Origin of the sequence: Moraxella pluranimalium (assembly GCF_002014825.1) — a bacterium.
Lineage (GTDB): Bacteria > Pseudomonadota > Gammaproteobacteria > Pseudomonadales > Moraxellaceae > Moraxella > Moraxella pluranimalium.
In genome coordinates, this window is the sequence record NZ_MUYU01000002.1 from 1 (window position 1) to 57,671 (window position 57,671).

56 protein-coding genes and 2 tRNA genes (1 of these 58 running past the window's edge) are annotated in these 57,671 nt (G+C 45.3%); 17 read left to right on the forward strand and 41 right to left on the reverse strand.

Features of this window, described 5'->3' with window-relative positions; all coding sequences use genetic code 11:
- Positions 1 to 42 precede the first annotated feature (42 nt).
- Both B0680_RS00175 and B0680_RS00180 read left to right on the forward strand, forming a co-directional pair.
- On the forward strand, positions 43 to 567 hold the full coding sequence (locus tag B0680_RS00175; protein ID WP_078253038.1) for a helix-turn-helix domain-containing protein: 525 nt from the start codon (positions 43 to 45) through the stop codon (positions 565 to 567).
- Positions 558 to 1,430 carry an IS3 family transposase gene (locus B0680_RS00180; RefSeq protein WP_228143719.1) on the forward strand — a complete coding sequence of 291 codons (873 nt, stop codon included), beginning with the start codon at positions 558 to 560 and terminating at the stop codon, positions 1,428 to 1,430. Before B0680_RS00175 ends, B0680_RS00180 begins: the two co-directional genes overlap by 10 nt.
- Before the next feature lie 79 nt (positions 1,431 to 1,509).
- Here the strand turns inward: B0680_RS00180 and lptB are convergent, their stop codons facing one another.
- The 15 genes from lptB to B0680_RS00255 all read right to left on the reverse strand — a co-directional run bounded on the left by lptB (position 1,510) and on the right by B0680_RS00255 (position 15,635).
- Positions 1,510 to 2,235, reverse strand: a complete 726-nt coding sequence (lptB, locus tag B0680_RS00185; protein ID WP_078253040.1) for an LPS export ABC transporter ATP-binding protein — start codon at positions 2,233 to 2,235, stop codon at positions 1,510 to 1,512.
- A gap of 18 nt (positions 2,236 to 2,253) precedes the next feature.
- A complete protein-coding gene (gene lptA / locus B0680_RS00190) occupies positions 2,254 to 2,781 on the reverse strand; it encodes a lipopolysaccharide transport periplasmic protein LptA (RefSeq protein WP_078253041.1) in 528 nt (175 codons plus the stop codon).
- Positions 2,782 to 2,803: 22 nt separating this feature from the next.
- Positions 2,804 to 3,379: an LPS export ABC transporter periplasmic protein LptC gene (gene lptC, locus B0680_RS00195; RefSeq protein WP_078253042.1), complete on the reverse strand. Its 576-nt coding sequence runs from the start codon at positions 3,377 to 3,379 to the stop codon at positions 2,804 to 2,806.
- 9 nt (positions 3,380 to 3,388) lie between these two features.
- Entirely contained in the window at positions 3,389 to 3,922 is a 534-nt protein-coding gene (locus tag B0680_RS00200; RefSeq protein ID WP_228143717.1) for a KdsC family phosphatase, read from the reverse strand.
- On the reverse strand, positions 3,923 to 4,900 hold the full coding sequence (locus tag B0680_RS00205; protein WP_078253043.1) for a KpsF/GutQ family sugar-phosphate isomerase: 978 nt from the start codon (positions 4,898 to 4,900) through the stop codon (positions 3,923 to 3,925).
- Between the two features lie 194 nt (positions 4,901 to 5,094).
- Complete coding sequence (hfq, locus tag B0680_RS00210; protein ID WP_078253044.1) at positions 5,095 to 5,727, reverse strand: RNA chaperone Hfq; 633 nt, start codon at positions 5,725 to 5,727, stop codon at positions 5,095 to 5,097.
- A gap of 45 nt (positions 5,728 to 5,772) precedes the next feature.
- Positions 5,773 to 6,909 carry a tRNA (adenosine(37)-N6)-dimethylallyltransferase MiaA gene (miaA, locus tag B0680_RS00215; RefSeq protein ID WP_078253045.1) on the reverse strand — a complete coding sequence of 379 codons (1,137 nt, stop codon included), beginning with the start codon at positions 6,907 to 6,909 and terminating at the stop codon, positions 5,773 to 5,775.
- Positions 6,909 to 7,358: a tRNA (adenosine(37)-N6)-threonylcarbamoyltransferase complex ATPase subunit type 1 TsaE gene (gene tsaE, locus B0680_RS00220; RefSeq protein ID WP_078253046.1), complete on the reverse strand. Its 450-nt coding sequence runs from the start codon at positions 7,356 to 7,358 to the stop codon at positions 6,909 to 6,911. Before tsaE ends, miaA begins: the two co-directional genes overlap by 1 nt.
- A gap of 2 nt (positions 7,359 to 7,360) precedes the next feature.
- The gene (locus B0680_RS00225) at positions 7,361 to 7,954 is read right to left on the reverse strand and encodes a 6-pyruvoyl trahydropterin synthase family protein (RefSeq protein ID WP_078253047.1); all 594 of its coding nucleotides are present in this window, start codon (positions 7,952 to 7,954) and stop codon (positions 7,361 to 7,363) included.
- A 131-nt stretch (positions 7,955 to 8,085) separates the two neighbouring features.
- Positions 8,086 to 9,336 carry a saccharopine dehydrogenase family protein gene (locus B0680_RS00230; protein ID WP_078253107.1) on the reverse strand — a complete coding sequence of 417 codons (1,251 nt, stop codon included), beginning with the start codon at positions 9,334 to 9,336 and terminating at the stop codon, positions 8,086 to 8,088.
- A 205-nt stretch (positions 9,337 to 9,541) separates the two neighbouring features.
- Positions 9,542 to 10,744 carry a carboxynorspermidine decarboxylase gene (locus B0680_RS00235; RefSeq protein ID WP_078253048.1) on the reverse strand — a complete coding sequence of 401 codons (1,203 nt, stop codon included), beginning with the start codon at positions 10,742 to 10,744 and terminating at the stop codon, positions 9,542 to 9,544.
- Between the two features lie 105 nt (positions 10,745 to 10,849).
- On the reverse strand, positions 10,850 to 11,446 hold the full coding sequence (locus tag B0680_RS00240) for a uracil-DNA glycosylase family protein (protein ID WP_078253049.1): 597 nt from the start codon (positions 11,444 to 11,446) through the stop codon (positions 10,850 to 10,852).
- 1 nt (position 11,447) lies between these two features.
- Positions 11,448 to 13,559, reverse strand: a complete 2,112-nt coding sequence (gene uvrB / locus B0680_RS00245; RefSeq protein ID WP_078253050.1) for an excinuclease ABC subunit UvrB — start codon at positions 13,557 to 13,559, stop codon at positions 11,448 to 11,450.
- A gap of 85 nt (positions 13,560 to 13,644) precedes the next feature.
- Positions 13,645 to 14,193, reverse strand: a complete 549-nt coding sequence (locus B0680_RS00250) for a DUF2059 domain-containing protein (RefSeq protein WP_078253051.1) — start codon at positions 14,191 to 14,193, stop codon at positions 13,645 to 13,647.
- 101 nt (positions 14,194 to 14,294) lie between these two features.
- Positions 14,295 to 15,635 carry a lytic murein transglycosylase gene (locus B0680_RS00255; protein ID WP_407661985.1) on the reverse strand — a complete coding sequence of 447 codons (1,341 nt, stop codon included), beginning with the start codon at positions 15,633 to 15,635 and terminating at the stop codon, positions 14,295 to 14,297.
- A 426-nt stretch (positions 15,636 to 16,061) separates the two neighbouring features.
- On the opposite strand from B0680_RS00255, the gene B0680_RS00260 reads away from it, so the two are divergent.
- Positions 16,062 to 16,304: a hypothetical protein gene (locus B0680_RS00260; RefSeq protein ID WP_078253053.1), complete on the forward strand. Its 243-nt coding sequence runs from the start codon at positions 16,062 to 16,064 to the stop codon at positions 16,302 to 16,304.
- 248 nt (positions 16,305 to 16,552) lie between these two features.
- Entirely contained in the window at positions 16,553 to 16,771 is a 219-nt protein-coding gene (locus B0680_RS00265; RefSeq protein ID WP_078253054.1) for a hypothetical protein, read from the forward strand.
- 58 nt (positions 16,772 to 16,829) lie between these two features.
- On the opposite strand, the gene B0680_RS00270 is transcribed toward B0680_RS00265, so the two are convergent.
- From B0680_RS00270 to prmB, 5 genes are all read right to left on the reverse strand, one after another.
- Positions 16,830 to 17,309: a hypothetical protein gene (locus tag B0680_RS00270; protein ID WP_078253055.1), complete on the reverse strand. Its 480-nt coding sequence runs from the start codon at positions 17,307 to 17,309 to the stop codon at positions 16,830 to 16,832.
- A 195-nt stretch (positions 17,310 to 17,504) separates the two neighbouring features.
- The gene (locus B0680_RS00275; RefSeq protein WP_078253056.1) at positions 17,505 to 17,915 is read right to left on the reverse strand and encodes a hypothetical protein; all 411 of its coding nucleotides are present in this window, start codon (positions 17,913 to 17,915) and stop codon (positions 17,505 to 17,507) included.
- Positions 17,916 to 18,132: 217 nt separating this feature from the next.
- Entirely contained in the window at positions 18,133 to 18,597 is a 465-nt protein-coding gene (gene ybaK, locus B0680_RS00280) for a Cys-tRNA(Pro) deacylase (protein WP_078253057.1), read from the reverse strand.
- A gap of 89 nt (positions 18,598 to 18,686) precedes the next feature.
- Positions 18,687 to 19,775, reverse strand: coding sequence for a chorismate synthase (aroC, locus tag B0680_RS00285; protein ID WP_078253058.1), 1,089 nt, complete (start codon positions 19,773 to 19,775; stop codon positions 18,687 to 18,689).
- 2 nt (positions 19,776 to 19,777) lie between these two features.
- The gene (gene prmB / locus B0680_RS00290; protein ID WP_407661986.1) at positions 19,778 to 20,827 is read right to left on the reverse strand and encodes a 50S ribosomal protein L3 N(5)-glutamine methyltransferase; all 1,050 of its coding nucleotides are present in this window, start codon (positions 20,825 to 20,827) and stop codon (positions 19,778 to 19,780) included.
- 326 nt (positions 20,828 to 21,153) lie between these two features.
- On the opposite strand from prmB, the gene B0680_RS00295 reads away from it, so the two are divergent.
- Complete coding sequence (locus tag B0680_RS00295) at positions 21,154 to 22,299, forward strand: cupin domain-containing protein (RefSeq protein ID WP_078253060.1); 1,146 nt, start codon at positions 21,154 to 21,156, stop codon at positions 22,297 to 22,299.
- A 212-nt stretch (positions 22,300 to 22,511) separates the two neighbouring features.
- Positions 22,512 to 22,598: transfer RNA gene (locus B0680_RS00300), tRNA-Leu, on the forward strand.
- Between the two features lie 165 nt (positions 22,599 to 22,763).
- On the opposite strand, the gene B0680_RS00305 is transcribed toward B0680_RS00300, so the two are convergent.
- The 10 genes from B0680_RS00305 to B0680_RS00350 form a co-directional block, all read right to left on the reverse strand.
- Positions 22,764 to 23,639, reverse strand: a complete 876-nt coding sequence (locus B0680_RS00305) for a peptidoglycan DD-metalloendopeptidase family protein (protein WP_228143718.1) — start codon at positions 23,637 to 23,639, stop codon at positions 22,764 to 22,766.
- A 217-nt stretch (positions 23,640 to 23,856) separates the two neighbouring features.
- Entirely contained in the window at positions 23,857 to 25,530 is a 1,674-nt protein-coding gene (locus B0680_RS00310; RefSeq protein ID WP_078253062.1) for a fructose-specific PTS transporter subunit EIIC, read from the reverse strand.
- 33 nt (positions 25,531 to 25,563) lie between these two features.
- On the reverse strand, positions 25,564 to 26,526 hold the full coding sequence (locus tag B0680_RS00315; RefSeq protein WP_078253063.1) for a 1-phosphofructokinase family hexose kinase: 963 nt from the start codon (positions 26,524 to 26,526) through the stop codon (positions 25,564 to 25,566).
- Positions 26,523 to 29,354 (reverse strand): phosphoenolpyruvate--protein phosphotransferase, encoded by a 2,832-nt coding sequence (gene ptsP / locus B0680_RS00320; RefSeq protein ID WP_078253064.1) that lies wholly within the window; start codon positions 29,352 to 29,354, stop codon positions 26,523 to 26,525. The genes B0680_RS00315 and ptsP overlap by 4 nt, the downstream gene beginning before the upstream one ends.
- Before the next feature lie 249 nt (positions 29,355 to 29,603).
- Positions 29,604 to 29,966, reverse strand: coding sequence for a SirB2 family protein (locus B0680_RS00325; RefSeq protein ID WP_078253065.1), 363 nt, complete (start codon positions 29,964 to 29,966; stop codon positions 29,604 to 29,606).
- A gap of 73 nt (positions 29,967 to 30,039) precedes the next feature.
- A complete protein-coding gene (greA, locus tag B0680_RS00330) occupies positions 30,040 to 30,516 on the reverse strand; it encodes a transcription elongation factor GreA (protein ID WP_078253066.1) in 477 nt (158 codons plus the stop codon).
- Positions 30,517 to 30,733: 217 nt separating this feature from the next.
- Entirely contained in the window at positions 30,734 to 33,973 is a 3,240-nt protein-coding gene (gene carB / locus B0680_RS00335; protein WP_078253067.1) for a carbamoyl-phosphate synthase large subunit, read from the reverse strand.
- Between the two features lie 33 nt (positions 33,974 to 34,006).
- A complete protein-coding gene (locus tag B0680_RS00340; protein WP_078253068.1) occupies positions 34,007 to 34,948 on the reverse strand; it encodes a restriction endonuclease in 942 nt (313 codons plus the stop codon).
- A gap of 6 nt (positions 34,949 to 34,954) precedes the next feature.
- Positions 34,955 to 36,157 (reverse strand): glutamine-hydrolyzing carbamoyl-phosphate synthase small subunit, encoded by a 1,203-nt coding sequence (gene carA / locus B0680_RS00345; protein ID WP_078253108.1) that lies wholly within the window; start codon positions 36,155 to 36,157, stop codon positions 34,955 to 34,957.
- 293 nt (positions 36,158 to 36,450) lie between these two features.
- A complete protein-coding gene (locus B0680_RS00350; protein WP_078253069.1) occupies positions 36,451 to 37,527 on the reverse strand; it encodes a DUF475 domain-containing protein in 1,077 nt (358 codons plus the stop codon).
- 374 nt (positions 37,528 to 37,901) lie between these two features.
- Between B0680_RS00350 and B0680_RS00355 the strand changes: the two genes are divergently transcribed.
- Positions 37,902 to 38,378, forward strand: a complete 477-nt coding sequence (locus B0680_RS00355) for a hypothetical protein (RefSeq protein WP_078253070.1) — start codon at positions 37,902 to 37,904, stop codon at positions 38,376 to 38,378.
- Between the two features lie 368 nt (positions 38,379 to 38,746).
- Here the strand turns inward: B0680_RS00355 and B0680_RS00360 are convergent, their stop codons facing one another.
- Positions 38,747 to 39,094 carry a hypothetical protein gene (locus B0680_RS00360; protein ID WP_078253071.1) on the reverse strand — a complete coding sequence of 116 codons (348 nt, stop codon included), beginning with the start codon at positions 39,092 to 39,094 and terminating at the stop codon, positions 38,747 to 38,749.
- 378 nt (positions 39,095 to 39,472) lie between these two features.
- On the opposite strand from B0680_RS00360, the gene B0680_RS00365 reads away from it, so the two are divergent.
- From B0680_RS00365 to ybeY, 7 genes are all read left to right on the forward strand, one after another.
- The gene (locus tag B0680_RS00365) at positions 39,473 to 40,714 is read left to right on the forward strand and encodes an MBOAT family O-acyltransferase (RefSeq protein WP_211271235.1); all 1,242 of its coding nucleotides are present in this window, start codon (positions 39,473 to 39,475) and stop codon (positions 40,712 to 40,714) included.
- Positions 40,715 to 40,730: 16 nt separating this feature from the next.
- Entirely contained in the window at positions 40,731 to 41,999 is a 1,269-nt protein-coding gene (locus tag B0680_RS00370) for a DHHW family protein (protein ID WP_078253073.1), read from the forward strand.
- Positions 42,000 to 42,007: 8 nt separating this feature from the next.
- Positions 42,008 to 43,348: a GDSL-type esterase/lipase family protein gene (locus tag B0680_RS00375; RefSeq protein ID WP_078253074.1), complete on the forward strand. Its 1,341-nt coding sequence runs from the start codon at positions 42,008 to 42,010 to the stop codon at positions 43,346 to 43,348.
- Between the two features lie 172 nt (positions 43,349 to 43,520).
- Positions 43,521 to 43,605, forward strand: a tRNA-Leu gene (locus B0680_RS00380).
- 135 nt (positions 43,606 to 43,740) lie between these two features.
- On the forward strand, positions 43,741 to 44,139 hold the full coding sequence (locus tag B0680_RS00385) for a diacylglycerol kinase (protein ID WP_078253075.1): 399 nt from the start codon (positions 43,741 to 43,743) through the stop codon (positions 44,137 to 44,139).
- Between the two features lie 36 nt (positions 44,140 to 44,175).
- Positions 44,176 to 45,240 (forward strand): PhoH family protein, encoded by a 1,065-nt coding sequence (locus B0680_RS00390; RefSeq protein ID WP_078253076.1) that lies wholly within the window; start codon positions 44,176 to 44,178, stop codon positions 45,238 to 45,240.
- Positions 45,237 to 45,779 (forward strand): rRNA maturation RNase YbeY, encoded by a 543-nt coding sequence (gene ybeY, locus B0680_RS00395; protein ID WP_078253077.1) that lies wholly within the window; start codon positions 45,237 to 45,239, stop codon positions 45,777 to 45,779. The genes B0680_RS00390 and ybeY overlap by 4 nt, the downstream gene beginning before the upstream one ends.
- A gap of 59 nt (positions 45,780 to 45,838) precedes the next feature.
- Here the strand turns inward: ybeY and pyrF are convergent, their stop codons facing one another.
- The 10 genes from pyrF to ppsA form a co-directional block, all read right to left on the reverse strand.
- Positions 45,839 to 46,528 carry an orotidine-5'-phosphate decarboxylase gene (gene pyrF, locus B0680_RS00400; RefSeq protein ID WP_078253078.1) on the reverse strand — a complete coding sequence of 230 codons (690 nt, stop codon included), beginning with the start codon at positions 46,526 to 46,528 and terminating at the stop codon, positions 45,839 to 45,841.
- 71 nt (positions 46,529 to 46,599) lie between these two features.
- Positions 46,600 to 46,992, reverse strand: a complete 393-nt coding sequence (locus B0680_RS00405) for a lipopolysaccharide assembly protein LapA domain-containing protein (RefSeq protein WP_078253079.1) — start codon at positions 46,990 to 46,992, stop codon at positions 46,600 to 46,602.
- Positions 46,993 to 47,018: 26 nt separating this feature from the next.
- Entirely contained in the window at positions 47,019 to 47,324 is a 306-nt protein-coding gene (locus tag B0680_RS00410) for an HU family DNA-binding protein (protein WP_078253080.1), read from the reverse strand.
- A gap of 233 nt (positions 47,325 to 47,557) precedes the next feature.
- The gene (rpsA, locus tag B0680_RS00415) at positions 47,558 to 49,237 is read right to left on the reverse strand and encodes a 30S ribosomal protein S1 (RefSeq protein WP_169835321.1); all 1,680 of its coding nucleotides are present in this window, start codon (positions 49,235 to 49,237) and stop codon (positions 47,558 to 47,560) included.
- A gap of 227 nt (positions 49,238 to 49,464) precedes the next feature.
- Positions 49,465 to 50,184, reverse strand: coding sequence for a (d)CMP kinase (gene cmk, locus B0680_RS10690; protein ID WP_143821311.1), 720 nt, complete (start codon positions 50,182 to 50,184; stop codon positions 49,465 to 49,467).
- A 27-nt stretch (positions 50,185 to 50,211) separates the two neighbouring features.
- Positions 50,212 to 50,814 carry a tRNA adenosine(34) deaminase TadA gene (gene tadA, locus B0680_RS10695; RefSeq protein ID WP_407661984.1) on the reverse strand — a complete coding sequence of 201 codons (603 nt, stop codon included), beginning with the start codon at positions 50,812 to 50,814 and terminating at the stop codon, positions 50,212 to 50,214.
- Positions 50,777 to 51,493, reverse strand: a complete 717-nt coding sequence (gene ung, locus B0680_RS00425; protein WP_078253082.1) for a uracil-DNA glycosylase — start codon at positions 51,491 to 51,493, stop codon at positions 50,777 to 50,779. Before ung ends, tadA begins: the two co-directional genes overlap by 38 nt.
- A complete protein-coding gene (locus B0680_RS00430; RefSeq protein WP_078253083.1) occupies positions 51,490 to 52,419 on the reverse strand; it encodes an RDD family protein in 930 nt (309 codons plus the stop codon). Before B0680_RS00430 ends, ung begins: the two co-directional genes overlap by 4 nt.
- Before the next feature lie 102 nt (positions 52,420 to 52,521).
- Positions 52,522 to 52,944 carry a DUF6636 domain-containing protein gene (locus B0680_RS00435; protein ID WP_078253084.1) on the reverse strand — a complete coding sequence of 141 codons (423 nt, stop codon included), beginning with the start codon at positions 52,942 to 52,944 and terminating at the stop codon, positions 52,522 to 52,524.
- A gap of 72 nt (positions 52,945 to 53,016) precedes the next feature.
- Positions 53,017 to 55,392 (reverse strand): phosphoenolpyruvate synthase, encoded by a 2,376-nt coding sequence (gene ppsA / locus B0680_RS00440; protein WP_078253085.1) that lies wholly within the window; start codon positions 55,390 to 55,392, stop codon positions 53,017 to 53,019.
- Positions 55,393 to 55,742: 350 nt separating this feature from the next.
- Here ppsA and ppsR point away from each other — a divergent pair, with 350 nt between their 5' ends.
- The 3 genes from ppsR to sthA form a co-directional block, all read left to right on the forward strand.
- Positions 55,743 to 56,606 (forward strand): posphoenolpyruvate synthetase regulatory kinase/phosphorylase PpsR, encoded by an 864-nt coding sequence (ppsR, locus tag B0680_RS00445; protein WP_078253086.1) that lies wholly within the window; start codon positions 55,743 to 55,745, stop codon positions 56,604 to 56,606.
- Between the two features lie 48 nt (positions 56,607 to 56,654).
- Positions 56,655 to 57,017, forward strand: a complete 363-nt coding sequence (locus tag B0680_RS00450) for a DUF4377 domain-containing protein (RefSeq protein WP_078253087.1) — start codon at positions 56,655 to 56,657, stop codon at positions 57,015 to 57,017.
- Positions 57,018 to 57,082: 65 nt separating this feature from the next.
- On the forward strand, positions 57,083 to 57,671 hold the 5' end (the start) of the coding sequence (sthA, locus tag B0680_RS00455) for a Si-specific NAD(P)(+) transhydrogenase (protein WP_407661987.1). Its footprint extends 953 nt past the window's final position; 589 of the gene's 1,542 nt are visible here — the first part of the coding sequence; its start codon is at positions 57,083 to 57,085; its stop codon lies off the right edge, out of view.

A 57,671-nucleotide genomic window follows, 5' to 3' on the forward strand; every position in this document is an offset into this window, starting at 1 on the left:
TGAGCCGCACCCCAAAAGTTAGACAACCTTTGGGGTGTTTTTATGACCAAATACACAATGGACTTTAAACTGTCCGTCATTCAACATTATTTAACAGGACATAGTTACCACAGCACAGCCAAATTGTTTGGTATTAAATGCTCTATTGTCCAAAACTGGGTGAGACTCTACCAAACTCATGGGATTGATGGCATTCGCACAAGAACAAGCAAAGCCAGTTATTCACCAGCATTTAAACACACGGCAGTATTACAACTACTTGCTGGTAAATCCATGCCAACAGTTGCTACCGAACTAAACATCAGTAGCCCAAGTGTGCTCTTTCAATGGTTAAAAGCTTATCAAACTCATGGTATCATGGGACTGCATCCCAAACACAAAGGCAAGCAATCTATGCTAAAGACTAATAAAGCAAGCCAAACATCCAAACCTGATGAGCAAAAAACCCATGCTGAACTGATTGCTGAACTACAACACTTACGCATGGAGCTTGATGTCTTAAAAAAGTTAGAAGCCTTGGAGCGTCAGCAACGAAAAAGCAAATCATCACCAATAAAATCACAGTGATTGACGAGCTAAGGCAAATTTATCCACTAAAACAATTGCTGGCTTATCTTGGAGTTGCACGATCAACATTTTACTATCAGCTTAATCAACTGACCAAGACTGATAACCACCAAGCCATCAAAGATAAAATCCAAAACATCTACCACGCTCACAAAGGCAGATATGGCTATCGGCGTATTACCCTAGCACTAAAGCAGTTAGGCTTTGCTATCAATCACAAAAAAGTACAACGGCTAATGCATGAACTTGGACTCAAAGCAGTAATTCGTCGCAAGCGAAGCAAACACAGTACTTACCGTGGACAAGTAGGCAAAATCGCTGATAATGTCTTAAACCGTGATTTTAAAGCAGACAAACCCAATCATAAATGGGCAACAGATGTCACTGAGTTTAAAGTGGTGGATAAGCAAGGTAACGCAAAGAAGCTTTACTTATCACCCATCATTGATTTATATAACGGTGAGATTATCAGCTATAGCATCAAAGACAGACCGACTTATGAGTTAGTGCAAGAGATGCTAAACCAAGCTATGACAACACTAACAGGAGATGACAAACCTATCTTGCATTCTGACCAAGGTTGGCATTATCAAATGAACAATTACCAACAAACCTTAAAAGACAATGGTATTATCCAAAGTATGTCAAGAAAAGGTAATTGCTTGGATAATGCAGTGGTAGAGAGTTTCTTTGGGACATTAAAAGAAGAGATATTTTATGAGAAAACTAAATTTGCTTCACCAGACGAGCTTAGACAAGTGATTGATGAATACATTCATTACTACAATCATGATAGAATAAAGAGCAAATTAAAAGGACTGAGTCCTGTACAATACAGAACTCAGTCCTTGATCAAACCTTAACCGTTAATCTTAGTGTCTAAGAATTGGGGGTCGGTTCAAAAATTGGATTTTTTTTACTTTTTTGCCATGACGGACAAAATCACACCACAAAATCCTTACCCAGATACACCTGACGCACCAATTCATTGCTTAAGATTGCATCTCGATCGCCTTCGGCGATGATTGTGCCTTCAGAAACGATATACGCCTTTTGGCAAATGGATAGCGTTTCACGCACATTATGGTCGGTAATCAGTACGCCAATGCCACGCTGCTTGAGCGCAGTAATCACTTCCATGATATCACCCACTGAAATCGGATCAACGCCAGCAAACGGCTCATCCAGCAAGATAAACTTCGGATTGGATGCTAGGCATCGTGCAATCTCACATCGACGGCGTTCACCGCCTGACACACTCATGCCAAGCGAATGTCGTACGTGCTCAAGATGAAACTCACCCATCAATTTCTCAAGCTCGGCGGTTTGTTGCGACTTTGACAAATCCTTGCGGGTTTGCAAAATCGCCATGATATTTTGTTCGATAGTTAATTTACGAAAAATCGACGCTTCTTGGGGTAGATAGCCGATACCCTGCGCTGCTCGCTCATGCATGGCTTTTTTTGAGATATCTTTGCTACCAAGCATCACCTGCCCTTTGTCCATCGGTACAAGCCCGATGACCATGTAAAAGCTTGTGGTCTTACCAGCACCATTCGGGCCCAAAATTCCAACAACCTGCCCTTGCTCAATCTCAAAAGACACATCTTTGACCACCCAGCGCTGTCCATAGCGTTTACCCAGATGGCGCATACTTAATGTCGTCATGCCTATCTCTCTTGCTGATTAGCGCAGACCACGCTGATTGGTGTCGGTATTTGGTGGGAAAATCAGCTCAACACGCTTACCACCACCGCCATTCGCTTCGACATCACCATCTTTTAGGCTATAGCGGATGACATTACCCGAAAAGCTCGAACCCGCTTGCGTAAGCTTAGCATTACCCGTCAAAGTCACAATGCCCGATACCGCATCATAATCGATACGATTCGCCTGACCTTTTGCCAAGCCTTTTTCTTGGGTGATGATTTGCTGCATCGTTGCCGGGCGACCTGTCGCTACCGCTGAATTGATACTGCGGTTGTTGGTGTTCAGATTAACTGTCAAATTATCCGCAGCGATTTTTAGCGTACCCTGCTCAATCGTCACACTGCCCGAATAAGTCGTCACGCCCGTGCGCTCGCTATAAGTAGCACGGTCAGCAAGTAGACGAATTGGCTGATTGGCATCCGATGGCAATGCTGATGCAATCATCGGCGCTGCGACCAAACACGCCAAAAATACAGATTTGGCAAAATTCAATTTGTTAAGCATAATTAACCTTTGATATCAATAATTAGAATAATGGTTTGTCTTGGCGTTTTGGTGCATTAAATTGCACTTCAATCTTATGAAATTCGTACTCACCTGTGTCAAGATTAGCCTGAAACCCTTGCGCCTTAAAGCTATCAGTGCCTTGTGTGACGGTCAATGGCTCGGCACTTTGTAGCACTCGTGATTTGGTATTGCCCGTCAGTGAATTACCCACAATCACCATTTCCGCTTTATCCGCTGTCGCCGCACGCACCATGCGAAAGCCTTGCTTAAGATTAAGCTCACCGCTGTTCTGGTCAAGAGTGGCACGCTCTGCGGTCAGTGCGTATTTTTCACCTTGTGGTGGTTGCCAATCAATGGTTGCTTTGACCAATTCATCTTCGCCATTGGCATTTTGTACCAGCGATTCTGCCACGACTGTATATTCAGTTTCGCCTGTCTCAGGATTGGTTTGCACCGCTTTAATTTCGGTAACTTCATAGCTAGCAACAGGTGCTTCGGGCACGGCAGGCTTGATTTCTACATCTTCTTTATAAAAAAACCAAGTAGCTACCGCCAAAGCTAAGATGCCAAGCACCGCCAATATACGGACATTCATGACAGCTACCTACTCAAATTGTGCAATAAAGGCATCGTAATGACCTTGTGCGTGCAAAATCAAGTCACAGACTTCGCGCACCGCCCCATTGCCACCCGTCTTGTCAGTGACAATATCAGCCACCGCTTGCGTCTCACGGCAGCCATTTGGTACGCTGATGCCAAGCCCCGCTTCGCGCACTGCTTTTAAATCAGGCAAATCATCGCCCATATAAGCACATTCATGCAGCGATAACCCCAGCGTATCCGCCAAAGCTTGCAGTGCGGTAAATTTATCATCACGCCCTTGAATCAAATGCGTGATACCAAGCTCACGGGCACGACGCTCAACCATCGGCGATGTGCGACCTGTAATGATGGCAATCTCAATGCCAAAAGATTGTAGCGCCTTGATGCCGACACCATCTTGCACAAAAAATGCTTTGGTTTCAACATCATACGAGTTATAAATAATCTTGCCATCGGATAAAATACCATCAACATCCATGGCAAATAACTTAATCTTTTCGGCTTTTTGTTTGATAGAATCGGTTAATTGCATCATTTAGCTTACCCCTGCTTTTAGCAAATCATGAATACTAATTACGCCAATCAGTCGTTCATCATCTAGCACGAGTAGTTGACTGATGGCATTTTCGTTCATCACAGTCAGCGCATCTGATGCACGCATTTGGCTTGTGGTGCTTTTTGGTGTTTTGGTCATCAGCTGTCCAATTTGTGCGGACAAATCGGTATTTTGCGCAAGCTTACGGCGTAAATCGCCATCGGTAAAAATCCCCACCACTTTATCCGCATCATCAACAACGACCGCAAGACCTAGACGACCACCTGTCATCACTAGCAAGGTATCATTGAGACTCGCTGTATCTTTGATAATAGGCAGATTTTCTGTATGCATCACATCTTGGACACGGGTCAATAATTTGCGCCCCAAAGCGCCAGCAGGATGCGACAAGGCAAAATCATTACTGGTAAAACCACGAGCGTGCAGTAGCGCCACCGCAAGCGCATCGCCGAGCGCCAAAGTTGCTGTTGTGGATGATGTCGGTGCAAGCCCAAGCGGACAGGCTTCTTCGGAGCGACCAAGCGTCAAAGCAATATCCGCCGACTTTGGCAATACGCCACGCTTATCACGGCTGATGCTGATGAGCGGAATGCCAAGTTGCTTGACCACAGGCAATAGCATACGGATTTCGTCAGACTCGCCCGAATTTGAGATGGCAATCAGCACATCCCCCTTGACCAGCATCCCCAAATCGCCATGCCCCGCTTCGCCCGGATGCATAAAAAACGCCGGCGTCCCCGTTGATGCAAAAGTCGCCGCAATTTTACGCCCGATATGACCTGACTTACCCATACCCGTCACCACCACACGACCCGAGCACGCCAAAATCGCTTGGCAAGCTTGGGTAAATCGCTCATCAAGCTCGCCAATCAATAAATCTAGGGCTTTTTGTTCAGTGCGAATGGCATTGATACCATCTTGGATAAAATCCGTCATCACAGGGGCTGTATCTGTCATAATTGCTTGATATTCATTCAATTAAAAACTGTATGATAGCATATTTTGCGTGTAGATTGATGGCTATTTTGGCAAATTTTTCGTCCTGATAACCAAATTTTACATTTGCTCAAAAATCAAAAAAACTTGCAAACAGAATTTTGAATCCATTTGCAAGTTAATGTAAGACCGTGAGACAATCAAGTCAGTGATTATCAACTTTCGTAATCTTCATCGTCAAATTTGGCGTCCGCTTTGGCATCAAAGCCTTGGCGATTAAAACTGCGTGTGTCATTATTTTCAAATGACTTACCATCAAAGCCACGCTCTTCAAAGCCTTGACGGTCAAAGCCTTGTCGTTCAAAGCCCATACCCGCTGATGGTGTACGCTCAAAGCCTGATTGCATACCGCCCATACCGCCTTGATAACCCATGCTACTACGTTCAAAGCCTTGGCGTTCAAAGCCTGACTGCGGTGTACGAGTAAAGCCACCTTGTGGACGACTACCGCCTTGATAACCCATGCTACTACGCTCAAAGCCTTGGCGTTCAAAGCCACCGCCTTGATAAGTGCCGCTGGTCATCACGCCAATATTACCCCCTTGATAACCGCCCGATACCGGTGCAGAACCCCCTTCGGTACGTGGGTTGCGTGTTGGTACGACGGTTGAAATGGCGTGCTTATACACCATTTGGCTAACGGTGTTTTTTAGCAATACGACATATTGGTCAAATGATTCGATTTGACCTTGTAGCTTGATGCCATTGACCAAAAAAATCGAAACAGGAATACGGTCTTTACGCAAAGCGTTCAAAAATGGGTCTTGCAAGGTTTGTCCTTTTGACATACGACTCTCCACATAAAATAGCTCATGCAATGCAAAAGGCTGTGCCTACAGTTGGTGCGATTGCAAGAATTGCTTTTGTACTTGTTCTATGCTATCAAATGAAGCTATTGTAACATTGGTTATAGTTGGATTATCCATCAAGGCAAGTTGTTTTAGCCAAGTGTATTGGCGTTTTGCTAATTGCCTTGTTGCATATAATGCCTTATTTTTCATATCTTGACAAGATAAATCCCATAAGTTAATCGGGGTTTTTGTCGATTTTTTTGGAAAATTGGCTGAAATTTCAGCGATGATTTGTTCATCTGTCAATTTTGCAAAATTTGATTGATAATACTGATGTATCGTCGGATGATTGACCACGCACTCATGGCGAATACGACACAGATGCTCAAGCACTTGACGATAGCCCACACAACGCATCGATGGCATATCCGCATCCAGCGTCGGATACTCATTAATCAGTGCAATCACTTCATCCACAAAGCCATCCGCCCACATAATATCCAGCCTGCGACCGATACGCTCATGCAGCCATGCACGGTCAGGGGTAACAATGATGCCATACCAGTGCCATTTTGGGTCGTGGCTTAGGGCAACTTTTGGGGTGTTTTGCCAATGGCTCATTGGCTTGCCAGTTTGTAGTAGTACTTCGAGCGCACGGGTGATACGCTGGGTGTCAGATGGCTTTAGCTTTTGGCAGATGATGGGGTCGTGCGTTTGTAGATAAGCATAAAGCGCGTCGATGCCTTCATCAACTAGCCACTGATTGACTTTTCCACGAACCGACTGGTCGGTTTCTGGTACGCTAGAAATGCCATCAAACAGCGCCATATAGTACATCATTGTCCCACCGACCAAAAGTGGAATCTTGCCACGATGATGAATCCCATCAATCAGTCGCCCCACATCCGCCACAAAATTCGCCACGCTATAAGTCTCGGTCGGTGTGATGATATCCACCAGATGATGGGGAAATTTGGCAAGCTCATCAGCGGTCGGCTTGGCAGTACCGATGTCCATACCTTGATAAATCAGCGCACTATCCACCGATATCAGCTCAAATCGCCCTGTCTGATATAGCTCAAATGCCAAATCCGTCTTACCGCTAGCAGTCGGTGACATCAGACAGACGACGCTATTAGGGCTTAGCATTTGATAAGGCGGTAAAGCAGACTGCACCATCATACACCCTTGTGTTGATTGCGATGGTCGGTGATGGTCACTTGGCGTGTGTCATCGTCAAGCCGTGTCAGATGGATGGTGACATCAGGCGGTGGCAAGATACTATCTGCACGACTCGCCCACTCAATGATGACAAGGCTATCAGGCTCATCAAAATATTCGAAAAACCCAATAAAATCAAGCTCTTCAGGGTCATTAAGACGGTATAAGTCCGCATGATAGACAGGCTTTACACCTGCTTTGGTCATGAGTTGATACGGCTCAACGAGCGTATAAGTCGGGCTTTTGACCGCACCGGTATGCCCCAATGCCTGTAGCCAATAGCGGGTCAAGGTTGTCTTGCCTGTGCCCAAATCCCCTGACAGCCACACGCTACCTGCGATATCCATCATTGCAAGCTCATGGGCAAGCTTTTGGGTATCTGCTTCGTTTGCTAAAATGCGCTGCATGGTTATTTGACCTGAAGGCTGACCTGTGGATTATAAAACTTCTCGCCACGCACAAGCTTATCATACATCTGCGGGTCGCTCCACTCGGCTCTCACTTGCTCGCTAAATTCAAAGTCAGCCAGCTCAAGCTTACCCATTTGCTCATTGGCGACATCATCGCTAAAGCACTGCGCATAGCCCGTCGCCGTCTCATGGACGATGACCGAATACACCGAGACATCCGCTTCGCCATTTTGCATTTGGGTTTGTTTTAAAATTTCATTGACCCAAAAGTAAATCACACGGCTAAACTGCTCAGCCGATGGCGAGACAGGCAGGCTCACCCAGCGCGCGCTAAAGTCTTTGCAAGCCTCAATGTAGCTTGGATCATCTTTATCCCAAAAGGTGATGGCATGATCAAAGCTGTCGATAATGTCTTTGATATTACCCTTTAATAATCCAAAATCATAGACCATCTGCCCATGATCCAATCGATGCGCTTCTAAAATCAGCTCGACTTGATAGCTATGCCCATGAATGGAGCGCTTGCAGCGATCCGATGAGCAGTTGCGGACGATGTGAGCATTTTCGAATTTAAACAGTTTGCGAATACGCATGGCGTGCCTTTTTATTAGATGAATTTTATATGATGAATTATTTTTATTATAGCATAAAAAGTGGGTTAAAGATGACAAACGCACTTAAGTTACCCCAAGTGCGTGTTTGATTTATCCTAGAATTTCACCGATTATACAGCAAATTCTAGCAAGCGATCGCCATCTTTATCCGTGATACGAGTTGGCAAGCCCATTTGGTTTAGTAGATTGATAAATGGGCGAGCGTCAAGCTCTTCGACATTGACCATCGTGCCGACATTCCACTCACCAGTGGCAATCAAAATTGCCGCTGCAACCGGTGGCACGCCTGCGGTATAAGAGATGCCCTGACTGCCGACTTCACTATACGCTTCTTCGTGATCAGCGATGTTATAAATAAAAATCTCGCCATCTACGCCGTCTTTTTTGCCTTTGACCTTGTTGCCGATACAGGTTTTACCCTTATAATTTGGCGCAAGGCTCGATGGATCAGGCAGTACAGCTTTGACCACTTTTAATGGCACAACTTCAAGCCCTTCGGCAGTTTTGACAGGTTGTTCTGACAATAGACCTAAGTTTTTTAGCACGCCAAAGACATTCATATAATGCTCGCCAAAGCCCATCCAAAAACGGATATTTGGCACATTTAGGTTCTTATGCAATGAATGTAGCTCATCATGCCCTGATAGGTAGCTGTTTTGGACGCCGACCACAGGCAAATCATCGGTACGCTTGACTTCAAACATCTGATTGGTCTGCCAAGCACGATTTTGCCAAGAATAGACAACACCTGTAAATTCCCGAAAATTAATCTCAGGGTCAAAATTGGTGGCAAAATATTTGCCATGACTGCCTGCATTGATATCAATAATATCAATATCTGTCACAGTATCTGTGTCAAAATACTCAACACCCAAGCGTGCATAAGCATTCACCACACCCGGGTCAAAGCCCACGCCTAAGATCGCTGTTGCCCCTGCTCGTTTAAAGGCATCACGCTTTTTCCATTCGTAGTTCTCATACCACGGTGGCGCTTCGCAAATCTTGGTCGGATCTTCATAAATCGCCGTATCCAGATAATGCGTACCCGTCTGAATACACGCATCCATCACGCTCATATTGACAAACGGTGAGCCGACATTGATGACGATTTGGATGTCTGCATTACGGATAAGCTTCGCCACCGCATCGCTATCTAGCGCATCCAGTGCGTGCGTGTGCAATACCGCATCCCGCTTAAAACTGCCCTTTTCGGCGACGCTACCAGCGATGGCATCGCATTTTTCTTTGGTGCGTGATGCGATATGAATCTCGCCAAACACATCATTTGCCATCGCACATTTGTGCGCTACGACCTGCGCCACACCACCAGCACCAATAATCAAAACATTCGGTTGAGTCATGATAAATCCTCCTTTATGCTTAAAAAAATAAGCAAAATCAATATTATGCATGAATTAAAAAGGAAGACTTCAAGGAAAATCCATGCACCCAAAATCCATCAATACCTATGCAAACTCATAAGCTTGACAAAGCATAAAATAATAACGAGTATTTGGCGAATTTTCAACCGTTTGATGATGATTTTATGCCAAATATGGATAATTTTTATGACAGGCTGTTTTTATAATCATCATAATCAAACTGTCGCTGTACGATGACTTCACCGCTTTGACGGATGATGACAATCGATGGCATATCCACGCCATTAAACCAGTTTTTCTTAACCATCGTATAGGCAGCGGCATTGCCAAAGGCGACTTTATCACCGATTTGCAGGGGTTTATTCAGCGTATAATCCCCAAAAATATCCCCCGCTAGGCATGATTTGCCATAGATACGCACCGCCGTCTCATCAGCTGTCACGCCATCAAAATCACCGCCTTTGATGTCATACGCCGTGTCATTGACATAGGCAAGTGGTGATGACTGACGATAGATAAGCAAATCTAACATATGCGCTTCGATAGATGCATCCACCACCGCCAAAGGCTTGCCATTGTGCAGTGTATCAAGCACGCTTGTCACCAGCACTGCCCCTTGATGGACGGACGCTTCGCCCGGCTCTAGATAAATCTGCACGCCGTATTTATCGCTAAATTCTTTGAGACGATTGCTAAATTTTTCTAATGGATAATCAGGGTCGATAAAGTGAATACCGCCACCAAAGCTAATCCACTCTAGACGGTGGAACAGCTTGCCAAATCGCCCTTCGATATCCGCAAGACTTTGGCTAAATGCTTCAAAATCAGCATTTTCGCAGTTGTTATGAATCATCACACCGCTGATGCTATCTGCCACCGCCATGATGGCATCAACATCATGCTCACCAAGTCGGCTAAAGGGTCTGGCAGGGTCGGCGATGATGAATGATGAATTGCTTGTTTGTGGATTAAGACGCAGACCCACAGGGATATTTTTGGCGGCGGCTTTTTTGCCAAAGCGTGCCAATTGATTAAATGAATTAAAAATAATCTTATCGGCATACTCTAGCACTTCATCAATCTCATGCTCACTATACGCCACACTATAAGCGTGCGTTTCGCCACCAAAGCATTCTTTGCCTAGGCGGACTTCTTTGAGCGATGATGATGTCGTGCCGTGCAAATAAGGCTTCATCGCATCAAACACGCCCCAAGTGGCAAAGCATTTGAGCGCAAGTAAAGCCTTAGCGCCGCTGGCTTGGCACAGCTTGTCGGTGATGATAAGATTGTCAATAATCGCTCGTTCATCAAGTAGATAATACGGCGTGGGAATCTTGGCAAGTGCTTGTTTTTGTTCTGCTGTCAGACGCTCAAAAAACTGTGACATAACAAAATCCTGTTTGATGTTTTTAATTGGCTAAGAAATTTTGGGGATAAATGATGGTTATTTTAGCAAAATTTTGGGTGGGAACAAACCGCTTTTGCTACTTGCTCATGCACCATCAGACTCCAATGCAAGTCGACCAAGCACCTGCCGATATGCCATTGCTTTTTTCTCAAGGCTCATCGGATACGCCCGTGATGATGACGGTAGGCGGTACAAGGTGATGGCTTTATCATTAATCATCAACTCCACCGATTGCCCGACTTTTGGTAATGCTTGATTGGGGTTTAAATAACCATCGCATAAAATTTGCGTGGCTTTTTCGCCTGTGGTGATGATGCTTGTGCAATTGGGCAATTTATCCAAAATCTCACCAATATCCATCGGCGTGATAACTTCTAAGAATTTATCCGATGCGTTATTTTGCAGGCGTTTGATTTGATAAGCAGTATCGCTAATAGCAATACCCGTATCAGTAAGAAACCGCTCAATTTTATCCTGATAAAAGCTTTTGTCCGCTGTATTGATAAATTCATCTTTATTATCAAAAAACACCAAGCCCATAATCCGCCAAAAATCATTATTAAAATTGGGATAATAAAAGTCCATCTTCCAGCGTACTTGTGGTGGTGGAAAACTGCCCAAAATCAACACTTGGCTATTTGGTGGGGTAAATGGGGATAATGGGTGGGTTTCGATGGTCATGTTATTTCACCATCAACTCTTTGAGCGCAAGCATCGTATCACGCACTTTCATCGCTTCTTCAAATTTTAGCTCTCGGGAGAGTGCTTGCATTTGTTTTTCTAGGCGAGCGATTTCTTTGGCAAGTAATTTGGGCGAATGCAAAATACTTTCGTCCACGCCTGCCAAAGCTTCGGATAAAATAATCCGTACCACTTCGGTATTTTCATCATCACCTGTATCAATTTTATCGGTGATTTGGCGAGTGGCGGATTTTGGGGTGATGCCATGCTCGGTGTTGTAGGCGATTTGCTTAGCACGGCGGCGTTCGGTCTCTTCCATCGCTCGCTGCATACTCGGCGTAATGCTGTCAGCATAAAGGATAGCCTTGCCATTGACATGGCGAGCGGCACGCCCGATGGTCTGAATGAGTGAACGCTCCGAACGCAAAAAGCCTTCCTTGTCCGCATCAAAAATCGCCACCAAGCTCACCTCAGGCATATCCAGTCCCTCACGCAGCAGGTTAATCCCCACCAGTACATCATGCACGCCTGTACGTAGCTCATGGATGATTTTCATCCGCTCAACGGTGTCAATGTCCGAATGTAGATAGGCGACCTTGATGCCGTATTCTTTGAGATAACTGGTCAAATCTTCCGCCATGCGTTTGGTCAATACGGTAATCAGCACACGCTCATCCACCGCCTTACGCAGGTTAATCTCACCCAGCACATCATCCACTTGTGTCAGTACAGGGCGTACTTCTAGTACAGGGTCAACCAGCCCTGTCGGGCGTACCACTTGCTCGACGATTTGTTCGGATTTTTCAAGCTCGTACTGAGCAGGCGTGGCGGACACATAGATGGTTGATGGGGCAATACGCTCCCATTCTTCAAACTTCATCGGGCGATTGTCCATCGCACTAGGCAAGCGAAAACCGTACTGCACCAGCGTCTCTTTGCGACTTCTATCGCCCTTATACATCGCCCCAATCTGTGGTACGGTGACATGGCTCTCGTCAATAAATAGCAGTGCATCAGGCGGAATATAGTCAAAGAGCGTCGGCGGTGCTTCGCCAGCGGGTCTGCCTGATAGATGACGAGAATAGTTCTCAATGCCATTACAATAGCCAAGCTGCTGAATCATCTCAAGGTCACACTGCGTCCGCTCTTTGATACGCTGTGCTTCTATCAGCTTATCATTGGCACGAAAATATTCCAACCGCTCAGCAAGCTCAGCTTTGATGGTCTCGGATGCTTCCATGAGCTTGTCTTTTGGCGTGACATAGTGCGATTTTGGATAAATGGTAATGCGTGGCACAGACTTGATTGCCTTGCCTGTCAAGGGGTCAAACCATGAAATTTTTTCCACTTCATCGTCAAACATCGCAATACGCACCGCCAACGACTCACTTTCAGCAGGATAAATATCCAAAGTCTCACCACGAATGCGATAAGTACCCCGCCCAAAGTCTAGCTCATTACGCTCGTATTGTAGTTCCACCAATCGCTTGATAATGGCATTGCGATCCACACGATCACCCACCACGATGTGCAGCAGCATTTTTAGATAGCTTTCGGGGTCGCCCAAGCCATAAATGGCAGACACCGATGCAATGATAATCGCATCACGACGCTCAAGTAATGCTCGCGTGGCGGATAGTCGCATCTGGTCAATGTGGTCATTAATCGCACTGTCTTTTTCAATAAAAGTATCACTCGCTGGTACATAGGCTTCAGGCTGATAATAGTCATAATAGCTGACAAAATATTCCACCGCATTGTACGGAAAAAACGCCTTGAACTCACCATATAGCTGCGCTGCCAAAGTCTTATTATGCGCCATGATAATCGCAGGTCGTCCGCATTCGGCGATGACCTTTGCCATCGTATAGGTCTTGCCAGAACCTGTCACGCCAAGTAGTAGTTGCCCTGTCATGCCTGATTCTACGCCCTTAACAAGGCTAGCAATGGCGGTCGGCTGGTCGCCTGATGGCTCAAATTCTGTCACCATATCAAAGGCTTGACTGCTGATTTGTGTGCCTGACGCATTAACACCTGTTAGCTGGGCCTCATCTTGAAGTTGTTTGGCAAGTTGATTGGTCTGAATGTCGGCTCGGGTGGTTGGTTGTCGCATGGTTATTGTAATTCTGGTTAAAATGATGGTTTTATATATAGGCATAAGCGGTCAATTTAAAGACATGACCGCTTATGTGTACAAATTATTCAGAGATAATCTTGGCTGCTTCTTTCTCCATTTGCAACTTGATTTGGCTTATTTCATCTTGAAATAAGTAGTTCACCGCAAGTACCGACTCTAGCTCTGCTTTTAGATACAATCCTAAAAAAGCATTATGATTATAAGCGAATCGCTTGCCCGCAGGCGTTGATAAAAACTGATTATATGCATCAATTTCATCTTGATTAAAGTTAAGCTTAGCCAGTTCGATGTACTCATCCTGCAACTCTTGTATGATATTGCTTTCATTAAATAACAAATCACTGTTTTGTTTCAAATGGTGATAATACACCTGTGTCAACCTTTCAACTTGATCGTCAGTTAATTGATATTGTTCTTTGGCGTTTTGTGCCATGATTTGCGCCGTACGCAAGCCCGAAGTATCACTACCTTGCTTAAGATAAGAATTGAAGTCAAGTAATGCAAGCGTTTGTCGCAGTGATGCATCCGATGGCGTTTGAGCAATTGCAGATGACATACCCACGCACAGCGTACCGACAATCATCATGGCTGATTTAAATAGTGGTGACATAAAACCTCCGATAACTTGATAATGACATATTAACATAATTACCCATTATCTCGCACAAAAAAAGAGAACGCACTGCATTCTCTTTTTGTCTTAAGTCAAGCTTACCAAATCAAGCTATTTGCCGTGCTTTGGCTAATAAAACCATCAGGAATTTGACCGTTTGCCGACTGCCAACGAGCAAAAGCCTTACGAGTATTAGCACCTGCCACGCCATCAACACCGCCTGTGTCATAGCCAAGTTCGGTCAGTTTGCGCTGCAGAGTTTGCACCTGCGTGCGAGATAATGGTTGTTCGTCTCGTGGCCATGACTGCACGATACCACTACCACCCGCCATACGCTTGGCAAGTAGTGCTACACCGAGTGCATAGCTTGATGAGTTGTTATACACCTTGATGACATCGAAGTTTTTGGTCAAAAGTAGCGCCGGACCATTTTTGCCTGCAGGTAGCCACAGTTCAGCCTCATGATTACCACCAAAGCTTTCGCCACCGACGGCACTTAGCCCTGCACTTTTCCATGCATCTAGGCTGCGCTTACCGCTATTAAGTAACGCATAATCAAAGCCCGACGGTAGTCGCACTTCATAAAACGGTGCAAGACCACGCATCCAGCCGGCATTGCCTAGATAGCTTGCTGTTGAGCTTAGCGCATCGGCGGAGTTCCAAGGATTTTTGCGTCCGTCGCCATTACCATCAACACCTTCAGCCATCCAAGTGGTCGGAATAAACTGCGTATGACCCATACCGCCTGCCCATGAGCCCTTGAATTGAGATAGGCTAGCATCGCCACGTTGAATCATCTCAACCATCGCAATCAGCTGATTTTCGGCAAATTCACGGCGGCGACCATCATAAGCCAGGCTTGATAATGAGTTCACCAAATCCATCGAACCTGTGTTCGCCCCAAAGCCTGATTCCATTGCCCAAATCGCTGTGGTGACTTCTTTTGGCAGTCCGTACATATTTTCAGCTGATGATAGCACGGCAAAATTTTCATTTAATTTGCTTTTACCTTGACTAACACGACTGCTAGTTACCGCCGATTCGACGTATTCCCACGGCATTTTGGTAAATTCTGCTTGGCTACGGTCAAGGTCAATCACACGCTGATTGAGACTGGCATTTGCCATCAACTCATTTAGGATGCTAGCATTCACCCCTTTGGCGGTTGCACGACTGATAAAGTCATTACGCCATTCGCCAAAGCTTGCATAATAAGCTTGGCTTGGCTTTTGGGTTACAACAGACTGTGTTGGCTTAGCGACTACCACTTGGCGAGTTTCTTGGACGATGACAGGCTGTGGTGCTGGTTGTGGTTGTGTTGCTTGCACCACTTTGATTGGCGCGCGCTGGGTTGCTGATGGCTGTGATGAACACGCAGTAAGCACTGCCATAGCCACGACCAACGAAGATGGGATAAAATATTTTTGCATATTGCTGATTCCTATAAATAGATGTACGCACTTTAACAAGAAATGTCCAAAAAGTCGATTGGAATATTTTTAAGATTTGTTATTATCGCCAATTCTGCGAATTTTTTTGTCATTCAATCCAACAAAGCTCAAGAATTTTTCCCATTTTATTCACAACAATCAATAAGTTAATAAAAAATCACTTTGCAATATGACCAAACAATATACCAAAATCGTATCATTGATTTAAAATATTGTATAAATCAATTTTTTAACAAAGAATTACAATGAATACGAATTGCTAGCATTGTTTACAAAAAACACTTATTTCATCGCTACAATTACCATAATGGCACATCTTTGCTTGATAATAGTTTGTTTTAATATGCTCGTCGAAAACAAAAGCGGTATCTTGTTCATCGATTGTTTTTAATTTGATATATTAAGCGAAAATCCATGTTCAAAAAAATCATTATTGCTGCTACCCTATCAGCTACAAGCCTATCAGCATTTGCCATGTCAGAAGTTCAAGTTGACAAACCAACCCAAGAAATGACAGTTCAAGCCGACCAACAATCGCAACAACACGGTAAAAAACACGAGCATAAGCACGACAAAAAAGATTGTGGTAACAAACAAACCAAGCCAACAAAGTCAGTAGGCAACCAACATTACAATGCTCGTGAAGTTGTACAATAACTAACCATATTGTATCTTTCAAAAAGATAGTTTTTAAGCTATCTTTTTTTATGTTTGCTGTATGTGCAGCTTGGTGATACCGAAAATAATAAGCAATGGTATTTACACAAGACAACCAAAACTATTCACAAACACTTGTAAACTAACATCAGCACTTAGGAAAATTTTGGTTTAATATCACCATCAACTCGTTAATGTGCATGAATTATCGAATTTGATGTATTTGTTTTATTTTTAAGGAGCGCATCATGTCTATCAAACAACTAATCACCGCCCTAACCCTGTCTGCATTCACCATGGCTGCAATGGCTGCGCCACAAACCGAGCAACCAACCAAGCCAAAGACTGAACAAACTGCCAAAAAGCAAGTGAAAAAAACAGCAAAACAAACCAAAAAACAAGTTAAGAAAACTACCAAGCAAGTCAAAAAACAAGCTCAAAAACCTGCACCAAAACCAGCAAAATAATCTTGCCGAGCAAAACAAAAGCACCAATCTGATTGGTGCTTTTTTTGGTAACTGACTATTAATTTTTTGGGCGAATGTCCACTTCTATGGTGAAATCCACCACACCTGGCTTGTTGACAAAGGCATCATATTCCACATGAATGACATGACGTCCGTTATTCACCACAGAATAACTGCCATTATTAAAATCATGAAAATGCGGTGTTCTTAGCGTTGGTTTCATGACGTCATTTGACAATTTGACTGACACCACTTCGCCAATCTGCGGATAAATGAAATAATCGCATGAGTTGTCCGCAATGCTTTCTTGGCGCACGATTTGTGTATTATCGATGCGCTTTTGGATCAATCTTGGGCAAGCATCCACCGTGCCTTTGCGCTTTGGCAAAGAGCTGGTTACGACTTCATTTTTTACTTGGATGTCTGGCTGAACACTGGTATTCACCACAGTCATGCCATCATCGTAGCAGGCTGTCAGCAATACAGGCAAAACACCAGTCCAATACAAGGCAAGCTTGCTAAGCGGAAAATTTTGCAAAACTCCCCCTATCAGATCGCAAAAACTTATTCTGGCTGATTTGCTCATAACAATACACATGGCAAATTCACCAATCAAACATGGCAAGATTTACAATTATAGCACAGTTTTTACAAAAGTAAACAAAAGCCCCAATGCACACCCATTCATCGATGATTGACCCATTGGGACTAATGCTAAATTTGCCCTAATGAGTTATTTACCCAAAAAGCTGGTTGCACAAGCATTGATGGTCTTGGCTACCGCTGATGCAACCACTTGAGTGCGAGCTGCAGGGCTAACTGCCGCTTGAGCCACTTCGGTGATGGTGACGCTTTGTGGTGCTTTTTCGCTGACGCAGCCACAGATGTTATTTTCTAGTGCAGTTTTTTGGTCGCTGGTTAGTACCAAAGTTGCTGTCTTGTAGATGGTTTGGTTGTTTAGCTCGGTACGGCACTTGGCATCAACTGCTTGTTGAAAAATCGCCATGCCAACATTGGTCGCTGTACCCACGCCGATTGCCGCTGCATCACCTGCGGTCGTTGTTGCACCTGTTGTGCCTGTGCTGGTTGCACAGCCTGTCATCGCAACCGCTGCCAAAATCGCTGCACCAAAAATCTTTTTCATAACTATATCCTAAAAAAAATAACGGCAAACCGCCAAAAACTGTATCAAATTTTTCTGCACAAGCTGTCGCATCCGCACAGTTTGCAGGATCGCCATATTAAATAGATTGGTGATAAAACTCAATAGCCCACTACGAACACGATACGCAAAACCACCAATCGCCACAAAAATTTACATCTGTTTACAATTGACAAGCCAATCGGCGTCGATGGGATAATTAGTCAATCACATCACAAAATGTCGCCGACAGCACGCCTGCCAAATCATCGGGGGCAATGCCAATATCACAGCCACGACGACCGCCACTGATGTAGATTTTGTCAAATGTAGTTGCTGATGCATGGATAATGGTTTTTAGGCGTTTTTTCTGTGCAATTGGGCTAATACCACCGACGATATAGCCTGTGATGCGTTCGGCATCTTTTGGGTCTGCCATTTGTAGCTTTTTGACCTTGAATGCTGCTGCGACTTTTTTGAGATTTAATTTATGATTAACCGGCAAAATCGCCACAAAATAGGTCGCACCATCAGTCACAAGCAAAGTCTTGAACACTTCATCTACGCTCAATCCCAATGCTTCAGCGGCTTCTAGCCCAAAATCTTGGCGTGCGCTATCGTGTTCGTACTCATGCACGCTATGGGGAATTTTTTGTTTTTTTAATAAATTAATCGCAGGGGTCATTGCTTTATCCTTGTTATCCTTATCAAAAAAAAGTTATCAAAACAGTCAAAAAAACCACAAACACGATGCTTTGTTTGTGGTTTATCAGGTTAAGCAATCGGCTTAAGCGGTGGCACGACATCGGCATTTTGGGCACGATGGCGTAGATAATGATCCATCAGCACAATCGCCAGCATCGCTTCGGCAATCGGTGTCGCTCGCACGCCCACACAAGGATCATGGCGACCTTTGGTGATGACATCGACCGCTTCGCCTTGTAGGTTAATTGTCTTGCCTGCGGTGGTGATACTAGCGGTAGGCTTGAGCGCAATGGCAACTCTAATGGTCTGACCGCTTGAGATACCGCCCAGAATCCCACCTGCGTGATTGGCGGTAAAGCCATCAGGGGTCAGCTCATCACGGCTGTCATGGCCAAACTGCTCAGCAACGGCAAAGCCATCGCCAATCTCAACCCCCTTAACCGCATTGATACTCATCATCGCATGAGCAATGTCAGCATCCAGTCGATCAAAGACAGGCTCGCCAAGACCTACAGGGACATTTTCGGCAAAAATCTCAAGACGAGCACCGCAGCTTGTCCCTTGTTCACGCAGTGAAGTCACCAGCGCTTCAAAGCGTGGCACGGCATCCACATCGCCACAAAAAAATGGGTTATTTGACACTTCATTCCAATCAAGCTTATCCGCCTTTTCGGTGCCGATTTGGGTGACATGGCCACGGATAACGATGCCTAATTTTTCTGCCAAATATTTTTTGGCAATCGCCCCCGCTGCCACACGCATCGCCGTCTCACGAGCCGATGAGCGACCGCCGCCACGATAATCACGAAAGCCATACTTCATCGTATAGGCATAGTCGGCATGGTTTGGGCGGAAAGTATTGGCGATATTGCCGTAGTCTTTAGATTTTTGGTCGGTATTGCGAATTAGTAGTCCAATCGGCGTGCCTGTGGTTTTGCCTTCAAACACCCCTGAGATGATTTCGACTTCATCAGGCTCTTTACGCTGAGTGGCGAACTTGGATGTGCCGGGCTTTCGGCGGTCAAGCTCGATTTGCAAATCTTCTGCCGACAGCGACAGCCCCGGTGGGACGCCATCGACGATTGCCATCAAGCCCACACCATGCGATTCGCCACAGGTGGTGACGGTGAATACTTGTCCGATACTATTGCCTGCCATGATTAGCCCTGCCCTTTGACACGCTCGACTTGACGAGCAAAATCTTCACGATATTCAAGCAGCTCTTCACAGCTGATGGCAAATACGCCACTGCCGCCTTTTTCGAAGGTCAGCCATTCAAACTGAATCTCAGGATAAGCTTGACGCAATGCCCATTCACTATCACCAACTTCACAAACCAACAAGCCGTCACGGGTCAGATAATCAGGCGCATCATGCAGGATTTGGTGCACCAAATCCAAGCCGTCTTGACCTGCTGCCAGCGCGTGCTCAGGCTCGTGCAAAAATTCAGGTGGTAACTCTGCCATCACCGCCGCATCGACATAAGGCGGGTTGGTGACAATCAGCTCATATTGATTTTCAGCAGGGATTTTGGCGAACAAATCCGACTCTAGTAGATTCACCTGATGCTCAAGTTCATGGTGCTCAACATTCGTCCATGCTACTTCTAGGGCATCTTTATCAATATCGGTCGCATCGACATTGGCATCAGGGAATGCTTTGGCAAGTGCAATGGCGATACAGCCTGAACCTGTGCACAAATCCAAAATACGCTCAGGGGCAGCAAGCTGTTTTTCTTCTAAACCATGGTCAAAAAACTTATTCTTGCGTGCATCATCGACATCAAAATACGGATAGAACTGCTGGTTAATCAACTCAGCAATCGGCGAGCGTGGAATCAGCACACGCTCATCGACATAAAACGGCAAACCGCAGAAATATGCCAAATTAATCAAATAACTGAGTGGCTTACGCTGAATGATACGCTCAGATAATAGCGTTAGAACTTCTTGTTTTTCGCTTGGCGTGAGCTTGCAGTCCAAGATTTGCTCATCGGCCGACCACTCAAGCGATAGTGAATGTAGCACAATCGCCGCCGCTTCAGCAAATTCATCCGTCGTACCCTGCGCCACCACCACATCATATTGGCGAAGCTTAGTCACCACAAAGCGGATAAAATCACGAATCGTCACCAACGACTGCTCGGCTTCGCTAAGCTCAGCGTACAATGCCGCAATATCCGCCTGTGTCAGCTCGCCATTTTCGCTCATGGTGTATTCAAATTCATGCTCAGACAGCTCATCTGCACTAAATTCATTCAAATCAGACATAACAACCCTTATCGTGTGCCATCGCACAAATCTCGTTAAAAAATCGTTTTATTATAAAGAAATTCCTGCCAATTTACCACCAAATTATCTTGGCAAGCTGTCAATTTTGACATTTACCAAAATCCCACGCCAATCAGCAAGCAGGATAATATGGTTAATTGGCATCAATCATTGGTTAATGATTGGTTTTGGGATAAAAAGTTGTTAAACTATCGTGGTTAAACCCATCACAGTTAAACGATGAACAACTTTTTTTTGGAAATCCAATGACACACACGATTGATTATTGCTTGCCTGATGGCATGAGTGCCGAGACTTTTTTGGCGGAATATTGGCAAAAAAAACCGCTACTGATTAAGCAAGGCTTACCTGCGCTGGCGGGGATGTTTGAGCCTGAAGATGTGCTTGGGCTTGCGCTCGAAGATGGCGTATCAGCACGCTTGATTAGCCAAGATGACACCAACCCCGACCAATGGTCGCTCAAGCAATCACCGCTTAGCGAACAAGACATTGACCAAGCACCGACACTGTGGACGATTTTGGTACAGAATTTGGAACAATGGTCGCCTGAGCTTGGCGAGATGTGGTCGCATTTTGATTTTATCCCAAAATGGCAACAAGATGACATCATGGTTTCGGTCGCACCACAAGGTGGTTCGGTCGGTGCACACTATGATGAATATGATGTGTTTTTGGCACAAGGCTTTGGCGAGCGCCGTTGGCTACTTGGCAAAATGTGTGATGCTAATACGCCATTTGTCCCCGACCAGCCGATTCGCCTGCTCGATGATATGGGCGAGATTATTTTTGATGAAGTGCTAGAAGCTGGCGATGTACTGTATGTACCGCCGGGGCTGAGCCATCATGGTATCGCCCAAAATGACTGCTTGACTTTTTCATTCGGGTTTCGCCGTCCAAATCTGGTACAAATCATCGATGAAGTCGCCGATGTCGCCACCAATCACAGCGAGCTGTTTCGTGTGCTGACACTACCGCAAGCCAAGCAAGATGATGCGTTTGAATTAAGCCGTGACAGCATTACTGCGATGAAGCAGACGCTGGTTGATTTTATCAATTCACCGCTTGGCGATGAAGTCGTGCGTGATGCCATCGCTGAATTGGTTAGTAAGCGTCAATATGAACTGCTTGCCTTTGAAGATGAACTTAGCCCCACTGAGCTCAAATCACGCCTAAGCGATGGCGAGTGCCTAGCGCTTAATCCGGCGTGTCGCTTTGTCCATGTGGCAAATCAGTGGTATATCAATGGCGAATGTGTCTGCCTAAGCGATAGCGAAACCAAGCTACTAGCAACGATGGTCGCAGGCGATGCACTCTCTATCGATGACATCAAGACGGATAATTTGGCGACACTTGCGCAGTGGCTTAATGATAATTGGTTGATTTTGTTGTAAGTTTGAACAATAAACCACTCGTTTAAATCACGCCCCAAAAGCCAGACAGCCTTTGGGGTGTTTTTATGACCAAATATTGTACCAGTACACACCCACCCAAATCCACGTATAGAAAAATTTATCACATCAAAATAAATTTCAAAAAAAATGCTTGACCGCTCAAAATTTTCCTGTATAATACGCACACATAGCCAATCAGGCTAACCATATACGCCAGTGTGGTGAAATTGGTAGACACGACGGATTCAAAATCCGTTGCCCTTAAAAGCGTGTCGGTTCGAGTCCGACCACTGGTACCAATACAAACAAAGACTTACAGCGAAGTTGTAGGTCTTTTGTTTTATCCATTGACGGCCAAAATAACAATCAACTAACAACCGAGTTTATCCACCATTTACCCATTCAAATTAAGACATATAGTAAAAAAACGCTTTAGACATTCACCTAAAGCGTTTTTTAGTTGATTATTTTAACACGGTCAATGGGTCAACATAGACACCGTTGCGAGTGATACGAAACTCAAAAAGCGTCACACCACTTTTTTGGCTACGCATACTTGCAATGCGTTGTCCCTGACTGACGGTATCGCCATTTTTGACACGGGCATCTTTGACATAGACATAGGTAGAGACAAACCCATCAGTATGCTGAATGGCGATTGCTGAATCAGTCGCACCGTCATCATCGACATGAATAACCGTACCCGCTCGAGCAGCCTGAATCGCATCCCCGTCATTGCCCGAGAACCACATCCCGTTTGATGAAACTGATTGACCATTAATCACATGAGTACCAAAACGGCGTACCACAGGATTATTATTACCAACTGGATAACGGAACTGCATTACGCCTGAGCTACCCGTCGCAAATGGCGCTGCACTGCTGGTATTTGATACCGGTGCAGAAGCCGAGACTGTTGGTTTTGTGGCTACAGGTGCTGTCGTTTGTGCTTGGCGTGCTGGCTGAGCTGATTGTTGTGCTTTGGCAGGCTGTGTCGCACTTGCTTTGTTGGCTTTATCACGTGCGTTGACACTACCTGTCCACAAGGTCAGCCATTGCCCTGTATAGATGGTATAACTGCTATTAAGATTGTTCAGCTGGGCGACATCTCGCCAATTTAGCCCATATCGTTGTGCGATTTTGGCAACTGTATCGCCTTGTTTTACTTGATATTTATTCGGCACGCCCTTGCTGTCAGTGATAATTTGCTGAGTGCTACCGCCTGCCCCCTTGCCGGTTGTGCTGTTGTAGGCAGGCTTGCTGGCACACCCCGCCAAGACACATACCGCACTTGCACCCATAATAAGACTTACTTTTTTGAATGAATTTGCTGTCATCATTCCAATCTTCACTGTCATACTCCAATGTTGTCATCGTTACAGGTTGTCGTCCAAATCAAATCAGGCAAATTTGACCGTCATACAAATTGTCAACTTTGCCAAAAAAAACACAACTCAATCATCGGCTTATTGTATCATGTTCAGCCCCAAAGACAAAACCCGCCAAGCGGCAGGTTTTGTTGTTTTTTGTCAACGTTGGACATGTTAAGATGTGCAATTAAGCTGTTTTTGCAGCCGCATCATCTTTTTGTTTAATCAGTGCATACGCCACACCAGTCAATAAGCTACCAGCCGCAATCGCCACCAGATACATCAAAGCATGATTGACCGCACCCGGAATCAGCAGCACAAACACCCCGCCATGTGGCGCAACCAACGTGATATTAAACAGTGCAACCAAAGCACCAGTCAGCACGCCCCCTGCGATACAGCATGGGATGACACGCATCGGGTCTTTGGCGGCAAATGGAATCGCCCCTTCAGAGATAAAGCAAGCACCCAATACCACAGCGGCTTTACCGGCATTGCGCTCATTGTCGGTGAATTTTTTGGCAGCAAAAATCGTCGCAAGACCAATACCAATGGCTGGCACCATACCGCCCGCCATCGCAGCCGCCATCGGGAAATAACTCTCCGATGTCAATAGACCGACCGAGAACGCATACGCCGCTTTATTAATCGGGCCACCCAAATCCACACACATCATCCCAGCCAAAATCATGCCAAGAATGACCGCATTGGCAGTACCCATATTAGCAAGGAAAGTCTCCATCTGTGTCAAGACATAAGCCACTGGCGTACCGATGACATAGTACATGGCAAGACCGACAATCAACGTACTAAATAGCGGAATGATTAAAATCGGTTTTAGTGCTTCAAGCGTCACAGGCAGATGCAGTTTTTTGGCAAGAAATAGCGAGACATAACCTGCCAAAAAGCCTGCGGCAATACCACCCAAAAAGCCTGCGCCTAAAGTACCAGCAAGCGCACCACCGACCAAGCCTGCTGCAAGACCTGGGCGGTCAGCGATTGAGTACGCAATGTAACCTGCCAACAGCGGTACCATCAGGCCAAAGGCCGCCTTACCTGTACCCATCAAAGCTGCCGCCAATGAGCCTTCGACTTCAAACGCCTTAATCCCGAATACAAATGACAAAGCAATCAACAGACCACCTGCCACCACCATCGGTAGCATATAGGACACGCCTGTCAGTAGATGCTTATACACGCCTGCTTTTTGGGTGCTGTCAGCTTTTTCGGCACTTGCAGTTTTTGATGTGCTCAGTAGTGATGCGGTAGCGATGGCTTCATCAAAGGCCTTATCCGTTTGCTTGAGCGCGACCCCTGTGCCACAGCGATAGACTTTTTTGCCGACAAAGCGGTCGGTATTCACTTCAATATCCGTCGCCAAAATCACAAAATCCGCACGGCTGATGCTGTCATCGCTTAGGATATTTTTGGCACCGACCGAGCCTTGCGTCTCAACATCGATGGTATAGCCACGACGCTCAGCACCAAGCTTTAGTGCATCTGCCGCCATAAAGGTGTGCGCCACCCCTGTCGGACACGCGGTAATAGCCACAAAATGCAGCGGCTTGTCTGATGCTACCTGTACTTGTGGTGCTTGATTAAATAGTTTTTCTAAAAAACCATCATCATTAAACTCACTGCCATCACTACGCTTGGCATTGATCACGATGGCATCGCCATGCGCCACATCACGATCGCTGATGACGATACGCTTGGCATCTGTTGGGCTATCGATATCAATGATGCTTGCAACAATGCCTTGATGATTCAAGCTTTTGGCAAGCTTTTTGGCAAGCATCAAGCCATGAGCCGATAGCGTGGTTACACTGATGGCAACCTGACTTGGAAAATTATTTTGCATAGGAATTACCTATTATTTATAAATATTATTAAATTAATTTGGGAAAATTTGCACTTGTGCTTGTAGCGTATCCAATGTCTGTTGGTCAGGAATGCCAAAGCCGACAATGCTCACTGCATAAGCAGACAACGCCACCGCTTGACACAAAATCATCTTTGCATCCTGTGCCATCAATAAGCCATAAATCATACCAGACACCAAAGTATCACCCGCGCCGACCGTGCTTGCAACTGTCATCGATGGTGGCAGTGCTTGATAGGTTTGGTTGCCTGACAGCCAATGCACACCTTTTGCACCCATTGAGATCACGATATGCTCAATATTGACATCCAAACGCTCAAACAATGCTCGCTGTTCAACCAGCGTCTCACAAGGCACGCCAAAGGCTTCGGTCAGCTCATCATTATTTGGCTTAATCAGCCATAAAGGATGCTTGAGTGCGATTTTTAGCGCATCGCCACTGACATCGACGGCGACTTTTGGGCAAATAGCGGTCAAAGCACCCAGCAATTGATCAAAATCCATCGGTGTAAAGCCCTGTGGCAAACTGCCTGCCACTAGCGCCGCATCGACCTTATTGGCAAGTGCGGTCACTTGCTCAAGCAGTGCTACTTTATCAGCTGCACTAACCACAAAGCCTTTGCCATTAATATCTGTCGTCACGCCATGATCAACAAGCTTGACATTAGTGCGAGTCTCGCCTGCCACACGCACAAAAGCATCTGTCAAGCGAGCGGTACTTGTTGCACTTTTGGCAATCTTGGCATCTCTATCGGCGAATAATCGCTCAAATACTTGTGCATTATCCGCACCCAAAAATCCCGTCGCCACTGTCTGTACGCCCAAATCAGCCAGCACTTGTGCTGAATTGAGCGCTTTGCCTGCGGCATCGACTTGACTGGTTGTGGCACGATTGACTTCACCCACCGCCAAGCCATTGACAGAAATCGTCATATCAATGGCAGGATTGAGCGTGATACATAGTACCGATTTCATGATGATGCACCTTGTAGGGCACGCACTTGTTTGGCGCTTTCGCACTCAAGTGCTTGTTTTGCCAAGACTTTGGCAGACTCATAATTGATCGTACGCACTTGCGCCTTAGTCAACGCAATGCTTGAGCCTGACATCGATAGCTCATCCACACCAAGACCAATCAAAATCGGCACGGCTTTTGGATCGCTAGCAAGCTCACCGCAGACACCCACCCACTTACCATGCGCATGAGCTGCCGTGACAGTCTGTGCAATCAATCGCAGTACGCTTGGATGCAGACCGTCCGCATCTTTTGATAGCAATGGATGACCACGGTCGATGGCAAGCACATATTGGGTCAAATCATTGGTGCCGACGCTAAAAAAGTCCACTTCTTTGGCAAAGTGATCAACCATCACTGCAGCGCTTGGCACTTCTAGCATGATACCCACTTGCAGATTGTCATGCGGATATTCAATTAATACTTCATCCAAAATCTTGCGAGCAGCTCGCCACTCTTCGATGCGGCCAATCATCGGGAACATGATGCGTAAATCACGGCCACGAGATGCACGAATCAGCGCGGTCAATTGACTGCGTAAAAACTCAGGACGCTCAAGCAATAAGCGAATGCCACGCAAGCCTAGAAATGGGTTTTCTTCGCTTGGCATCGGTAAATATGGCAATGCCTTATCACCGCCGATATCCAGCACACGCACCACCAATGGGCGACCGTCAAGCGCATCGAACACTTGCTCATAGTCAGCGATTTGGGTATCGATATCAGGCACTTGTGAGTGCGACATAAAGACAAGCTCAGTACGCAGTAAGCCCACGCCTTCAGCACCATTTGCCACAGCATTGGCAGTATCAGCGACATTACCAAGGTTTGCTGCGATTTCGACACGATGGCCATCGGTCGTGATGGCAGGCTCGGCAGCGTGCTGTACGGCTAGGCGTTTTTGTTCACGGCGAGCGACTTGCGCTTCTTGACAATCGCTAATCAGCGTCTGACTTGGCTCAACCACGAACCAGCCTTCACCGCCATCAAGGAGTACTTGAGTCGCATCACCAATCTCAAGAATACCCTGCCCTACTCCCACAATCGCAGGAATACCTAGCGCACGGGCGACGATGGCACTGTGCGAGCTTGCACCGCCCACTGCGGTGATGATCCCTGCCACACGAGTCGGGTCAAGGTTTGCCACATCCGATGGCACAAGGTCTTCTTTGATCAGCACATACGGATTTTGCGGTGCTTGTTTTTGGGTTTTGCCAAGTAGCTTAAGCAGTACTTTTTGACCGATATCACGCAAATCTTGCGCACGCTCAGCCAATAGATGATTGTTCAAAGACGCTTGGGTCTTGGCAAGCTGTTCGATAAAGGCGTGCCAAGCAGCAGGCGCAGATAGCCCATCATCCATGCCATCTTTAGCACCATAGATGACTTCTTCGTCTTCGAGTAGTGCAATATGCGCGGTAAAAATCTGCGCAATATCGGCATTTTTGGCATTCGCTACCAACTCCTTAAGATCCGCTTTGACCGCTTCGATGGCGGTGAGTAGCTTTGTCATCTCTTCGCTTGGGATTTGGGCGGTCATTGGATAGGTGTGTCGCTCATCTTTGACGATATAAGCTTCACCCACTGCCAAGCCCTGCGATGCACTGACGGCATAGTGCTTGATGCCATTGGCAATCATCTCGGTGCTTGGTGTGGCAATATCCGCCAAAGTATCGCCTGCACTGACAGACGGTGCAGAGACCACTTCGCCAAGTCCTGCTTGCACCGCTTCGATGAGTCTTGGCAAATGCGCCACCGCATCAGTTGCCGGCTCAGCGATGAAATTGAGCGTCTGACCCTTTACCGCCCCCAATGATAATAGGCGAGTTAGGCTCTTGGCAGACACATACGCACCATGATCGACAGCGACTTTGATCTCGCCGCTCACTTCTTTGGCAAGCTCGGATAACGCTGTGGCAGGTCGAGCGTGCAGGCCATGCTCATTGGCAAGCACCACGCTTGCTGTCGCCCAGTCGCTTGGACTATCCACACCAAGCAGGTTTAGCATAGCTTTGCGGTTATTCGTCAATACCGCATTGGCAAAGTCATCATCCATCAGTACATCAAGCACATCGGATAATTTGCTTCTATCTACCTTATCAGTCGCTGTGATGACTGCCAGCGCTTGTTGTTGGTTCGCCACCACTGCCAAAGCCGACTCGCCAATCACTGTGCGAGCACTTTCTTCGAGCACGACACATGACACTGCTTGTGATAATGCTGTCGGCTGATGCGTTGGCAAAAATAGCGACTGAATCATGCCGTGCGTTTTGAGCAGTTGTACCGCTTGCAGGTATAGCTCATCGGTGCTCGTCGCCGTGCTGTCTGTCTTGATTAGACCATCTTGGATGGCAAGACTTGATGTCGCACCCAGCGCATCGATAATCTCATCAGCACTCGATGCTGTGCGGATTTTATCAGCGATATCATCGCCCAATGCGCGGGTTAGGCTTTGTAAAATTTGCAAATGCTCATCCGACTGCGCAGCGATTGCCACTGCCAAATACACCACATCGCCTGCGTCATTCCATTTTACACCATCAGCAAAATGCACCAAGCGCACGCCTGTTTTTAGCACGCTGCTGCGAGAATTTGGCGTACCGTGCGGAATGGCAATCCCTTGACCTAAGTAGGTCGATGATTGATTTTCACGGTCTTTGAGCCCTTGGAAATAGTCACTTTGTGTCAAGCCATCAGCGTGCAAAATCTCACTAATGGTCAGCAGCGCTTCGTCTTTGGTGCTTGCAGTTGCCTGCATACGCACGCTGTCAGCAGTTAAGCTTAGCATAATTACCCTTTTAAAAATGATTGACAATGTCAAATCGACGCTATGCGATGGATGAATGATGTTATATTATTTCAATTAACTTACAAGTCCATCGTATAAAAATTAAGCGATTGTATCACACTTGTACTGTTTGGTTTATGTTTGTTTTGTAAAGTTCGGCAAATTTATCTCATCAACTTTTGCCAAACTTCAGCCACAAAAAAAGCAAATTCCATCACTGAAATTTGCTTTTGTCGATATTAACACCGATTACATCAAAATCGGCTTAGCAATCGCCATATAAATAATGCCTGCATACGCCACAGCAGCAATCATCATCCCTGCTTTGGCTTGGGGCAATGCCGTGTCTTGATTGCGAAGTGCCTTAATGTTGGCAGATACTGCGACAATCAACAGTACAAGCTTGGCAATCGCCCAATGCTGTACGCCCGCCACTTGATATAGCTGCCAAAACAGCCACAAGCCTGTCAGCATCAGCACAGTATAAATCAGATGACTGACGCCCTTAAAGGCGGCCGATAGCTTGACAGATTTACCGCTAAAGACCATCGCCGCTTGATAAACAAACAAAAGTAGCGTCAAAGCCGCCATCAGCATATGCACATGTTTCATAAATCGCCTTATGTCGTTGCACTATTTATTCATCAATTACTTGATTCGCCAAGCACTTTACTCACAAATCACTTTATTCGTAAATCACTTCAAGGATTTCAAATTCTGCCAAACCGCTAGGCGTTTGAATTTTGGCTTCGTCGCCTTCTGATTTACCAATCAAGCCACGAGCGATTGGCGAATTGACCGAGATTTTACCTGATTTAAAATCCGCTTCGTCATCGCCGACAATCTTATAACGACGCTTTGCGCCATCGTCAAGGTTCTCAAGCTCAACGGTCACGCCAAACACCACACGACCATCTTGGGGTAATTTGGTTGGGTCGATAACCTGCGCACCGCCAAGTTTGGCTTCGATGTCACGAATACGGGCTTCGCACAGACCTTGCTGTTCACGAGCGGCATGATATTCGGCATTTTCTTTTAGGTCGCCATGCTCACGAGCTTCGGCGATGGCGATGGTAATGCGTGGGCGTTCGACGGTTTTGAGTTGTTTTAGCTCTTCTTCAAGCGCTTTATGCCCCTGTGGGGTCATTGGGTAGCGTTGCATGATGTCATCCTTTTAATAAAAACAAATGCAAAAAAGCTTGCCAAACTTTCATCTGGCAAGGCTTTTTGACTAAAATTTGATACCATTGTACTTGCTTTTTATAAAATTGCAAGGCTTTTATGTATGCCAATTGTACTAAGCAATCAGACGAATGATGTTTAAACAAAACACCGACCGCCAACATGACAATCGGTGTTTGGTGTCAGACCACCTAAGATTATGCCGAATGCAAATCTTGTAGCTTATACACATCAAATGGCAGTTTGACTTGGTACGCCATGCACACTGCTTGGGCAGCACTCATAGTAGTCACATAGAACACCTTGCTTTGTAGGGCGCTGCGACGGATCAGGAACGAATCTTCTTGAGCCTGTTTGCCTTCGGTGGTGTTGATAACCAAGTGGATTTCACCATTTTTTAGCATATCAACAATGTGTGGACGACCTTCGTTGACCTTATTGATACGCTCACAAGTGATACCTGCATCCGCCAATACCTGCTGAGTGCCGCCTGTCGCAACCAGACTAAAGCCATAGTCAATCAGCTGTTTGGCGACGGCTGGTAGGTGTTTTTTATCACTATCACGCACCGACAAGAAGGCTTTTTTGACTTCGCCTGCTACCGGTAAGCCTGGTAGGCGTTCGTTTGAGCCGATAACAGCTTTGTAGAAAGCTTCACCAAAGGTCTTACCCACACCCATCACTTCACCTGTTGATTTCATCTCTGGGCTTAGGATTGGATCCACGCCTGGGAACTTGGCAAATGGAAACACTGCTTCTTTGACCGAATAATGTGTCGGGATGATTTCACTGGTAAAGCCCTGCTCTTCTAAGCTCTTGCCTGCCATACAACGGGCAGCGACTTTGGCAAGCGATGTGCCGATACATTTTGAGACAAATGGCACTGTACGGCTCGCGCGTGGGTTCACTTCTAGGATGTACACAGTGTTATCTTTGACCGCATATTGCACATTCATCAGACCAACCACGCCCAGCTCTTTTGCCATAGCGATCGTCTGCTCACGGATCTGATCTTGGATGTCATTGCTCAATGAATACGGTGGCAAGCTACACGCTGAGTCGCCTGAGTGCACGCCTGCTTGTTCGATGTGCTGCATGATACCACCGATGACGACGGTTTTGCCATCAGACACACAATCCACATCCACTTCGATGGCATCATCCAAGAAGCGATCTAGTAGTACTGGTGCTTCGTTCGATGCTTGTACCGCCTCACGCAGATAGCGTTTGAGCTCATCTTCGTTATACACGATTTCCATCGCACGGCCACCTAGGACATAAGATGGGCGGACAACCAGTGGATAACCGACGGATTGTGCTTTGACGATACCATCTTCGCTACTGGTCGCCAGTGCGTTTGGTGGCTGATTTAGGTTCAGCTGATGCAGCATACGCTGGAAGCGTTCACGGTCTTCGGCACGGTCGATGGCATCAGGGCTTGTACCGATGATTGGTGCACCCGCTTCTTCTAATGCACGAGCCAGCTTCAGCGGTGTCTGACCACCATACTGCACGATGACGCCTTTTGGTTTTTCGGTGCGGATAATCTCAAGTACATCTTCTAGCGTCACAGGCTCAAAGTATAGACGATCTGATGTATCATAGTCTGTTGAGACAGTCTCTGGGTTACAGTTTACCATGATGGTCTCATAGCCATCTTCACGCATGGCAAGTGCCGCGTGCACACAGCAGTAGTCAAACTCGATGCCTTGACCGATACGGTTTGGGCCACCGCCGATGACCATGATTTTATCTTTATCGCTTGGGCGTGCTTCGCATTCATCATCATAGCTTGAATACATATAAGCGGTTGAAGTTTCAAACTCTGCTGCGCAGGTATCGACACGCTTATACACAGGATATACACCAAGATCCCAACGCTGTTTACGCAGTTGTTTTTGGCTGATGCCCATTAAGTTTGCGATGCGAAGATCGCTCATACCCTTGCGTTTAAAGGTACGCAGATTGTCAGCATTTAGACCGCCAAAGCCCAGTGATCTGATTTCGCTTTCGGTTTTGACGATGTCTTCGATTTGTACCAAGAACCAAGGATCGATTTTGGTGTATTGATAAACCGCATCCAAATCAAAACCATGGCGGAACGCTTCAGCGATATAGAAGATGCGATCAGGCGTTGGAATCGACAGCTTGTTTTTGATTTCGCTATTGATGGCATCGGCTGATTTGCCTTCAAGCTCGATGATTTCATCAAAGCCAGTCGCACCCGTTTCTAGGCCACGCAAGGCTTTTTGCATCGATTCTTGGAAATTACGACCGATCGCCATCACCTCACCCACCGATTTCATCTGAGTGGTCAAGGTGTTTTCAGCCTGTGGGAATTTTTCGAAGTTAAAGCGTGGAATCTTGGTCACGACATAGTCAATCGATGGCTCAAAGCTTGCTGGCGTTTTGCCACCTGTGATGTCATTTTTTAGCTCATCTAGGGTGTAGCCGACAGCCAATTTGGCAGCGATTTTGGCGATTGGGAAGCCAGTTGCCTTAGATGCCAATGCTGATGAGCGACTCACGCGTGGGTTCATCTCAATCACCACCATGCGACCGTTGGCAGGGTTGATACCAAACTGCACATTTGAGCCACCAGTCTCAACACCGATTTCACGTAGTACTGCGATCGATGCATTACGCATCAACTGATATTCTTTGTCAGTCAAGGTTTGTGCTGGGGCAACGGTGATTGAGTCGCCGGTATGTACACCCATTGGGTCGAAGTTTTCGATTGAGCAGACGATGATGCAGTTGTCGTTCTTATCGCGCACCACCTCCATCTCGTACTCTTTCCAGCCGATCAAGCTTTCGTCAATCAACAGCTGATGCGTTGGTGATAGATCAAAGCCACGCTCACAAATTTCAATAAATTCATCACGGTTATAAGCAATACCGCCACCTGAGCCACCCATGGTAAATGAAGGACGGATAATCACAGGGAAGCCAAAGCGTGCTTGAATCTCAAGTGCTTCTTCCATCGTCTCAGCGATGTCAGCGCGTGGGCATTCTAGGCCGATTTTTTTCATGGCTTTGTCAAACAGCTCACGGTCTTCGGCTTTTTCGATGGCATCTTTGGTCGCACCAATCAGTTCACAGCCATATTTGGCAAGCACACCATGCTTATCCAAATCCAGCGCACAGTTCAGTGCAGTTTGACCGCCCATGGTTGGCAAGATGGCATCTGGACGCTCTTTGGCGATGATACCCTCAACAGTCTGCCAAGTAATCGGCTCAATGTAAGTTGCATCCGCCATCACAGGGTCAGTCATGATGGTTGCAGGGTTTGAGTTCACTAGGATAACTCGATAACCCTCTTCTTTTAGGGCTTTACAGGCTTGAGCGCCTGAGTAGTCAAACTCACACGCTTGACCGATGACAATCGGGCCTGCCCCGATGATTAGGATACTTTTAATATCATTGCGTTTTGGCATAATCTCACCCTTTTGGTTAAATTTTTAATCTATTTATTCAAAAAAATCTTCGTCAATTTCACAGATTTCAAGCATCTGCTTGGTTTGAATACCAACTTTGTAGCGAATCATCAGCGTTACCAAGTCCTGACCATCAATCAAAACCACCTTGCCCAATAGCTTTTCGGCATAGTCTTTGGCTGATTTGGTAAATGATGATGTGGTAATAAAGACACCACGCTCCACACCACGACCTTGCAACGCACCAACAAATGACTGAATTTCTTTACTGCCAATGGTATTGCCATCATGATAGCGTTTGGCTTGGATATAGATGTTTTGGATGCCGAGCGGGTCTTGTTTAATCACACCATCAATACCGCCATCGTGTGATTTACCGACATGTTCAAACAAATTCTCTTTGCCACCATAACCCATCGCAAGCAAGGTGCGAATCACCGCCTTTTCAAAGAACTCAGGTGTCTGTGTTCGCAAACGCTCAAGCAAATCCACCGCCAATAAATTTTCAAGCTCTTGCACCGCTGTGATAGCTTGTTGTTCATAGTCGGTGTCAGCATCATCATTGCTTTGAACTAAAGTATCAGCCAAATAAACATTGTGATTTTGCTGAGTTTTTCGGGCTTTAATTTCTGCTTGGTAATTATCCCATTCAGCCAAGCCGATAAATTGCTTTTCGCTAATCCCTTCTAGATGACGCCATTCTTTAGCTTTGGCAACACCCAATGGTGTGATTTGATAAGTCGCTCTAGCAATTCTTTTAAAAATACCCGCTTTAGTAAAACCTGAAATCGCCCAACCTAAAGAATTTTCAACACGGCTTTGACCAGATGTCAGTGCTTGTGCCATTTCTTCTTTGGAGATATGAGCAAGCTTGGCTGTATCAGTATAAATCTGATTACGAGTACGTACTTGCCCATCTGCCATCAGTGCAAGCACCCAACGGCGTGATACATCATGGCTGGTAATCACTTGCATGACTTATCAGCCCTTAAATTCACTCATCTGCTCAATAAATTTATCAAACAGAACTGCACAATCATGTGGGCCCGGGCTTGCTTCAGGATGTCCTTGGAAGCTAAAGGCAGGACGATTGGTCAGCTCGATGCCTTGGTTTGAGCCATCAAATAGTGAGCGATGTGTCACACGGATATAGCTTGGCAGGCTGGTTTCATCCACCGCAAAGCCGTGGTTTTGGCTTGTGATCATCACTGTGCCATCTAGGATATTTTGGACAGGATGGTTCGCCCCGTGATGACCAAACTTCATCTTCAAGGTCTTCGCCCCACTTGCCAGTGCCAATAGCTGATGACCTAAGCAGATGCCAAACACTGGAATGGCGGTCTCATTAATAATATGGCGAATGGCATCGATGGCATAAGTACATGGCTCAGGATCGCCAGGGCCATTTGATAGGAATACACCATCAGGATTGTGCTTGAGCACTTCTGCGACAGGTGTCGTTGCAGGTACGACAGTCACATGACAGCCACGATCAACGAGCATACGCAGGATATTGGTCTTGACACCGAAGTCATACGCTACGATATTAAAGCGATGCTCGATGTCTTCGCCAAGCTTACGGAAACGGCCGCCCGTTTCGGTGGTCTTAGCATTGCGACCATCATTGGCAAGCTCCCACGAGCCTTCGGTCCAGATATAGCCATCTTGGTCACAGCAGACTTTGGCAAGGTCCTGACCTTTCATGGATGGTGCTGATTTGGCAAGCTCAATCGCACGCGCTTCATCGATATCACCATCATTATCTGCGGTCATGATACAGCCGTTTTGAGCGCCTGTGGTGCGTAGTAGCGTGGTCAGCTTACGAGTATCAATATCAGCGATGGCAACGACATTATTAGCAATCAGATACTCAGACAGCGAGCCTGTGGCACGAAAGTTTGAGTGTAGCAATGGCAAATCACGGATAATCAAGCCTGTCGCCCATACCTTATGAATGCGACCAGATTCACTATCTTCGTCATTACAGCCTGTGTTGCCGATGTGCGGATAGGTCAAAGTAACCATCTGCCCTGCATAGCTTGGGTCAGTTAGGATTTCTTGATAGCCTGTCATGGCGGTGTTAAATACCACTTCGCCGACAGTCTCACCTGTTGCACCGATGCTTACGCCACGGAAAATTGTGCCGTCTGCCAGTGCCAAAATCGCTTTTTTCGCTGTTGCCATCACATGCTCCACATTGATTTTTTTCGTTATGTTACCTTTATAGGCTTTGCCATTTGGCAAGTTTTTTTCAAAAAATAGCCCGCAAAAAAGCGAGCAGAAATGAAAAAATAAATAACTTAAACTGCAAAATGTGCAAATTTTAAGCTATTATTTTTCATCTCTGCTCGCCTTGGTATAGATTTTGTATATTATACAAAACACTTTGGTAAATTTCTAGTCTTTTCGTGAGAATTTGTCATAAATAAAAAACGCCCACCGATTGGCGAGCGTTTTGGTTAACATCTTAAGATTGGTTAAGACTTAGCTTGACGCTTATTATATTGCACCGAGTTAAAAATCGACAGCGCAATGAATGCCACACCAATCAGACCTGTAATAATCTCAGGCACATGGAATTTGGTTGATAGTAGCATAATAATCGCGAGCGCACCAATGGCATAATGCGCACCATGCTCAAGATACACAAACTCGCTTAGCGTGCCTTTGTCCACCAAATAAATCGTCATCGAACGCACGAACATCGCACCAATCGCCAAACCAATCATGATGATAATCACATCATTGGTGATGGCAAATGCACCGATAACACCATCAAAACTGAACGACGCATCCAGTACTTCTAAGTACAAAAAGCCTGCCACGCCACCTTTTAGAATAGTCGGTGAGACGCCTGCTGTATTGGTGATGACATTACCTTTGGCATCATAGACCACTTCATCAGGATCGCTTTCGCCTTCAAGCAGTGCTGATAGTACGCTCACACCCAGATATACCAAGATACCCCAGATGCCCGCCACAAGCACAACGCCCTGCTTAGCTTCATCTACCCAAGTCATCGAAACCATCAGGACAACGAGCGCCACAAACACGCTCATCGCATCCACTTTACTAAAGCGGACAAGGCGTGCTTCCAGCCAGCGGAACCAATGAATGTCTTTGTCGCCGAACATGAATTTTAGGAAAACAAGCAATAGGAACATACCACCAAATGCCGAAATCTCTGCATGGTGAGCGTTCAAATGCTCCGCATATTTGGTTGGGTTGGTCAATGCCAAGTTCACCACTTCCATCATACCAAGATTGGCAGTGACGGCGACGATGACGATTGGAAATACCAAACGCATACCAAATACCGCAATAATCATACCAATGGTTAAAAAGATTTTTTTCCAAAAATCGCTCCAACCTTTTAGAATCGATGCGTTCACCACCGCGTTATCAAACGACAGTGACACTTCCATGATTGCCAAAATCGCAGTCACGCCCAGTGCCAAGAACATCGCCGAAATACCGCCGTGGCTATAACCCCACCATGCCGCAATAATAAAGCAGACAACGGTAAAAATAATATCAAATAAAAAATGTCGCATAAGTGCCTTTGTCGAAAAAATCGCTCACAAATCCGATAACTCGTCTCCATGAGCGATTAATAAGTGTCTAATGCCGAGCCCAAGCCGATTACTTGACGATGATTAATCCACAGTCAGTTTATGGCTTTTGGCTAAAAACAGCATTTATAAACCAAATCCAATTATTATACCGATTGCTGAGTGTTGTTGCAATGAAATCTGAGTGATAATCAGCAAATATTGTATGATTTTTACACTTTTATACATAAAGTCGGAATTTATCCGTCAATATCATGCTTTTTTACTATTTTATAACAATAAGTTTGCCAAGATATAATTGCAAATATCACCAAAAAGTTTTAAACTCATATCAATTAAATTTCTAAGGATGTGTTATGAAAAAATTCGCCATCGTCGCACTTACGCTTGCTAGCACCACAGCATTTGCCAATGAGCTAACCAACTACGATTTGCCAACGCCACAAACGCTGGTTCAGTACAATTTTGGTGCTTATAATGTCAATAACGGTGTCGTCACCCCACTTCAAAACAACACCATCTCTCGTGGCAACCCAAATCATCGCCTATGCTGGACTGTCATTGCGCCTGTGCCAATGTTCACACAGACCGTCAGCGCCAAAGAGACCATCACATCACCAGTAGGCGGCAGCTTCACAGATGGTCAGTCTATTGTCCAATCATCCATCGATGGCACGCACCATGTGGTCAGCAGTATGATTACACCGATTGGCGGTACTATCCTTGAGCGTTGCTGGCAGTTCAACACGAGCGACCCACTTGGCAAATACACCCTAAGCAGTGAGTTTAATGGTGAAGTCATGCCAATGCGTGAGTTTACTGTGGTTGAGTGATTATTTTTCTAATCTTATAAATTAGATAAATTAATAACATCAATTCGCCATACACTTCCGTGTAATATCATGATTCAATGCACCCATCCATTCGTTGGGTGCATTTTTATTGGCATCTCGGGCGCTACCCACCCCACCCACCCAAAAATCAGCGACAAATGCTTTGTCTTGTTTGGCAAGACTTAACAGATGTTCTTTTTGGGAACCGATTTTTGTGTTGGTCGTCTAGTAAATGGTGTTGCTTTGGTATTTGGCGATGGTGCTCGGCTTAGCAGGCGTGGTGCCAGCAGGGTTATTAACTTTGGACATATCACCCTCTTTGAAAATGGATTTAAAAATTTAAAAAAACGCCCTAATTGGGCGTTTGATTATTTATTTTGTTGCTGTTTAGCTTTTTCAGCAGCTTCGCGCTCAGCTTTTTCTTTGGCACGGCGGGCACGGCGCTCATCTGCCTCTTGACTGTTTTTGATGATATTTGCGTGCATCTCTGGTGGGTATTTCGCCAATACCTCTTCCAGGCTTGCACGAGGGAGTTCACCAGCCATCCCTCCGTGAACAAGCCCACCCTCGCTGCAGCTTGGCAAGCTCCCACAAGTATAACCATGCCCTAGTACATAGGAACCAGTCTCCGTCTTAGAAAATGGCACGCCTTTATTGGTACTAGCACAGCCGATCATAGCGAACGCCAATAGCGAGATAGCAATCATAGGTTTCATCAACATTACCTCTATTTTGTCTTTGAGTTTGGTTTAAAATACAACATTAACTGCCAAATAGTCAACTAATTAATTCCTTTAAAAAGCATAGACTTAATCCACATTAATGAACTAAACAGTAGCTTTATATTTACTTTTATTTTGTTTGGAATTAAAATAGTAACATTTGTAACATAATTTTACTCAAAGTATATTCCGAAATAACTTGGCAGGTGTCTCTTGGTCTTTTCAAGTTTAGTCTTTATCTTTTTATTCCTTCCGTTGGTGTTGATACTATATTACACCTCACCCTCTCTAAAGCTGAAAAACTGGATTTTGGTTATTTCATCCATCATTTTTTATGCTTGGGGTGAGCCTGTTTGGGTGATTTTGCTGTTGATGTCAGCCACAGTGGACTATTGGAATGGACGACTCATTGACAAATTCAGAGGCAAGCCACTTGCCAAACTTGGTCTATTCAACACGATGGTATTTAATATTGGCTGTTTGGCAATCTTTAAATACAGTGGATTTTTGACCGAGAACTTCAATGCCATCACCGGTCTATCAGTGCCCGTGCCAAGTTTTGCACTGCCGGTTGGTATTTCATTTTATGTATTCATGTCCATTTCATACACCATCGATGTATGGCGTGGTGAAGTCAAAGCCCAAAAATCTTTTGCTTCGTTCTTGGTGTATATCGCAAACTTCCATCATTTGGTTGCAGGTCCTATCATTCGCTATGGTCATATCGCCAAAGAGATTACTGAGCGTTATTTCAAATGGTCTGACTTTAGCGATGGTATCAACCGCTTCTCAAAAGGCTTGTTCAAAAAAGTCTTTATTGCCAATACCGCAGGCGCACTCGCAGTGCCTTTGCTAGCTCAAGATATGGAGAGTGCTACCGTATTGGGCGTATGGCTTGGTGTTGTGCTATTCTCACTACAAATCTATTTTGACTTTTCGGGTTATTCCGATATGGCAATTGGTCTTGGTAAGATGTTTGGCTTTCATTACCATGAGAACTTCAAGCACCCTTATACCGCCAAATCCATCACGGACTTTTGGAGAAGATGGCATATTTCACTATCAAGCTTCTTCAGAGACTATGTCTATATCCCGTTGGGCGGTAATCGCTACAAACAAGTTCGCAACATCTTAGTTGTTTGGATGCTGACTGGTATTTGGCATGGAGCAAGCTGGAACTTCATAATTTGGGGTCTATACTTCGGCATTCTACTGCTTATCGAAAAATTCTTCCTTGCCAAAATTTTGGACAAGCTGCCATCAATTTTCCAACACAGTTACGCATTATTCTTCATTGTTGTTGGTTGGGCGATTTTCTATTTCACAGATTTGCAACAGCTATTAGACAATCTGAAGATTATGTTTGGATTAACTGCCGTTCCGCTATCAGATTATGAGGATTATTCAATCATTAGCTCAAATCTGTACTGGTTCATTTTTGCCTTGGTTGTCTGCTGGCCTGTGCATCGCAAAATGCGTGAAGCTATCGAAAAATATGGCTCACCAACCGCGCTTGCTGCTGCCGACTTTATCCAAACGATTATCTATCTAGGTTGTGCGATTGCACTGTTGGTGGGTAGCACCTACAATCCATTTATTTACTTTAGATTCTAATTTAAGGAAGTAATCGATGAAAAAGAAAATTGACATCCTTAATTCAGTATTATTTACCACTGTTACGATTGCTGGCGGTATCATCTTTTGGGTGATGCCACAGCAAACAGTGTCAACTGATGAGAATCGCGAGCTAAAAAAACAACCCGTTGCGACAATGGAGTCGGTTTTTTCGGGTAAATACGGCAAGGATTTTGAAGAGTTTTATAACGACCATTTTCCTTGGCGTAATGATTGGATGGAAGTAGCTAGCCAAATTGACACCGTTAAAGGTATCAAAAATCAAGAGTTTCGTGTCATCAATACACCAACCGAACAAGCCACTCCTACTGCACCAACCGCCCAAGCTGCCGAAAAAGTCGATATTAACAAGGCAATTGCCGAAGAAGAGGCACTGGAAGCAGAATTTAGCAAAGTTCGTGGTGTGATCGTTGTTAATGGTCGCGTGGTACAAAACTTTGCAGGCTCCAAAGCAACCATTTCTCCATTTGTAGATATGCTCAACACGTATCGCAATACACTGCCTGCTACTGTAACTATGTACGCCATGATGATCCCTGCAGGTAGTGATTATTACCTACCAAAACAGGTAAATAATGGTGTCAAGAAGGAAAAAGAAAGTATTGACTTATTTAACACCCTAATTGACCCTAGAATCATCCCTGTGCCTGCATATGAGGAAACGTGGCCGCACAAAAATGAGTACATCATGTTCCGCACAGACCATCACTGGACGGGCTTGGGTGCTTATTATGCCTATCGAGCTTTTGCAACGAGTGCAGGCATGACACCATTAGAATTATCTCAAATGCAGCATGTCACCACCGAAGGCACTTTTTTGGGTAGCTTATTTAACTACACCAAAGACCAAGAGCTCAAGAAAAATCCTGACACATTGGATTATTACAAAATTCCAGGCGATTATACCGTTACCATCTATCCAAAGAGCAATCCTAAAGGCATTCCTGGCCAGCTATTGGTTGAAAACTCCAAAAGCTATGGCGTTTTCTTAGGTGGTGACTGGCCTTTAACGCATATTAAAAATAACCAACCACAAAACAACAAAAAATTACTCGTAGTCAAAGATTCTTTCGGGAATGCTCTCAGTACGTATCTAGGTTACCACTATAGTGACGTTTATGTAATAGACTATCGTCATTTTAAAGGCAATATACCTCAATTTATCGCCGAAAATGGCATTACAGACTTCCTGTATGCACACAACACATTTGCAGCCAATTCTAAAGCCGTGGTAAAATACGGCACGCAAATGCTTAAAAACTAAAGGTTAATATGAATTCATCTAAAAAAATCATCCCATTATTTGGCTTGGGCGCCGCTCTATTGTCATCGTCTGCTCTAGCAAACAACAATGGCATTACCACAACAATCGTCAAGCACGATCCTAATGCTGCGATTACGATCACCAATAGCGCCCCTGCTTTTACTACCAACGCTGGCAATACGGTGGCAACCAAAGAGTATGTTCCTTTGGAGCCAAATGCACCATATAACATCAATCATCATCTCAATCGCATTGAGAATGCAAACGAAAAAACATTGGGTAGCCTTTTGACCAAATGGCGATCAAACGACCAACCTATCGTTGTCGCTCACTTCGGTGACTCACACATCCAAACCGGCTGGCAAGTGGGCGCAATCCGTAAGGCATTTCAGCAAGAGCGTGGCAATGCCGGTCGAGGCATGATTTTCCCCTACTCAATCGCCAAAACCTATTCGCAAGAAGACTATTCAAGCAGCTTTACCGGCACTTGGAAAACTTCAAATAGCATCTACCAACCACCAAAAATCGGCGTTGGTATTTCAGGCTTTGTAGCAACAACCCAAAGTGCGCATGCGCAGGTCAACTTTGCTTTTAGCAAATCAAGTCAAGAACTAGGCAACGTTCAAGCTAAGCTACTATTTAGAGCTTTGAATGGTAGTTACAACATCACCATGAGCAATGACTACACAAGCCAAACCAAGACTGTAGATAGCCAATTTGGCGACCCTACACAAGAAATCGTTTTTGACTTGCCAAATTCTAGCAAAGACCTAAAAATCACGATTGAAAAGAACGGCTCAAGCAATTCAACATTTGAGTTTCATGGGCTAGACCTAAGAAATCCAAATTCCAAAAATGGCGTTGTCTATCACAACCTAGGTGTTGGTGGCGCTGCTTATACCGCTCTTTTGCAACAAAAATTCTTTGAAGAGCAATTTGCAAATCTAAAAGCGGATTTGGTTGTGCTTGATTGGGGCACCAATGACGTAATTTACACAAACAAAATTGCTGATAATTTTGAAAGTAATGTTCGTAAAACCATCCGCAAAGTACGTAGCATCAACCCTAATGCCGCCATTGTATTGCCTAGCGTACAAGAGGCACGCTTTAAAGGTCGCAACATCACTGTGTCAGAAGATTATGAAGCGTTAATGCGTCGTATTGCGTTCGAGGAAGGCTGTCTGTATTATGACTGGTATAACATTTCTGGCGGTCATAACTCGGTCAATCTGTGGAAGGATCTAGGCTTTGCCTCAAAAGACACCATCCACCTAAACGGCAAAGGATATCGTGTACGCGCACAACTATTTGCAAATGCAATGCTATCAACACTAGATGCTTACAAATAATTGCTTTATCCCAAAAAACCTGTATTTGACTTAGTTGGATACAGGTTTTTTATTAAGATACTGCATTATTCAATAAACAATCACAAAAAACACTTGCCAAATAAAATTTTTCGGTTATAATAGTCGCCATCAAGACGATAAGTAGATTGCAAAGCGTGCTTGAACCCAACATGGGGTCGTGGCGGAATTGGTAGACGCACTGGATTTAGGTTCCAGCGCCGCGAGGTGTGAGAGTTCGAGTCTCTCCGACCCCACCATATATCAGGCTCACATTCTTTTTGGATGTGAGTTTTTTATTGCCTATTTTCCGGTCAAAATTCATAAAATCACTTTGAGAAATCAACAATCCTTTATATAATAAGACATCACTATTTATTCTGATTGGTATCTCAATGTCCAACCAAAATACCTACGCCAACCAAATGAAAGGCAAAACAGGCATCCGCCGTGTCATCAAGGCAACCGGCTATTCGATTGATGGCTTTAAGGCAGCCTACAAAAGTGAAGCAGCCTTTCGCCAAGTGGCATGGCTCAATCTCATCTTGGCGACTGCCTTGATTTTTTTGCCATTTAGCCTACCTGTCAAGATGATTTTATTACTTGTATCGGCGCTCTCTGTCATCGTTGAGCTATTTAATACAGGGCTAGAAGCAGCGATTGACCGCATTTCCGATGAATTTCATCCCCTATCCAAAGTCGCCAAAGATGTCGGCTCTGCTGCCCAGCTTGTTGTTTTGACCTTGCAATTTATCGTTTGGGCGATGGCGATTTATCAAGCTTATGTTGCTTAATCTTAGCTTTTTATTTGATTTATAAGGATTAATTTTTTGAGCATTACTCGCACCATTACTCTGACCCTAAGCCCGCACGAACAGCGTACCTTAGTCGGCGAATATAACAAACACTTAAAATACATTCAAGAACGCCTAGAAGTCCAAATCACGCATCGCCAAGATAAATTTGTCATTACAGGCGCACTCACATCAGTTGAGCGAGCTGAGATTATTTTGACCAAGCTTGCCGAACTTGCCCAAGAACAAGATGACATCGACGGCGAACAACTGCATCTGATTATCCAATCAAGCCTATCTCGTGAGCATGAGCAAGCTGAACACACAAGTCCACAAGGCTTTGGCGATGTCACCCTACGCACTCGCAAAGGTAAAATCACGCCGCGCGGCTATAATCAACAGCAATATGTCAAAAAAATTCTTGTCTCTGACATCTCATTTGGTGTCGGCCCTGCTGGTACGGGTAAGACCTATCTTGCGGTGGCTTGTGCGGTTGATATGATGGAGCGTGGCGAGATTGAGCGGATTTTGCTTGTGCGTCCTGCGGTTGAAGCAGGCGAAAAACTGGGCTTTTTGCCGGGCGATTTGACCCAAAAAATCGACCCGTATCTACGCCCCCTATACGATGCACTCTATGAGATGCTCGGCTTTGAAAAAGTTGGTAAACTACTCGAACGCCAAATCATCGAAGTCGCCCCACTTGCCTATATGCGTGGTCGTACGCTGAATAATTCTTTTGTCATCTTGGATGAAGCGCAAAACACCACACCTGAGCAGATGAAGATGTTTTTGACTCGTCTTGGCTTTGGTTCTCGTGCGGTCATCACAGGCGATATGACGCAGGTGGACTTGCCACGGGGTCATAAGTCAGGTCTGGCGCAGGCCCTACAAATCCTATCAAAAATCGATGAAATTCACATCACTCGCTTTGATAGCAAAGATGTCGTACGCCATCATTTGGTACAAAAAATCGTTCAGGCTTATGATGCTTTTGATGAAGAGCAAGAAAAGCTACAAGCTGAGCGCAAAGCACTGCGACTGGCAGAACAACAGGCCAAACAAGCCCAAGACAATCAAGAAAATACCGAGAGCCAATCATGAGCCATCAAGTTTTTGTGAGTTTTGCTGAGCAGTTAGCCGATGAGCAAGTAGCTGTTTATGATGCTATTGATTTTGAGCATATCTTGACACACACGCTTGATGTGATGACACGCAAATTAAGTGATGGCGTAGAGTTTCGCTATTTTGTAGATGCACAAGCCTATTGGGATAAGCCAAAATCGCTTGGCATCTATGTCACTGACGATGTCGAAGGCAGACAGCTCAATCTCGATGCTCGTGGCAAGGATTATGCCACCAATGTACTATCTTATCCAAGTGAATTGCCTGCGTTTATGATGAGTGAGCTGCCAGAGATTGAGCTTGGCGAGTTGATTTTTTGCCACCAAGTGGTACAAAAAGAAGCTGATGAACAATGCAAGACTTTTGAGCATCATTTTACGCATTTGATTGTGCATGGTATTTTGCACTTATTGGGCTTTGACCATGAAATTAGCGATGCCGATGCCGATGAGATGGAAGGCTTTGAGATTGAGATTTTGGCAGGATTAGGGATTGACAATCCCTATCTTGAGCAGTAAACACATTCACAACATAAAGCCCTTGTAGATACATCAAGGGCTTTATTATTACGCACGCATCAAATCTGCGACAAAATCAGCTTTAGCTTCTCATTTGGATTATCCGCACCAGTAATAGAGCGTCCGATTACCAGATAATCTGAGCCATTTGCCAAAGCATCACTTGGTGTACAAATGCGCTTTTGGTCATCTTTGGCATCATCATTTAGGCGAATACCCGGAGTGACAAGCTTAAAATCAGCACCAAACTGCTGTTTTAGCATCTTGCTCTCTTGAGCTGAGCAGACCACACCATCTAAGCCTGCTTGATGTGTCAGCCCTGCCAAATGCAGCACCTGCTCACTTGCCGTACGAGCAATGCCAAGCTCGGCTAAGTTGGCATCCGTCATCGATGTCAACACCGTCACAGCGATCAGTAGTGTATCATAACCCCCCGCTGTCAATCGCTCCTTACATAGGCGCATCGCATCCGTGCCGACACTGGCATGAATATTAGTCATCCACACACCCATATCAGCGGCCGATAGCACCGCTTGCGCTGTGGTATTGGGGATGTCATGGAATTTCAGATCCAAAAACACTTCAAATCCACGCTGATGAAATGCCTTGACCACATCCACACCACAGACGGTAAACAGCTCTTTACCCACCTTTAGACGGCATAGCGACGGATCTAAACTATCCGCCAGCACCAAAGCATCAGTTAAATTGTGCTTATCCACCGCAACAATCACAGGTGATGTACTCATAATTCACTCCAAAATCAAAATTCAAGCAATAAAAAACCGTCTGTTTCAACGGTTTTTATTTTATCATACTTTTATGATGACGTATGGTTTACTTGCTGTTGTGGTGCATTGACCGTCGTCTCAGTCATCGCAGCCAAAGTGTCATTTTGGCGAGCCAATTCAAGCTGTTTAGCTTGCTCGGCAAGCTTTAGATTGGCATCGGTCAATTGCCCTTGGATGGTATTGACTTCTTTTTTCAAGCGGCTGATTTCCCACTTGTTTTGTAGCACGCGGAATAGCAATAGCGCCAACAGAACGCCAATTAACACGCCCAAGAAAATGGTCGCAACAAGCACCAAGCCAAGACTCATGTTGGCAACTTGTGAAAATAGCAAATTAACGGTCACTGCTTGATTGTTCAGCACGACCAATGCCAGTGAATATGCAAAAGCAATAACCAATAAAACAATAAGAACAATATGCATAATAAACTCAGAGTTATAATAATGGATTAATCATTGATGGCATTGACAGATTCACGCAGTGCTTTACCCGGTTTGAAAAATGGTACAGCTTTTGCACCGACAGACACCTTCTCACCTGTGCGTGGATTGCGTGCTTCACGAGCTTCACGATGATGTAAGCAAAAGCTACCAAAACCACGAATTTCGATACGCCCATCATGCACGAGCTCATCGACCATCATCGCAAGAATCAATCGAACAGCTTCATCGACGATATGCTCTTCTAGCCCATCCGCATTTGCTGCCAAATTAGAAATCAAATCAGATTTATTGATTACCGCTTGCGCTTGCATACATCCTACCTTTTACACTGCAAAATCATTTGTCAAAAATTACAAATCATTGTGGGATTGGTTAATGATAGCCCAAAACCTACAAAAAGTGAATGGATTTTTTGTTAAAATTCATCAAATTAGTCAATTATTTAGCAGTTGGTTATATTCATTGGCTTAATCACCGAAATTTTTCTTATCAATGACAAAAAGCGATGAGTCAAACCCATCGCTTTTTTTGCAAAGACAATCAATTAGCCTTTTAGTGCATCACCAAAGATGTCACCAAGAGTTTTTGGTTGTGCTTCAGCAGGTTGAGCATTTGATAGCTCTTTGATTGCTTGACGCTCATCTGCTTCATCTTTTGCCTTGATTGATAGGCTGATGCTACGAGATTTGCGGTCAGTACCAACAATCTTCGCTTCAACTTCATCACCAACGCTTAGTACTTTAGAAGCATCTTCGGTACGCTCACGAGCGATGTCCGCTGCGCGTAGGTAGCCTTCAACTTCGTCAGCCAAAGTGATCACTGCACCTTTTGCATCAACTTCTTTTACTGTGCCTTTAACGATTGCACCACGGTCATTTGCCAATAGGTATTCGTTAAATGGATCAGAGTTTAGTTGCTTGATGCCTAGGCTGATGCGGTTTGCTTCTGCATCTACTGACAATACAACAGCTTCTACTGTGTCGCCTTTTGAGTAGTTGCGGATTGCTTCTTCGCCAGCTTCAGTCCAAGAGATGTCTGATAGGTGAACTAGACCGTCGATACCACCTTCTAGGCCGATGAATAGACCAAAGTCAGTGATAGACTTGATAGTACCGCTGATTTTTTGACCTTTTTCGTGGTTCTTATCAAACTCTTCCCATGGGTTTGGCATGGTTTGTTTGATACCTAGGCTGATACGACGACGCTCGCCATCGATCTCAAGAACCATCACATTCACTTCGTCGCCCACTTGAACAACTTTTGATGGGTGGATGTTCTTGTTGGTGTGATCCATTTCAGATACGTGTACTAGACCTTCGATGCCTTCAGCGATTTCAGCGAAGCAGCCGTAGTCAGTTAGGTTGGTTACACGAGCTTTGGTGATTGTGCCAACTGGATAAGTTTTTTCAACTTCGTTCCATGGATCAGTACCAAGTTGTTTTAGACCTAGGCTAACACGGTTACGCTCACGGTCGAACTTCAATACTTTAACTTTTAGGTCTTGACCAACTTCAACAGCTTCTGATGGGTGCTTGATACGCTTCCAAGCCATGTCAGTGATGTGTAGAAGACCATCGATGCCGCCTAGATCAACGAATGCACCGTAGTCAGTTAGGTTCTTAACGATACCTTCTACTTCCATGCCTTCTTCTAGTTTGGCTAGTAGTTCATCACGCTCTGCTGAGTTTTCAGCTTCCATAACGGCACGGCGAGATACCACGATGTTGTTGCGTTGCTTGTCGATCTTGATAACTTTGAACTCAAGCTCTTTGCCTTCTAGGTGAGTAGTTTCGCGAACTGGGCGAACATCTACTAGAGAACCTGGTAGGAATGCACGTACTGAACCGATTTCAACAGTGAAACCGCCTTTAACTTTAGATGAGATAACACCTTTAACGATTTCGTCGTTTTCGTGCAATTGCTCAAGCGCACGCCAGCTTTCTTCACGCTTCGCTTTTTCGCGTGAAAGCACAGTTTGACCCATGCCATTGTCCACAGCTTCAACAACCACATCGATGCTGTCGCCTACTGCTACTTCAAGCTCGCCAGCTTCGTTTAGGAACTCTTCACGAGCAACGATGCCTTCAGACTTAAGACCAGTGTCCACTGTAATCCAATCGCTGTCGATCGCAACCACAGTACCTGAAATCACTGAGCCACGCTCAATGTTAAGACCTTGTTCTGATTGGCTTGCTTCAAACAGTTCAGCAAATGATACCATTATGTTTACCTTAAAAATATTGCCACAGCCTGCCAGCACAGTGTGGTTCAGTTAAGCATGACGCCAAGCATTGCTGGATTTTCACTTCGCTCACGCATTAAAAAATATAAACCGCATTATTTTACATCATTTTTTAACAAAAATCACCCAATTTTTATGATTTTTTGGGTGGTTTTGATAAAGATTTTGATCAATTGGTCAAATTTTATCGTCATTCGTCGCTTGTTGGGTTAATTTGGCAAATTTACCCCTTTGCTTTGGCAAAATGCTCGCACTTTTTCATATACTTGCTCCGCATTCAACTCCGAGCTATCAAGCACCAGCGCATCATCAGCAGGCTTGGACGGTGCGACACTGCGGTTTTGGTCACGCTCATCACGAGCCACAATCTCCGCCAAAATCGCTTCATAATCTGCCGCCTTGCCCGCTTGTGTCAGCTGAGATACGCGGCGGTCGGCTCGTGCTTTGGCACTTGCGGTTAAAAATACCTTGACAGGCGCATCAGGGAAAATCACCGTACCCATGTCACGACCATCGGCAATCAGCCCGCCACGCTTTGCCATATCTCGCTGAACATCAAACAGTGCCGTACGCACCTTTGGAAATACCGCCACTTTTGATGCATAGCCACCGACCGTTTCGTTACGAATATCATCGACCAATGGCTCACCATTGACCAAAATCTCAACCATCTTGGTTTCGTGATTAATCACAAAAGCTAAGTTTAATGACTGTGTTAATTTTTCTAATTGATTTTCTAGGTCAGGTGTCGCATCACTCAATAAATTTGCCTTATGTGCTAACAATCCAATAATGCGATATAACGCACCACTGTCAAGCAAGCTAAAGCCAAGCTCATCTGCCAAGCGATATGCCAATGTGCCTTTGCCTGCGCCACTTGGCCCATCGATACAGATGACTGGATGTGGGTATTGATGAGTTGTCGTCATAATAAGCTCTTATTTGTAATGATTTAATTAAACTTTACTAATTGCCATCTGTTTTGCTAGGCGTTTATCCGCGCGTCTTTGCGCAAAAAATTGGCTAAGCATCTGCGAACATTCGCACGCGAGCAGCCCATGCGATACCGTCGCCTGATGATTATAAAACCCCATTTGGCTAAGGTCTAGCTGACTGCCGACTACGCCTGATTTTGGCTCAAAAGTAGCAAACACAATCCGAGCAACCCGAGCATGAACCAACGCCCCAAAGCACATGGTGCACGGCTCAAGCGTCACATACAGCGTCGTCTGTGGCGGCAGGCGATAGTTATTAAGCTGAGTGCAAGCATCCCTGAGTGCCACAATCTCGGCGTGTGCCGTCGGGTCATGCGATAAAATCGGCTGATTAAATCCCTTGCCAATCACCTGACCATCATGCACGAGTATCGCACCGACGGGGATTTCACCCGCCATTGCACCTTTTTTGGCTTCATCGATGGCCAGCCTCATCATAGCAACATCAAAGCCCTGCCAAAACTGATGGTTTGACAGCTTGATAGCCTGCCAATCAAGCTGATGCATCGATGGACACAAAGGCTGATTATTGTGGCAACTGCCAATCAATGGGGGTCTTGCCATGGCGTATTAGATACTCATTGGTCTTGGAAAATGGGCGAGTGCCAAAAAACCCACCCCGATTGGCAGATAGTGGCGATGGGTGATTGGCGGTCAGCACCAAATGGCGTGATGTGTCAATAAATCGCCCTTTATTTTTGGCATAACTGCCCCATAGAATAAAAACCGTCCGTTCGGTTTGTTCGTTCAGCACTTGGATGGCATAATCAGTAAATTCTTCCCACCCCCGTCGCTGATGGCTACCTGCCATTCCCGCCTCGACAGTCAGTGTGGCATTGAGCAGTAGCACGCCCTGCCTTGCCCAAGATGACAAATCGCCATGTGCACTGACTGCAATACCAAGGTCAGCGGCAAGCTCTTTTAGGATATTTTGTAGGCTTGGTGGCTTAGGAATAATCTTAGGCACGCTAAACGATAGCCCCATCGCCTGCCCTGCGCCATGATACGGGTCTTGCCCCAAAATCACTACCTTGACTTGCGACAATGGTGTTAGATGAAAGGCATTAAAAATCTGATTTTTTGGCGGATAGATTTGCTTGCCATCTTGATAAGCAGATTGCAAAAACACCCGCAATGCATCCATCTGAGCGCCAAGTAGCGCGGGTGCTAGCGCCATTTTCCAATCTTCGGGCAGCTGTACTCGTGCGAGCATTGCTTGCTCGGCTTGTGTGTATTGCATCATTTTGTCTTTGCCTTGAATGGGCGTGACGATGTCTTGACCACCACTGTGCCTGCCAGTTTATCATGCCAGCCTTGTCTTTGGTGGTTACGCCCTGCGATAAAATAGTTAATCATTAATAAAATCAATGATAAGTTAATCGGTACAGGCAGGCCTGATGCCAATTGATAAATCACAAACAGCACGCCAACACGCACAATCACTCGTTTAAAGAAACTTGGTATTTCAAAAGTCTTGGCATCCACTGTGCGGATACCCGCCACCATCTTGCCAAAGGACTGCCCACGAGCAATAATCAAAATCAGCTGAATCACCACATACGCCATCAACAGTGCTGTGGTCAAAGTCATCGTCTGCGGGCTAATCTGTGCGGCAAGCTCTTGAGCGTATGCCATACGAGTGGCAAAATCACCGGTATTTAGCTTGACAGGGTCGGGGTTTAGCGACATGAAATTTTGTAAAAATGGCAACAATGTCAGCAAAAACAACACAAAATTAACCATCACCGCCATAAATCGTGCGCCAATCGTCGCATAGACGATATCACCCGTCGCCTGTGTACGCACTTGCGGTTGTGGTGTGGCGGTTGGTTGCTGCGCCGTACTTGGCTCTTTACGGCCGTATAGCTCGGCGACGCTCACACGCTTATTGGCATCTTGTTTTGGCAATGCGTTATCCGTTGGTCGAAAATCAGGATTATCGCCAAAGCTTTTGACTTCTCGTACGGTAGGCTTAGCAGGTGCTACTTGACCGACAGGCTCATAGCGATATTGGTTGTTGGTCAAATCGCCCAAGCGTTGCCACCCACTCATACCCGAATGCCACGCCAAATCATCAAGCAACACTTCGCCTGATGCCAACATGGTATTGAGCTCATCAAGGGTATAAGGCCCTGCTTGTACATTATTTCTTGCCAAATAGATTTTCATAAACTGCCTAACTTTTTAATTTGGTAATTGTCTATTGTAAACCAAAATGCCAAAAAAACAAGGTATTCACCCGTAGTAAATACCTTGTCATATGCCATTGTATCAAAAAATTCTTTGGCGTTTTCGGCTTAAGAAAAACCCACGCCCACGAGTATTTTTACAAGTTAATCCCGATTTTTGGCTTGTGCACGACCAGCCATTGCCACGCACGGTTTGACCATAGTTAAGCACCATCATCTCATCAGGGTGAATGTATGGATAATCCGAATAGCATTCAAGCTCGGCTTTTTTGCGGTTCAGCGTAAATCGACCACCCCAATCCAGTGGACACCAGTCAGGCATTGGTCTGGCAGGCTTACTATTGCTGCGCTCTATGATATCACAGGTGACACCTGATGTACTATGTGCCATATCACCACCACAGATGATATTGCCCGATGGCGTTTTGAAATATACTTCTGCGTTTGACACCATGCTCACAGACAGCAAAGCAATAGCGGTGATTATTACACGATAACTTTTCATCAATATCATAAATAGCTCTCACATGGCAAAACAGCACAGGCGTCGCCCATGCTGTTTTTTTGGATGAATGGCTTATGACTTGTTCTTGTCATCCGCTAGGAATAGCCAAGTATCTAGCACAGTATCAGGGTTTAGCGATACCGAGCTAATGCCTTGTTCCATCAGCCAATACGCTAGGTCTGGATGGTCTGATGGGCCTTGACCGCAGATACCGACATATTTGCCTTGCGCACGGCAGGCGTCGATGGCGATTTTTAGCAGTTTCTTAACCGCTGGGTCACGCTCATCAAACAGATGCGATACGATGCCTGAGTCACGGTCTAGACCAAGTGTCAGCTGTGTCAAGTCGTTTGAACCGATTGAGAAACCATCAAAGTATTGCAAGAACTCATCCGCCAAAATCGCATTGGTCGGTAGCTCACACATCATGATGATTTCAAGACCATTTTCGCCACGCTTCAAGCCATTTTTCTCAAGTAATTCAATCACTTGCTTAGCTTCGCCTGTGGTACGCACAAATGGAATCATGATTTTGACATTGGTCAAGCCCATATCGTCGCGCACATATTTTAGCGCACGGCACTCAAGCTCAAAGCAGTCACGGAAATTATCCGATACATAGCGAGACGCACCACGGAAACCAAGCATTGGGTTCTCTTCTGATGGCTCATACAGCTTACCGCCGATTAGGTTGGCATATTCATTTGACTTAAAGTCAGACATACGCACAATCACAGGCTTATTGCGGAACGCCACCGCCAAAGTTGAGATACCTTCAATCAGCTTATTGATGTAGAACTCAACTGGTGAGTTGTAGCCTGCCATACGCTCTTGAACAGCTTGTACTGTCTCTTGTGGTAGGCTGTCGATGTTTAGTAGTGCTTTTGGATGCACGCCAATCATACGGTTGATGATGAACTCAAGACGAGCCAAGCCCACGCCCTCATTTGGGATTTGAGCAAAGTCAAAGGCACGGTCAGGGTTACCCACGTTCATCATCACCTTAAACGCAAGCTCTGGCATGGTGCTGATTGAGTTACGCTGTACTTCAAAGTCTAGCAAGCCTTCATAAATAAAGCCGGTATCACCTTCTGCGCACGATACAGTGACTTCTTGACCATCGACCAACACTTCGGTGGCATTGCCCGAGCCGACGATAGCAGGCACGCCCAATTCACGAGCGATAATCGCCGCATGGCAAGTACGACCACCACGGTTGGTGATAATCGCTGATGCACGCTTCATCACTGGTTCCCAATCTGGGTCAGTCATGTCAGAGACAAGCACATCACCATCTTGGACTTTGCTCATTTCATTCAAATTGGTGACGATACGCACTTTACCACTGCCCACACGCTGACCGATTGAGCGACCTTCGGTGAGTACTTTAGCGCCTTTTGAGTTGATGATATAGCGCTCCATATGGTTCTTATCTTGGCGAGATTTGACCGTTTCTGGACGCGCTTGTACGATGAAGATTTCGCCTGTATCACCATCTTTTGCCCACTCGATATCCATCGGCTGACCATAATGTTTCTCAATGATCAATGCTTGCTTAGCAAGGCGAGTTAGCTCATCGGTATTTAGGGCAAATTGGTTGCGGTCTGCTTTATCAACATCAACGATTTTGGTTGACTTGGTGGTGCTACCTTCATCGCCATAGACCATTTTCTTTTGTTTTGAGCCAAGATTACGGCGTACGACCGCAGGACGGTTTTGTTCTAGTAGGGCTTTTGATAGATAAAATTCATCAGGGTTCACCGCGCCTTGAACGACCATCTCGCCTAGGCCATAGCTTGCGGTGATAAATACCACTTCATCAAAGCCAGACTCGGTATCTAGCGTAAACATCACGCCTGATGTACCCGTCTCTGAACGCACCATACGCTGAATACCTGCTGACAGCGCCACGCCTGCGTGCTCAAAGCCCTTGTGCACACGATATGCAATCGCACGGTCATTATATAGTGATGCAAATACTTCTTTGATAGCAATCAATACATTGTCAATGCCACGAATGTTCAAGAAAGTCTCTTGCTGACCGGCAAATGACGCATCAGGCAAGTCTTCTGCTGTCGCTGATGAACGCACCGCCACAGCGATGTCTTGACCGCCTGATAGCTCGGCAAATGCTGCACGGATTTCATCTTCTAGGTCTTTTGGCAATTCTTGGTCAATGACCCAGCCACGAATCTTAGCACCTGTTTGGGCAAGCAATTCTACATCATCAACATCCAAGCCTTTTAGCTCAGCATTGATTTTGTCAAGCAAACCCGTTTCGTTCAAAAAGCGGTTAAAGGCATCGGCAGTGGTCGCAAAACCATTTGGCACATTCACGCCCAAATTACCCAAGTGGCTAATCATCTCACCGAGTGATGAGTTTTTGCCACCAACCAATTCAACATCATCTTTACCCAGTTGATTAAATGGGATGACTTGCTTGCTCATAAATAACTCCAATAAAAGTTGGCATTGTCTCAAGATGCGCCCAAAATAATTTTTTGGCATATTTTTTATAAAGATAAGTTATAAAAAAATCGGCACACTCAAGAAATCTGTAAGATTTTGTCGATTATAACCACAAAAAATTGAATACTCAATCCATTTATCAATTTATTTTTGATAAAAATAGTGGTATTTTTATTATAAATAGATTTGCTATTGATTTTTGGTAATTTTTATGATTTTTGTAAACTTATGTATGATAACTGATATTAGCACGCATTGACAAATTAGGTACAAAATCAGTTTTTGTGCTATACTTAGGGCAATATCGTCCAGTTATAGGTGAATATGACATGTATGTCCACACCCCCACCCCAAGCCAAGAACCAAAAAAACTTGTCCGCAGTGCGTTTTTTATTTCTGATGGTACTGCCATCACCGCCGAAACGCTTGGCAAATCACTACTAAGCCAATTTGCCGATGTGGAATTTGACATTCAAGTCATCCCCTATGTCGATACCGTCGAGCTTGCCCGCGAAGCCGTCGGCCGCATCAACCAAGCCTATAAAAATACCAATTTACTACCTTTGGTCTTTGACACCATTGTCAGCGATGAGATTCGAGAAGTCATCAACACTGCCACCGCTTGCAACCTTGACATCTATGAAGGGCTCATCACTCGTATCGCCACCGAAATCAATCACAAGCCAAATCCGCACGCAGGCATGGCACACAGTAATGTCGATTCGGACGATTATAAGGCACGCATTGATGCGGTGCATTTTGCACTAGATAATGACGACGGTGCACGCATCACGCATTATGATGGCGCTGATATTATTTTGGTTGGCTTGTCTCGTTCGGGCAAGACGCCAACATCATTGTACCTTGCGCTACAATACGGCATCCGAGCTGCCAACTACCCACTGACCGAAGAAGACCTAGATACCAGCAGCCTGCCCCAAGCGCTCAAAGCCCATAAGCACAAGCTATTTGGTCTAACCATCGACACCGAACGCCTAGTGCGTATCCGCCAAGAGCGTAAAGCAGGCAGCCGTTATGCTAGCCTTGCTCAATGCCAAGCCGAGCAACAGGCGATTCAAGCGATTTATAGCACCCAAAAAATCCCAAATCTGAATGTCTCTGAAATGTCTGTTGAAGAAATTGCCACTCGTATTCTACAAATGACTGGACTAAAACGCCGTATCGGTATGTAACCATTTGAATTTTTGATTGAACTATTGATTGAATTATTGAGAAAAATCATGCTAAAAAAACTTAGCCTAATCACAGCAATCGCCCTATTAACCGCCTGCCAAAGCACACCGCCAAAGCCTGAGCCATTGTATGTGCCAAATATTGCACTACAACCAGCCAAAGTACTAGAAATCCTGCCTAATCGCAGTGTTTGTGATTCATCAAGCCCTATGCAATGCCTGCTGGTCAAAGTCGATGGCACAAGCGATAGCGAGATTTTTGGTATTGGTTTTAATGACATCAAAGGCTTTGAGCCAAAAGTTGGCGTCCGATATAAAATTCGTGCCAGCCAAGAGATTGACCAAAATACCGGCAAGCCAACAGGCTATTGGCAACTTGATGAAATCTTATCACAGCACATCAGCCGATAAGCTTGTTTTGTATATTTATTAATAAGTAAATTTAAGGACAAATCATGACAAAAAAGCGTAAAACCATGCCAACTGACAGCATTGCCAACGCAGAAATTGAAGCCACTGTCATCAGTAGCCAAACCTTTGAGCATGTCGAGCATGACCACCTACACCCTAGCCTAATCAGCCCGCTAGATGGTCAGCGTATCGGTCTAAAGACCCATAAGCACAAAGTCAAGCACGGCTATGAATACGATGCTGTAGTACTCGGTGCAGGCCCTGCCGGTGAAGCTGCGGCGATGAAGCTTGCCAAGTCAGGCTATCGCGTCGCCGTCGTCGATCCACGAGATCAAGTCGGTGGTAACTGTGCACACGTCGGCACTATCCCAAGTAAGGCACTGCGTCAGTCGGTGTTTAACATCATCAGCTTTCGCCGTGACCCACTATTTAGCCAAATCAAGGACAGCTATCAAGTACCGCTAAATAAAGTACTAAGCCGTGCTCGTGAAGTGATTCGCAATCAGGTCAATACACACAAGCTGTTTTATGAGCGTAACCAAATCGAAGTGATTCACGGCTGGGGTAGCTTTGTGGATGCACATACACTTGAGATTTATTCAGGTGAGCTTGAGCCAACTAAGACCATCACCTTTAATGAAGCGGTGATTGCTG

Excerpts from the sequence above, each read along its gene's own strand:
- B0680_RS00175 (WP_078253038.1), top strand. The coding sequence starts at position 43 with ATGACCAAATACACAATGGACTTTAAACTGTCCGTCATTCAACATTAT.
- lptB (WP_078253040.1), bottom strand. The coding sequence starts at position 2,235 with ATGACGACATTAAGTATGCGCCATCTGGGTAAACGCTATGGACAGCGC.
- lptA (WP_078253041.1), bottom strand. The coding sequence starts at position 2,781 with ATGCTTAACAAATTGAATTTTGCCAAATCTGTATTTTTGGCGTGTTTG.
- lptC (WP_078253042.1), bottom strand. The coding sequence starts at position 3,379 with ATGAATGTCCGTATATTGGCGGTGCTTGGCATCTTAGCTTTGGCGGTA.
- B0680_RS00200 (WP_228143717.1), bottom strand. The coding sequence starts at position 3,922 with ATGATGCAATTAACCGATTCTATCAAACAAAAAGCCGAAAAGATTAAG.
- B0680_RS00205 (WP_078253043.1), bottom strand. The coding sequence starts at position 4,900 with ATGACAGATACAGCCCCTGTGATGACGGATTTTATCCAAGATGGTATC.
- hfq (WP_078253044.1), bottom strand. The coding sequence starts at position 5,727 with ATGTCAAAAGGACAAACCTTGCAAGACCCATTTTTGAACGCTTTGCGT.
- miaA (WP_078253045.1), bottom strand. The coding sequence starts at position 6,909 with ATGGTGCAGTCTGCTTTACCGCCTTATCAAATGCTAAGCCCTAATAGC.
- tsaE (WP_078253046.1), bottom strand. The coding sequence starts at position 7,358 with ATGCAGCGCATTTTAGCAAACGAAGCAGATACCCAAAAGCTTGCCCAT.
- B0680_RS00225 (WP_078253047.1), bottom strand. The coding sequence starts at position 7,954 with ATGCGTATTCGCAAACTGTTTAAATTCGAAAATGCTCACATCGTCCGC.
- B0680_RS00230 (WP_078253107.1), bottom strand. The coding sequence starts at position 9,336 with ATGACTCAACCGAATGTTTTGATTATTGGTGCTGGTGGTGTGGCGCAG.
- B0680_RS00235 (WP_078253048.1), bottom strand. The coding sequence starts at position 10,744 with ATGTCACAGTTTTTTGAGCGTCTGACAGCAGAACAAAAACAAGCACTT.
- B0680_RS00240 (WP_078253049.1), bottom strand. The coding sequence starts at position 11,446 with ATGACCATCGAAACCCACCCATTATCCCCATTTACCCCACCAAATAGC.
- uvrB (WP_078253050.1), bottom strand. The coding sequence starts at position 13,559 with ATGCGACAACCAACCACCCGAGCCGACATTCAGACCAATCAACTTGCC.
- B0680_RS00250 (WP_078253051.1), bottom strand. The coding sequence starts at position 14,193 with ATGTCACCACTATTTAAATCAGCCATGATGATTGTCGGTACGCTGTGC.
- B0680_RS00260 (WP_078253053.1), top strand. The coding sequence starts at position 16,062 with ATGTTCAAAAAAATCATTATTGCTGCTACCCTATCAGCTACAAGCCTA.
- B0680_RS00265 (WP_078253054.1), top strand. The coding sequence starts at position 16,553 with ATGTCTATCAAACAACTAATCACCGCCCTAACCCTGTCTGCATTCACC.
- B0680_RS00275 (WP_078253056.1), bottom strand. The coding sequence starts at position 17,915 with ATGAAAAAGATTTTTGGTGCAGCGATTTTGGCAGCGGTTGCGATGACA.
- ybaK (WP_078253057.1), bottom strand. The coding sequence starts at position 18,597 with ATGACCCCTGCGATTAATTTATTAAAAAAACAAAAAATTCCCCATAGC.
- aroC (WP_078253058.1), bottom strand. The coding sequence starts at position 19,775 with ATGGCAGGCAATAGTATCGGACAAGTATTCACCGTCACCACCTGTGGC.
- prmB (WP_407661986.1), bottom strand. The coding sequence starts at position 20,827 with ATGAGCGAAAATGGCGAGCTGACACAGGCGGATATTGCGGCATTGTAC.
- B0680_RS00295 (WP_078253060.1), top strand. The coding sequence starts at position 21,154 with ATGACACACACGATTGATTATTGCTTGCCTGATGGCATGAGTGCCGAG.
- B0680_RS00305 (WP_228143718.1), bottom strand. The coding sequence starts at position 23,639 with ATGATGACAGCAAATTCATTCAAAAAAGTAAGTCTTATTATGGGTGCA.
- B0680_RS00310 (WP_078253062.1), bottom strand. The coding sequence starts at position 25,530 with ATGCAAAATAATTTTCCAAGTCAGGTTGCCATCAGTGTAACCACGCTA.
- B0680_RS00315 (WP_078253063.1), bottom strand. The coding sequence starts at position 26,526 with ATGAAATCGGTACTATGTATCACGCTCAATCCTGCCATTGATATGACG.
- ptsP (WP_078253064.1), bottom strand. The coding sequence starts at position 29,354 with ATGCTAAGCTTAACTGCTGACAGCGTGCGTATGCAGGCAACTGCAAGC.
- B0680_RS00325 (WP_078253065.1), bottom strand. The coding sequence starts at position 29,966 with ATGAAACATGTGCATATGCTGATGGCGGCTTTGACGCTACTTTTGTTT.
- greA (WP_078253066.1), bottom strand. The coding sequence starts at position 30,516 with ATGCAACGCTACCCAATGACCCCACAGGGGCATAAAGCGCTTGAAGAA.
- carB (WP_078253067.1), bottom strand. The coding sequence starts at position 33,973 with ATGCCAAAACGCAATGATATTAAAAGTATCCTAATCATCGGGGCAGGC.
- B0680_RS00340 (WP_078253068.1), bottom strand. The coding sequence starts at position 34,948 with ATGCAAGTGATTACCAGCCATGATGTATCACGCCGTTGGGTGCTTGCA.
- carA (WP_078253108.1), bottom strand. The coding sequence starts at position 36,157 with ATGGCAACAGCGAAAAAAGCGATTTTGGCACTGGCAGACGGCACAATT.
- B0680_RS00350 (WP_078253069.1), bottom strand. The coding sequence starts at position 37,527 with ATGCGACATTTTTTATTTGATATTATTTTTACCGTTGTCTGCTTTATT.
- B0680_RS00355 (WP_078253070.1), top strand. The coding sequence starts at position 37,902 with ATGAAAAAATTCGCCATCGTCGCACTTACGCTTGCTAGCACCACAGCA.
- B0680_RS00360 (WP_078253071.1), bottom strand. The coding sequence starts at position 39,094 with ATGAAACCTATGATTGCTATCTCGCTATTGGCGTTCGCTATGATCGGC.
- B0680_RS00365 (WP_211271235.1), top strand. The coding sequence starts at position 39,473 with ATGTCAGCCACAGTGGACTATTGGAATGGACGACTCATTGACAAATTC.
- B0680_RS00370 (WP_078253073.1), top strand. The coding sequence starts at position 40,731 with ATGAAAAAGAAAATTGACATCCTTAATTCAGTATTATTTACCACTGTT.
- B0680_RS00375 (WP_078253074.1), top strand. The coding sequence starts at position 42,008 with ATGAATTCATCTAAAAAAATCATCCCATTATTTGGCTTGGGCGCCGCT.
- B0680_RS00385 (WP_078253075.1), top strand. The coding sequence starts at position 43,741 with ATGTCCAACCAAAATACCTACGCCAACCAAATGAAAGGCAAAACAGGC.
- ybeY (WP_078253077.1), top strand. The coding sequence starts at position 45,237 with ATGAGCCATCAAGTTTTTGTGAGTTTTGCTGAGCAGTTAGCCGATGAG.
- pyrF (WP_078253078.1), bottom strand. The coding sequence starts at position 46,528 with ATGAGTACATCACCTGTGATTGTTGCGGTGGATAAGCACAATTTAACT.
- B0680_RS00405 (WP_078253079.1), bottom strand. The coding sequence starts at position 46,992 with ATGCATATTGTTCTTATTGTTTTATTGGTTATTGCTTTTGCATATTCA.
- B0680_RS00410 (WP_078253080.1), bottom strand. The coding sequence starts at position 47,324 with ATGCAAGCGCAAGCGGTAATCAATAAATCTGATTTGATTTCTAATTTG.
- cmk (WP_143821311.1), bottom strand. The coding sequence starts at position 50,184 with ATGACGACAACTCATCAATACCCACATCCAGTCATCTGTATCGATGGG.
- tadA (WP_407661984.1), bottom strand. The coding sequence starts at position 50,814 with ATGGCAAGACCCCCATTGATTGGCAGTTGCCACAATAATCAGCCTTTG.
- ung (WP_078253082.1), bottom strand. The coding sequence starts at position 51,493 with ATGATGCAATACACACAAGCCGAGCAAGCAATGCTCGCACGAGTACAG.
- B0680_RS00430 (WP_078253083.1), bottom strand. The coding sequence starts at position 52,419 with ATGAAAATCTATTTGGCAAGAAATAATGTACAAGCAGGGCCTTATACC.
- B0680_RS00435 (WP_078253084.1), bottom strand. The coding sequence starts at position 52,944 with ATGAAAAGTTATCGTGTAATAATCACCGCTATTGCTTTGCTGTCTGTG.
- ppsA (WP_078253085.1), bottom strand. The coding sequence starts at position 55,392 with ATGAGCAAGCAAGTCATCCCATTTAATCAACTGGGTAAAGATGATGTT.
- ppsR (WP_078253086.1), top strand. The coding sequence starts at position 55,743 with ATGTATGTCCACACCCCCACCCCAAGCCAAGAACCAAAAAAACTTGTC.
- B0680_RS00450 (WP_078253087.1), top strand. The coding sequence starts at position 56,655 with ATGCTAAAAAAACTTAGCCTAATCACAGCAATCGCCCTATTAACCGCC.